The 55200-nt window shown below is 39.9% G+C and carries 64 protein-coding genes and 1 other annotated feature; of the genes, 4 read left to right on the top strand and 60 right to left on the bottom strand.

Annotation, left to right across the window (positions count from 1 at the left end; genetic code table 11):
• Window positions 1–222: 222 nt before the first annotated feature.
• Window positions 223–867, top strand: a complete 645-nt coding sequence (locus tag ACQKN3_RS18105; RefSeq protein ID WP_427713769.1) for a hypothetical protein — start codon at window positions 223–225, stop codon at window positions 865–867.
• A 72-nt stretch (window positions 868–939) separates the two neighbouring features.
• On the opposite strand, the gene ACQKN3_RS18100 is transcribed toward ACQKN3_RS18105, so the two are convergent.
• On the bottom strand, window positions 940–1620 hold the full coding sequence (locus ACQKN3_RS18100; protein WP_251690836.1) for a KinB-signaling pathway activation protein: 681 nt from the start codon (window positions 1618–1620) through the stop codon (window positions 940–942).
• Between the two features lie 148 nt (window positions 1621–1768).
• Between ACQKN3_RS18100 and gerD the strand changes: the two genes are divergently transcribed.
• Window positions 1769–2386 (top strand): spore germination lipoprotein GerD, encoded by a 618-nt coding sequence (gene gerD, locus ACQKN3_RS18095; protein ID WP_339263356.1) that lies wholly within the window; start codon window positions 1769–1771, stop codon window positions 2384–2386.
• 44 nt (window positions 2387–2430) lie between these two features.
• Here the strand turns inward: gerD and ACQKN3_RS18090 are convergent, their stop codons facing one another.
• The 5 genes from ACQKN3_RS18090 to ACQKN3_RS18070 form a co-directional block, all read right to left on the bottom strand.
• The gene (locus ACQKN3_RS18090) at window positions 2431–3486 is read right to left on the bottom strand and encodes a P-loop NTPase (protein WP_251690838.1); all 1056 of its coding nucleotides are present in this window, start codon (window positions 3484–3486) and stop codon (window positions 2431–2433) included.
• Between the two features lie 73 nt (window positions 3487–3559).
• Window positions 3560–4273 (bottom strand): N-acetylmuramoyl-L-alanine amidase, encoded by a 714-nt coding sequence (locus tag ACQKN3_RS18085; RefSeq protein WP_251690839.1) that lies wholly within the window; start codon window positions 4271–4273, stop codon window positions 3560–3562.
• A gap of 58 nt (window positions 4274–4331) precedes the next feature.
• A complete protein-coding gene (locus ACQKN3_RS18080; RefSeq protein WP_427713764.1) occupies window positions 4332–6140 on the bottom strand; it encodes an ABC transporter ATP-binding protein in 1809 nt (602 codons plus the stop codon).
• A complete protein-coding gene (locus ACQKN3_RS18075) occupies window positions 6133–7872 on the bottom strand; it encodes an ABC transporter ATP-binding protein (protein ID WP_427713761.1) in 1740 nt (579 codons plus the stop codon). The genes ACQKN3_RS18080 and ACQKN3_RS18075 overlap by 8 nt, the downstream gene beginning before the upstream one ends.
• 32 nt (window positions 7873–7904) lie before the next feature.
• Window positions 7905–8189, bottom strand: a complete 285-nt coding sequence (locus ACQKN3_RS18070) for a 2-keto-3-deoxygluconate kinase (RefSeq protein ID WP_427713758.1) — start codon at window positions 8187–8189, stop codon at window positions 7905–7907.
• A 166-nt stretch (window positions 8190–8355) separates the two neighbouring features.
• Between ACQKN3_RS18070 and ACQKN3_RS18065 the strand changes: the two genes are divergently transcribed.
• The gene (locus tag ACQKN3_RS18065; RefSeq protein WP_427713756.1) at window positions 8356–9393 is read left to right on the top strand and encodes a C45 family autoproteolytic acyltransferase/hydolase; all 1038 of its coding nucleotides are present in this window, start codon (window positions 8356–8358) and stop codon (window positions 9391–9393) included.
• 70 nt (window positions 9394–9463) lie between these two features.
• On the opposite strand, the gene rpsI is transcribed toward ACQKN3_RS18065, so the two are convergent.
• From rpsI to ACQKN3_RS17865, 40 genes are all read right to left on the bottom strand, one after another.
• Window positions 9464–9856, bottom strand: a complete 393-nt coding sequence (gene rpsI / locus ACQKN3_RS18060) for a 30S ribosomal protein S9 (protein ID WP_251690844.1) — start codon at window positions 9854–9856, stop codon at window positions 9464–9466.
• Window positions 9857–9885: 29 nt separating this feature from the next.
• Window positions 9886–10323, bottom strand: coding sequence for a 50S ribosomal protein L13 (rplM, locus tag ACQKN3_RS18055; RefSeq protein ID WP_251690846.1), 438 nt, complete (start codon window positions 10321–10323; stop codon window positions 9886–9888).
• 233 nt (window positions 10324–10556) lie between these two features.
• Window positions 10557–11303: a tRNA pseudouridine(38-40) synthase TruA gene (gene truA, locus ACQKN3_RS18050; RefSeq protein WP_427713751.1), complete on the bottom strand. Its 747-nt coding sequence runs from the start codon at window positions 11301–11303 to the stop codon at window positions 10557–10559.
• Window positions 11304–11315: 12 nt separating this feature from the next.
• Window positions 11316–12113, bottom strand: coding sequence for an energy-coupling factor transporter transmembrane component T family protein (locus ACQKN3_RS18045; RefSeq protein ID WP_251690850.1), 798 nt, complete (start codon window positions 12111–12113; stop codon window positions 11316–11318).
• Entirely contained in the window at window positions 12110–12982 is an 873-nt protein-coding gene (locus ACQKN3_RS18040) for an energy-coupling factor ABC transporter ATP-binding protein (protein ID WP_427713748.1), read from the bottom strand. Before ACQKN3_RS18040 ends, ACQKN3_RS18045 begins: the two co-directional genes overlap by 4 nt.
• A complete protein-coding gene (locus tag ACQKN3_RS18035) occupies window positions 12958–13803 on the bottom strand; it encodes an energy-coupling factor ABC transporter ATP-binding protein (protein ID WP_427713745.1) in 846 nt (281 codons plus the stop codon). The genes ACQKN3_RS18040 and ACQKN3_RS18035 overlap by 25 nt, the downstream gene beginning before the upstream one ends.
• Window positions 13804–14244: 441 nt before the next feature.
• Complete coding sequence (rplQ, locus tag ACQKN3_RS18030; RefSeq protein WP_108714263.1) at window positions 14245–14622, bottom strand: 50S ribosomal protein L17; 378 nt, start codon at window positions 14620–14622, stop codon at window positions 14245–14247.
• Between the two features lie 56 nt (window positions 14623–14678).
• A complete protein-coding gene (locus ACQKN3_RS18025; protein WP_008406717.1) occupies window positions 14679–15623 on the bottom strand; it encodes a DNA-directed RNA polymerase subunit alpha in 945 nt (314 codons plus the stop codon).
• Between the two features lie 145 nt (window positions 15624–15768).
• The gene (rpsK, locus tag ACQKN3_RS18020; protein WP_008406718.1) at window positions 15769–16158 is read right to left on the bottom strand and encodes a 30S ribosomal protein S11; all 390 of its coding nucleotides are present in this window, start codon (window positions 16156–16158) and stop codon (window positions 15769–15771) included.
• Window positions 16159–16184: 26 nt separating this feature from the next.
• Window positions 16185–16550, bottom strand: a complete 366-nt coding sequence (rpsM, locus tag ACQKN3_RS18015; RefSeq protein WP_008406720.1) for a 30S ribosomal protein S13 — start codon at window positions 16548–16550, stop codon at window positions 16185–16187.
• Between the two features lie 24 nt (window positions 16551–16574).
• Complete coding sequence (gene rpmJ / locus ACQKN3_RS18010; protein ID WP_000868344.1) at window positions 16575–16688, bottom strand: 50S ribosomal protein L36; 114 nt, start codon at window positions 16686–16688, stop codon at window positions 16575–16577.
• Between the two features lie 37 nt (window positions 16689–16725).
• Window positions 16726–16944 (bottom strand): translation initiation factor IF-1, encoded by a 219-nt coding sequence (gene infA, locus ACQKN3_RS18005; RefSeq protein WP_008406932.1) that lies wholly within the window; start codon window positions 16942–16944, stop codon window positions 16726–16728.
• 413 nt (window positions 16945–17357) lie between these two features.
• Window positions 17358–18011, bottom strand: a complete 654-nt coding sequence (locus ACQKN3_RS18000; RefSeq protein ID WP_251690856.1) for an adenylate kinase — start codon at window positions 18009–18011, stop codon at window positions 17358–17360.
• Window positions 18012–18073: 62 nt separating this feature from the next.
• Window positions 18074–19369: a preprotein translocase subunit SecY gene (secY, locus tag ACQKN3_RS17995; RefSeq protein ID WP_251690858.1), complete on the bottom strand. Its 1296-nt coding sequence runs from the start codon at window positions 19367–19369 to the stop codon at window positions 18074–18076.
• Window positions 19369–19809, bottom strand: coding sequence for a 50S ribosomal protein L15 (rplO, locus tag ACQKN3_RS17990; protein ID WP_008406935.1), 441 nt, complete (start codon window positions 19807–19809; stop codon window positions 19369–19371). Before rplO ends, secY begins: the two co-directional genes overlap by 1 nt.
• Before the next feature lie 33 nt (window positions 19810–19842).
• Entirely contained in the window at window positions 19843–20022 is a 180-nt protein-coding gene (rpmD, locus tag ACQKN3_RS17985) for a 50S ribosomal protein L30 (protein ID WP_008406936.1), read from the bottom strand.
• A gap of 14 nt (window positions 20023–20036) precedes the next feature.
• Window positions 20037–20537 (bottom strand): 30S ribosomal protein S5, encoded by a 501-nt coding sequence (rpsE, locus tag ACQKN3_RS17980; RefSeq protein WP_251690860.1) that lies wholly within the window; start codon window positions 20535–20537, stop codon window positions 20037–20039.
• A 21-nt stretch (window positions 20538–20558) separates the two neighbouring features.
• Complete coding sequence (rplR, locus tag ACQKN3_RS17975; protein WP_008406944.1) at window positions 20559–20918, bottom strand: 50S ribosomal protein L18; 360 nt, start codon at window positions 20916–20918, stop codon at window positions 20559–20561.
• Window positions 20919–20960: 42 nt separating this feature from the next.
• The gene (gene rplF / locus ACQKN3_RS17970) at window positions 20961–21500 is read right to left on the bottom strand and encodes a 50S ribosomal protein L6 (protein ID WP_251690862.1); all 540 of its coding nucleotides are present in this window, start codon (window positions 21498–21500) and stop codon (window positions 20961–20963) included.
• Window positions 21501–21531: 31 nt separating this feature from the next.
• A complete protein-coding gene (gene rpsH, locus ACQKN3_RS17965) occupies window positions 21532–21930 on the bottom strand; it encodes a 30S ribosomal protein S8 (RefSeq protein WP_008406947.1) in 399 nt (132 codons plus the stop codon).
• A gap of 30 nt (window positions 21931–21960) precedes the next feature.
• Window positions 21961–22146, bottom strand: a complete 186-nt coding sequence (rpsN, locus tag ACQKN3_RS17960; protein ID WP_008406949.1) for a 30S ribosomal protein S14 — start codon at window positions 22144–22146, stop codon at window positions 21961–21963.
• 21 nt (window positions 22147–22167) lie between these two features.
• Window positions 22168–22707 (bottom strand): 50S ribosomal protein L5, encoded by a 540-nt coding sequence (gene rplE / locus ACQKN3_RS17955; protein ID WP_079523482.1) that lies wholly within the window; start codon window positions 22705–22707, stop codon window positions 22168–22170.
• Window positions 22708–22735: 28 nt separating this feature from the next.
• Window positions 22736–23044: a 50S ribosomal protein L24 gene (rplX, locus tag ACQKN3_RS17950; RefSeq protein WP_191701161.1), complete on the bottom strand. Its 309-nt coding sequence runs from the start codon at window positions 23042–23044 to the stop codon at window positions 22736–22738.
• A 37-nt stretch (window positions 23045–23081) separates the two neighbouring features.
• Window positions 23082–23450, bottom strand: a complete 369-nt coding sequence (gene rplN, locus ACQKN3_RS17945) for a 50S ribosomal protein L14 (RefSeq protein ID WP_008406955.1) — start codon at window positions 23448–23450, stop codon at window positions 23082–23084.
• A 46-nt stretch (window positions 23451–23496) separates the two neighbouring features.
• Window positions 23497–23760 carry a 30S ribosomal protein S17 gene (rpsQ, locus tag ACQKN3_RS17940; protein ID WP_008406957.1) on the bottom strand — a complete coding sequence of 88 codons (264 nt, stop codon included), beginning with the start codon at window positions 23758–23760 and terminating at the stop codon, window positions 23497–23499.
• Window positions 23761–23778: 18 nt separating this feature from the next.
• Window positions 23779–23979: a 50S ribosomal protein L29 gene (rpmC, locus tag ACQKN3_RS17935; RefSeq protein WP_008406958.1), complete on the bottom strand. Its 201-nt coding sequence runs from the start codon at window positions 23977–23979 to the stop codon at window positions 23779–23781.
• On the bottom strand, window positions 23969–24403 hold the full coding sequence (gene rplP / locus ACQKN3_RS17930) for a 50S ribosomal protein L16 (RefSeq protein ID WP_008406960.1): 435 nt from the start codon (window positions 24401–24403) through the stop codon (window positions 23969–23971). The genes rpmC and rplP overlap by 11 nt, the downstream gene beginning before the upstream one ends.
• 1 nt (window position 24404) lies before the next feature.
• Window positions 24405–25061 (bottom strand): 30S ribosomal protein S3, encoded by a 657-nt coding sequence (rpsC, locus tag ACQKN3_RS17925; RefSeq protein ID WP_251690863.1) that lies wholly within the window; start codon window positions 25059–25061, stop codon window positions 24405–24407.
• A 3-nt stretch (window positions 25062–25064) separates the two neighbouring features.
• Window positions 25065–25409 (bottom strand): 50S ribosomal protein L22, encoded by a 345-nt coding sequence (gene rplV, locus ACQKN3_RS17920; protein WP_008406963.1) that lies wholly within the window; start codon window positions 25407–25409, stop codon window positions 25065–25067.
• A gap of 22 nt (window positions 25410–25431) precedes the next feature.
• Window positions 25432–25710 (bottom strand): 30S ribosomal protein S19, encoded by a 279-nt coding sequence (gene rpsS / locus ACQKN3_RS17915; RefSeq protein ID WP_004233637.1) that lies wholly within the window; start codon window positions 25708–25710, stop codon window positions 25432–25434.
• Between the two features lie 60 nt (window positions 25711–25770).
• Complete coding sequence (rplB, locus tag ACQKN3_RS17910; protein WP_251690865.1) at window positions 25771–26601, bottom strand: 50S ribosomal protein L2; 831 nt, start codon at window positions 26599–26601, stop codon at window positions 25771–25773.
• Between the two features lie 43 nt (window positions 26602–26644).
• On the bottom strand, window positions 26645–26929 hold the full coding sequence (rplW, locus tag ACQKN3_RS17905; RefSeq protein WP_008406966.1) for a 50S ribosomal protein L23: 285 nt from the start codon (window positions 26927–26929) through the stop codon (window positions 26645–26647).
• Window positions 26929–27552: a 50S ribosomal protein L4 gene (gene rplD / locus ACQKN3_RS17900; RefSeq protein WP_251690867.1), complete on the bottom strand. Its 624-nt coding sequence runs from the start codon at window positions 27550–27552 to the stop codon at window positions 26929–26931. Before rplD ends, rplW begins: the two co-directional genes overlap by 1 nt.
• Before the next feature lie 27 nt (window positions 27553–27579).
• Entirely contained in the window at window positions 27580–28209 is a 630-nt protein-coding gene (rplC, locus tag ACQKN3_RS17895; protein WP_251690869.1) for a 50S ribosomal protein L3, read from the bottom strand.
• Between the two features lie 51 nt (window positions 28210–28260).
• A complete protein-coding gene (rpsJ, locus tag ACQKN3_RS17890; protein ID WP_008406970.1) occupies window positions 28261–28569 on the bottom strand; it encodes a 30S ribosomal protein S10 in 309 nt (102 codons plus the stop codon).
• Between the two features lie 361 nt (window positions 28570–28930).
• Window positions 28931–30250 carry a Na+/H+ antiporter family protein gene (locus ACQKN3_RS17885; RefSeq protein WP_427713725.1) on the bottom strand — a complete coding sequence of 440 codons (1320 nt, stop codon included), beginning with the start codon at window positions 30248–30250 and terminating at the stop codon, window positions 28931–28933.
• 125 nt (window positions 30251–30375) lie between these two features.
• Entirely contained in the window at window positions 30376–32361 is a 1986-nt protein-coding gene (locus tag ACQKN3_RS17880) for an FtsX-like permease family protein (protein ID WP_427713723.1), read from the bottom strand.
• A complete protein-coding gene (locus tag ACQKN3_RS17875; RefSeq protein WP_251690875.1) occupies window positions 32351–33112 on the bottom strand; it encodes an ABC transporter ATP-binding protein in 762 nt (253 codons plus the stop codon). The genes ACQKN3_RS17880 and ACQKN3_RS17875 overlap by 11 nt, the downstream gene beginning before the upstream one ends.
• A 97-nt stretch (window positions 33113–33209) precedes the next feature.
• Window positions 33210–34184 (bottom strand): sensor histidine kinase, encoded by a 975-nt coding sequence (locus ACQKN3_RS17870; protein ID WP_427713721.1) that lies wholly within the window; start codon window positions 34182–34184, stop codon window positions 33210–33212.
• The gene (locus tag ACQKN3_RS17865) at window positions 34181–34861 is read right to left on the bottom strand and encodes a response regulator (RefSeq protein ID WP_427713718.1); all 681 of its coding nucleotides are present in this window, start codon (window positions 34859–34861) and stop codon (window positions 34181–34183) included. The genes ACQKN3_RS17870 and ACQKN3_RS17865 overlap by 4 nt, the downstream gene beginning before the upstream one ends.
• Before the next feature lie 119 nt (window positions 34862–34980).
• Here ACQKN3_RS17865 and ACQKN3_RS17860 point away from each other — a divergent pair, with 119 nt between their 5' ends.
• Complete coding sequence (locus ACQKN3_RS17860) at window positions 34981–35868, top strand: LysR family transcriptional regulator (RefSeq protein ID WP_427713716.1); 888 nt, start codon at window positions 34981–34983, stop codon at window positions 35866–35868.
• A gap of 41 nt (window positions 35869–35909) precedes the next feature.
• Here ACQKN3_RS17860 and ACQKN3_RS17855 read toward each other — a convergent pair whose 3' ends face one another.
• From ACQKN3_RS17855 to rplK, 14 genes are all read right to left on the bottom strand, one after another.
• The gene (locus tag ACQKN3_RS17855) at window positions 35910–36548 is read right to left on the bottom strand and encodes a methyl-accepting chemotaxis protein (protein ID WP_427713780.1); all 639 of its coding nucleotides are present in this window, start codon (window positions 36546–36548) and stop codon (window positions 35910–35912) included.
• A gap of 332 nt (window positions 36549–36880) precedes the next feature.
• Entirely contained in the window at window positions 36881–39058 is a 2178-nt protein-coding gene (locus tag ACQKN3_RS17850; RefSeq protein WP_427713714.1) for a malate synthase G, read from the bottom strand.
• A gap of 203 nt (window positions 39059–39261) precedes the next feature.
• The gene (gene tuf, locus ACQKN3_RS17845; protein WP_079523494.1) at window positions 39262–40449 is read right to left on the bottom strand and encodes an elongation factor Tu; all 1188 of its coding nucleotides are present in this window, start codon (window positions 40447–40449) and stop codon (window positions 39262–39264) included.
• Between the two features lie 140 nt (window positions 40450–40589).
• Window positions 40590–42668, bottom strand: a complete 2079-nt coding sequence (gene fusA / locus ACQKN3_RS17840) for an elongation factor G (protein WP_427713711.1) — start codon at window positions 42666–42668, stop codon at window positions 40590–40592.
• 81 nt (window positions 42669–42749) lie between these two features.
• Window positions 42750–43220, bottom strand: a complete 471-nt coding sequence (gene rpsG / locus ACQKN3_RS17835) for a 30S ribosomal protein S7 (RefSeq protein ID WP_008406982.1) — start codon at window positions 43218–43220, stop codon at window positions 42750–42752.
• A 41-nt stretch (window positions 43221–43261) separates the two neighbouring features.
• Complete coding sequence (gene rpsL, locus ACQKN3_RS17830) at window positions 43262–43681, bottom strand: 30S ribosomal protein S12 (RefSeq protein ID WP_008406983.1); 420 nt, start codon at window positions 43679–43681, stop codon at window positions 43262–43264.
• A gap of 100 nt (window positions 43682–43781) precedes the next feature.
• Complete coding sequence (locus tag ACQKN3_RS17825; protein WP_008406985.1) at window positions 43782–44033, bottom strand: ribosomal L7Ae/L30e/S12e/Gadd45 family protein; 252 nt, start codon at window positions 44031–44033, stop codon at window positions 43782–43784.
• 180 nt (window positions 44034–44213) lie between these two features.
• A complete protein-coding gene (gene rpoC, locus ACQKN3_RS17820) occupies window positions 44214–47894 on the bottom strand; it encodes a DNA-directed RNA polymerase subunit beta' (RefSeq protein WP_427713706.1) in 3681 nt (1226 codons plus the stop codon).
• A gap of 147 nt (window positions 47895–48041) precedes the next feature.
• Entirely contained in the window at window positions 48042–51596 is a 3555-nt protein-coding gene (gene rpoB, locus ACQKN3_RS17815) for a DNA-directed RNA polymerase subunit beta (RefSeq protein WP_251690886.1), read from the bottom strand.
• A gap of 243 nt (window positions 51597–51839) precedes the next feature.
• On the bottom strand, window positions 51840–52442 hold the full coding sequence (locus ACQKN3_RS17810) for a class I SAM-dependent methyltransferase (protein WP_251690888.1): 603 nt from the start codon (window positions 52440–52442) through the stop codon (window positions 51840–51842).
• 193 nt (window positions 52443–52635) lie between these two features.
• On the bottom strand, window positions 52636–52998 hold the full coding sequence (gene rplL / locus ACQKN3_RS17805) for a 50S ribosomal protein L7/L12 (RefSeq protein WP_079523499.1): 363 nt from the start codon (window positions 52996–52998) through the stop codon (window positions 52636–52638).
• 72 nt (window positions 52999–53070) lie between these two features.
• Complete coding sequence (gene rplJ, locus ACQKN3_RS17800) at window positions 53071–53571, bottom strand: 50S ribosomal protein L10 (protein WP_008406995.1); 501 nt, start codon at window positions 53569–53571, stop codon at window positions 53071–53073.
• 32 nt (window positions 53572–53603) lie between these two features.
• Window positions 53604–53750, bottom strand: a sequence feature (ribosomal protein L10 leader region).
• 73 nt (window positions 53751–53823) lie between these two features.
• Complete coding sequence (gene rplA, locus ACQKN3_RS17795; RefSeq protein WP_251690890.1) at window positions 53824–54522, bottom strand: 50S ribosomal protein L1; 699 nt, start codon at window positions 54520–54522, stop codon at window positions 53824–53826.
• Window positions 54523–54654: 132 nt separating this feature from the next.
• Window positions 54655–55080 (bottom strand): 50S ribosomal protein L11, encoded by a 426-nt coding sequence (gene rplK / locus ACQKN3_RS17790; RefSeq protein WP_008406998.1) that lies wholly within the window; start codon window positions 55078–55080, stop codon window positions 54655–54657.
• Window positions 55081–55200: the final 120 nt, after the last annotated feature.

Raw genomic sequence — 55200 nt, 5'->3', positions numbered from 1 at the left:
GATCCAACTTCGTTAGAAGTTGAAATCTATTGTTTGCTTCATTTAAGAAGCTTGTTTCATTAACGTTGCTTGTTCAGTTTTCAAGGTTCATTGTGTTTCGTTTGTCGCTTCATCTCTTGGCGACCTACTTATAGTATCACCCCCTTGTTATATCCGTCAACACTTTTTCATAAGTTTTTTATATAATCTTGTTTAAAACTAATTGAAAGTGGGTAGTAAAGCATGTACAAAACGTTGGTATCACTGGTTTTATGCTTATTTTTAGTTTTTATTTATTTTGATGATAAAAATAGTATTTCCCCTGTATTTCAATTAACAGAAGCCCCTGCAGTCATCACAAAAGGTCAGTTTGGGCAAAGTTTAATCATTGAGTTAAGTTATTCCCATAAAGGTTTTGAGGACTGGGTTAAAAATCTCCGTGAACCATATCCGCTAATCTTGGCTGATAGTGACTGGTTGTTACGAAGTCCCGAATTGGTAAAGATGCTGAGGGAAAAAAATATTCGTGTCGGATTGCTTGGTTCTAATAGTGATCAATACGAAGATAAGAATCTATTAAAAAAAGAAATTGCAATCTATGAAAAAACGTTTTACAAAAAACCACTTTGGTTTGCGACCGCCGATTATAAAGTCGATACTTCCATGCAAACTGCTTTGCATGAGCTGGGAATCAACATCGTTGCTCCGACTTATACGTTTCCTATAGAAGAAAGCAAAATTCCTGAAGGTTCATTTGTAAGTATTCCTCTCCATCGAGACAAGGAAGTTTCTTTTGAAGATATTAATAAATTTATAAAAGCGCATAATTTCCTATCTATTGAACAAAATATATTTGGCTATGAAATTTCTACAAAGCGTTATCCTTAAGTTTGAAGAATCTACTATATAACTAAAAAAAGGGCTGACACGAAATTTTTCATTTCTGTGATCGCCCTTTTTTTATGCTTTTACAGTTTTAGTTGTTTCTTTTCGCGCTTTGCGACGCTCTTCCAATCGTTTTCGATCTTCTTCTGATTGTGCATTGTATTTTGGCAGCATTAAAATTTGGTACGCATTAACGGCTACTAATGGGAATAATAATAGTGCGACATATACATCAATATTATCTTGTCTTCCCATTAAAGCAATGATCCATTCCAATGATGTAATAACAATCATGAAAAACAATGTTGAGATCAACACATGCGGTTTTTGCGTCATTTTAATTTTTTTAATTGCTGTCCATATAGCCGTACCGACTAATACTGCGAGCAAGAAGCCATAAAAAACCCAATCTCCAGCCGCATTTGCTCCTGGTGCAAAACGGAAAACAATAATATCCACTAACACGATAATTATTAATAAGATTTGAATCCAATTCCAAAGTGTTAACGTTCTAAATATATTGACCCCGACTTGATGTAATGTTAAATAAGCGAAAAAGCCTGCTTGTGCCATTACACTCATCGTCATCCCTAATACGATATTCCAAACTAATGCAGCAAGAAATTCTGAGATTTCCCCATTCGCTAAGTATGGCTGGTAAAAGTCCCAACGAATAATTAACGAGGCAACTGCATTAACTAAACCACCGATTACTAATGCCCAAAAAGCAAACTTCACCCAGTTTCGTATCGTCACGAACAAATTCCCCCATTTTTTAATATATCTTGTATATTTTATCAATTTGATTTGAAAAAAGCGACCTCTCTTAAAAGATGTTACATATAATCAGTAAAATTGTGAACAATAAGCGAAAGCGCATAAATGAAGAAAGGACGTGAGAAAAGTGAAACGTTTAATCATATTAGCCTTTTCCCTCATTCTCCTTGCCGGTTGTAATGATGCCAAATCGACGACATTATCTTATGATGAAGTAAAGAAAATTATGGTCGATGCCATTCAGACAGAGGATGGGAAAAAAGCAATTCGCCAAATGTTTGAAGATAAGAATTTTCGGGAGTTGCTTATTTTAAATACCGAAGAAGTTAAAAAAGCGACTGAAGAGACAATGTTATCAAAAGATGCAATGGATTTTTGGATTAAAACATTCGAAGACCCGAAATTTAAAGAAACATTCGCAAAAAGTATGCAGGATCAGCAGGAAGATTTAATGAAAAACCTACTGAATGACGCGAGTTACCAAGAATCTCTTACGTCTTTCTTCGGTCAGCCGGATATGCAAAAGCAGCTTGAAAGCATTATGAAAGGTGCTGTTATGCGAAAAGAGCTGGAGAAAATCGTAATGGAAACAATCGAAAATCCGCTTATGCAGACAAAATGGCAGGAGCTCATTAAGAAAAGCGGTGAAGCTTCATCCGAGAAGGGTTCTGGTTCGGGGTCTGAATCCGGATCTGGCTCAGGGAAGGATAGCGGCGGCGGTAAAGACAGCGGTGGAGGCTCATAAAAAAACAACCAGTCGTCTCATTGGGACAACTGGTTGTTTTTTTGTTATTTATTTAATTCTGAAATAATTTCTTCAGCAATTTGTAAATAGATTTTACCTGTTGGATGCGATTCTGCATATACAGAAGGTGCGAAGTCTTCCTCTGTCCAATCTGGTTGTCCTAACGGAATTTGACCAAGTAATTTTGTGCGCAGTTCATCAGCCAGCTTCGGACCGCCGCCTTGACCAAATACAAATTCTTTTTCGCCTGATTTGCTTTCATACCAAGCCATATTCTCAATAACACCAAGGATCTCATGATTTGTTTGTAATGCCATCGCACCTGCACGGGCTGCTACGAAAGCGGCTGTCGGGTGAGGTGTTGTCACAACAATCTCTTTTGAAGACGGCAGCATTTGGTGAATATCAAGAGCTACGTCTCCTGTTCCTGGTGGTAAATCTAATAGTAAATAGTCTAAATCGCCCCAATCTACATCGCGGAAGAACTGGTCCAATACTTTCCCAAGCATCGGTCCGCGCCATACGATTGGTGCATTGTTTTCAACGAAGAATCCCATAGAGATAACTTTTACACCAAGACGCTCCACCGGATAAATACGGTCATCCTTTACGACCGGCATTTCTGTTACACCCATCATGTCCGGTACAGAGAAACCATAAATATCAGCATCGATTAAACCTACTTTTTTGCCTAGGCGTGCTAGTGCAACTGCCATATTTACAGATACCGTCGATTTCCCTACTCCGCCTTTACCTGATGCAATTGAAATAAATTGTACGCTTGATAAAGGTGATAAAATATCTTGTGCTTCTGCTTCGGTCGCTTGTCCACGGAATGATTGCAGTACTTCTGCCGGTAGCTCTTCAAAACGAATCCCAACGGAAGCCGCGCCATTTTCTTTTAACACTTCAACAATTTTCATTTGAAGTGTCATTTGTTCAGGCGTATTAGTTTTTGCAATTGCAATACGAACACTAACATGCGCTTTTTCTGCTTTAATCGAAACGTTTGTTACACCTTTTGTTTCTGCTAGTGATTTATGTAAAAACGGATCTTGTAGTTCTCCTAATAGTTCTCGGACTTGTTCCTCATTTAACATATCAAACACTCCCCTGAATGAAATTACATTTGTTAGTATATCATAATCGATTCGTATTGTTATTACATGTTGCCTACTCGTATTTTACATGAATATAATTTTCAATTCCGCGTGCAATCGCAAATGCCATTTTTTCCTGATAGCTGTCATTTGCCAGTAAATCACGCTCTTCCTCATTACTTAAAAATCCTGTCTCTACTAATACAGCCGGTTTTTCAATTTTCTTTAATAAATAAACATTTTTAATTGCCAGAGCTTCGCGTTCCGTATTTTCCATCGTCTCTCGAATTGATTGCTGAACAGCCTGTGCGAGTGCCTGGCTTTTCTCGTGTCCAGTGTGATGGTAAAACACTTGCGCGCCTCTCCACTTGCTATTTGGGATTGCATTTGCATGAATCGTAATGAATAGATCCGGTTCCTGTGATTCTACTAACGTTTCACGTAAAAAAATGTCCTGTTTTTTACGCTCACGAAGTGTAGGAAATGTCTCACTTGGTGCATGTTCACTTAATACATCCCCATCTGTTGAACGTGTTAATACTACTTCTGCCCCTAAACGTGTCAATTGACGAGCTACTTTTTTTGTAATTGCCAGTGTCACATCTTTTTCGATTACCTCTCCATTTGAAGCACCACCATCAACTCCTCCATGACCAGCATCTAATACAATCTTTACCCCACCTAATGGCTCGGGTAAAAAAAATCGCCGGTCGGATGCGTTCGTTTCATATACAACGACAAGCATCGAACAAAAAATTACGAATATGAGTGCAAGCCAACGTTTCAAAAAAAACACCGTCCTTTTTGCCTACTATACGCAAAAGGACGGTGGAATATTCACCTCATCATTGAGACAAAAGCTGACGTTGTAATGTTGCATAAAAACCTTGTTTATTCATTAAAGAATGATGATTTCCTTGTTCTAAAATCCGGCCATCTTTAATGACAAGAATCTGGTCTGCATTTTCAATCGTTTTAAGACGGTGTGCAATGACAAAACTCGTACGCCCTTCCATCAAGTTGTTCAAGCCTTTTTGAATATGCACTTCTGTCATCGTATCAACACTTGAAGTTGCTTCATCCAAAATTAAGATGTCGGGATCTTCTAGAATGGCACGGGCAATCGCTATAAGCTGACGCTGCCCCTGACTTAAATTTAAGCCCCCGCTTGTCAGCACAGTATCGTACTGTTCAGGCAAATACTTTATAAAATTATGTGCATATGCAATTTTTGCCGCTTGTTCAACTTCATCATCCGTTGCATGGAGCTTACCGAAACGAATATTCTCACGTACTGTTCCTGAAAACAAGTACGTATCCTGCAGTACGACTCCGACATGATCCCGAACATTCGTCATCTTGTAATGTTCAATTGGTTCGCCGTCCAATAAAATCCGGCCGCCTGTCGCATCATAAAATCGGGTTAATAGCTGAATGATTGTCGTCTTCCCTGAACCAGTCGGACCAACAATGGCAATTGTCTCTCCCGTTTTTGCTTCAAAATCAATTCCGTGTAATACAGTCTTGCCCGTTTTATAAGCAAACTGAACGTTTTCGAACTTTACATCACCACTATACTGTTCTTTCTCTTTTGCATTTTCAATATCCGCTACTTCTTTTGCTTCATCCAGCACTTCAAAAACACGTTCGGAACCCGCAATAGCCGATTGGAACGTATTGAGCAAGTTCGATAGCTGATTGATCGGTCGGAAAAACTGACGGGTATACGTAACAAATGATGCGATTACACCGATTGTAAGTCCGCTTGTTATAGCCATGATTGCACCAACACCTATTACAAGACTTAAACCTAAGTTGTTCATAAAGTTATTGATTGGACCCATGAAACCAGAAATAATATCGGCTCGCATTGCTGAACCGCGCAATCGCTCATTGGCTTCTTTAAACTCCGCGAGCGTTGTATTTTCCTGACCGAAAAGTGTGATAATATCCGCGTTCGAAATGGTTTCTTCAATATAACCATTCAAATTACCCAAATCCCGTTGACGCGCCTTATAGTTTACGCTGCTTCGCTTAATAATCTGCTTTGTCGCATATACGATGAGCGGGATAATGATGAGCGTTACTAGCGCTAATCGCCAATCTAAATAAAAGAGTGCAAAGGCCGTTCCGATTATCGTTAAAAAACTTGAAACAATTTGTATAACACTTTGTGACAATGCCGCATTTAAATTTTCGATATCATTTGTCATCCGGCTCATTAAATCGCCTTGCTGCTTTTTATCGTAAAAGGCGAGCGGCAATGACTGATACTGCTCAAACAGCTGTTGTCGCAACCGGCGAATTGTCTTCTGTGAAACACGTATCATGACAAAGGTTTGAAGCCAAGTGAGTACAGACGACGCGATATAGACACCGGCTAAAATAAGTGCCATCCGAATCGCCCCTGGAACATCAAGCTTCACAATATAATCATCGATTATTTTCCCGATTAAAAATGGGCCGACTAAGCTTAACAATGTACTAATAATAACGAAAATAACAACACTAATCAGTTCTACCTTTTGCACGCGTAAATAGCTCCAAATACGAAGCAATGTTTCTTTTTGATTTTTTGGCTTCACAACCGGACCTGTAAAGCGCCCCCCTGGATGCCTCATTGGTACAGGCGGTTCCCCTTGTTGTTTATTCACTTAAGGTCACCCCTTTTTCTGCCTGTGTTTTTGCCATTTCTTGATACAATATACTTTCCTGCAATAGTTGCTCATGTGTTCCTTGTGCAGCAATTTTCCCGTCGTCCATTACAAGTATTTGATTGGCATGACGAATGGAAGAGATTTTGGACGAAACAATTACTTTTGTGGCATCACTGAACTGTTCTTCAATCGCACGTTGAATTGTTTTTTCAGAAATACTGTCAACCGCACTTGTCACATCATCTAAAATTAAAATACTCGGTTTCCGGATAAAGGATCTCGCCATTGCCAAACGCTGCTTTTGCCCACCGGACAAGTTTGTCGCCCCTTGTGTGAGCAAATGTTCTGTCCCTGCATCCAGTTTGTCGATAAATTCCTTCGCGTTTGCTGATTGCAATGCCTGTAAAATTTCCTCTGACGTTGCATCGGATTTTCCGTAGCGTAAGTTGTCGGCAATCGTTTTCGAAAACAATGTCGCTTTTTGTGGCGCAAAACCGATCGACTGGCGTAAATGTTCCAATGAATAGTTCTCGATCGGTAACCCGTCAATTTTTACGACACCACTGTCAGGATCAAACAGGCGGGGAATCATTTTAACTAATGTCGATTTCCCGCTACCTGTCATTCCGATAATGCCGACCGTTTCTCCCGCATTCGCGTGGAAGCTAATGTTTTTCAATACAGATTCTGTTTCTTTTAAATAGGAGAAGTTTACATTTTCGAAACTAATACTTCCCTGAATTTCTTTCGTCTCTGGTTCAGATGGACTTGTTAAGTCTGTTTTCTCTTCCAGCACTTCTACGATTCGCCCCGCGCTTGGTATCGCACGTGCCAGCTGTACAAGTACCATTGAAGAACTCATCAGCCCTTGCATGACCATCATTAAATAGTTGATAAAGGCAAGAATAACCCCCACTTGTAAGGTATTGTTATCTACTTTGATCGCACCCATCCAAAGTGCTGCTACAATACCTAAATTCACGACAAACATCGTAAGCGGCCCAAGTACGCCTATAATTTGATCGGCTGCCATACTGCGCTTCATCAGCTGTGTGTTCACTCCGGTAAACTGCTCAATTTGATGATTTTTCCGGTTGTAAGCCTTAATGACCCGAATACCTGCCAAGTTTTCCTGGACTTTCGTATTTACAACATCGACAACCTTTTGCACTTTATGAAAAAGCTTGCCGGATAGTGCTGTAAAATAGTACATGCAAAATGCCAAAATCGGCACAACGACCAACAAAATCGGAAATAACTCGCGCGCTGTAATAAAGACAATGACAATGGCCCCGATAAACATCATTGGTCCACGGACAAATATTTTTAATAACATCGTTAGTGCACGCTGAAGCATTTCCATATCACTTGTTAAATTCGTAACAAGCTTTCCGAGCGTAAATTTATCTTTACTGCTATTTGAAAAATACGTAATCGTTTCATATAAATCATGACGTAGATCGGTTGAAAAGTTAACGGCCGTCCGTGATGCATAAATCGAACACCCTATCCCGCCAATTAAGCCGATTACGGATGTCGCTATCATTAGCCCAAACATTTTCACAATATATGACGTATCATTTTGAGCAATCCCCTCATCGATAATATGCTGTAATATTGTAGGTTGCAGTAAATCCATGCTTACCTCAATAACCATCATTACGGGAGCGATGATCGCAAATAGTATATATGGCTTAATATATTTTGAGAGTTTCCATACTGCCTGCATTAAACAAGTTCACTTCCTTATATTGTGAAAAATTATTCCTCTTCTGTTGCCTGTGTTTCTTCCAATAATTCATTCAACTGAAACAAGCCTACAAAATCATTCATAATTGCTTCGGTCGCTTTCAGTTCTCCAGCAATTACAGGATGAATCGATTGCAACTCAGCAGACTCCAGCTGTTGTTTCAATGTTGAACGTTTCGTTTCGAGTTGACGGTAAAACTCCAGCGCACGCCCGCGCCTGAAAGTTTGGGCACCCTTTGAACGGCGATTACCATGCTCTCCTTCTCCTCGAGGTCTCCCTCTACCTTCTGATCTCACATTTTTCACCCACCCTTTTTGAATACTATTGTATACTAATGTATACAAAAATACTACTGTGGACAAAGTATTTAGGAGAAGTACTTTTCTCAAACCCTTTTATTTTGTTTGTCCATTAAATATCGTTACTATGAAAAAAAGCAGTTTTATTAAAGGGGTACATAAAATGAAAAATGTGACGAGCGATATTATACAATTTAGAGGATCGCATTATGAGTTTGGTATATATCAGGGAGAGCTTTTAAAGAATTCTCCTCTGCTTTCTAATAGAGAAGAACTTTATAAAAAATTGGATCATAGATTTTCTATAGATAAATCATATGTTAAACAACTTTTAGCACGTTTCGGTCCAGGAATTGAAGAGGAAATTGAAGGCCTCGCTTATACACTTGGTTATAAGGAAGAGCAGGCTTTACTTCATTATGGTGGATATTATGCCGCACACAAAAAAAGCGGATGTTCTATTACGACAAGTCCTTCTTATATGATCCGCAACTATGACAATGACCCCGAAAGCTATGATGGACGTTTTGTGTTATATGAACCAACTGACGGTGGCTACGCGACACTCGGACCTTCCATGCAAATTACAGGGCGCATGGATGGTATGAATGAAAAAGGACTCGTTGTTGGTTATAACTTTGTAAATACGAAAAACAGTGCGGATGGCTTTGTATGCAATATGATCGGGCGTCTTTTACTGGAGCGTTGCGCAACTGTTGAAGAGGGAATTTCATTACTAAAAAATATTCCCCATAAGCATTCATTTAATTATGTATTACTGGATGCGGAGCAAACGATGGTGGCAGTAGAAGCATCTCCACGCAATGTAGCCGTACGGGACGCAACTGCCTGCACGAATCACTTTAAAGTCCTGACAGACGAAAATCGGTATCGAACGGAGGATTCCTTAACGCGTGAACACATTATTTCGAATGCCCAGGCAAATCCGCTTACTTTTGAAAGTGCGTTTAAATTAATGAATGGTATCGAAAATGGTGTCTTTGCGACAAAATACGGAGCATGGGATGGTACACTTCATACGGTTGGCTATGTACCAGCTGAAGGTAAATGTATTTTTGCTTTAGGTGGGGATGCGTTGCCTGTAGTGTTTGATTTTAAAGCGTGGCTAAGTGGAACTCACCTGCCTCTCTCAAAAATTAAAGGCAAACTTCATGCAACAAACGGCTTTGCAAATGAATAATGAAAAAACCCTTTCTCGGAAAAATTCCAAGAAAGGGTTTTGTAATTTCGCAAAATAGTAATCGTAAAGATTAACGTTTTGAGAACTGAGGTGCACGACGAGCGCCGCGTAGACCTGGTTTTTTACGCTCTTTCATACGTGAATCACGAGTTAATAGACCCGCTGATTTTAAAGCTGGGCGGAAGTCTGGATCAACTTGTAATAATGCACGTGCGATACCGTGACGGATTGCTCCAGCTTGACCTGTGAATCCACCACCGTTTACGTTAACGTGAACGTCATATGAACCTTTAGTTTCTGTAGCTACTAATGGTTGGTTGATAATTAAGTGTAAAGTTTCGTATGGTAGGTAATCTGAAACATCACGGTTGTTGATTACTACTTTACCTTCGCCTGGTACTAAACGTACGCGAGCAGTTGAGCTTTTACGGCGACCTGTGCCGATGTATTGTACTTGTGCCAAAGTTATTTCCTCCTATTATAGTTTATTGATTAACCACGTAACTCGTAAGCTTCTGGTTTTTGTGCAGCATGTGGGTGTTCAGAACCAGTGTAAACGTTCAATTTAGAGAACATTTGACGACCTAAAGAGTTCTTTGGAAGCATACCTTTAATTGCTAACTCAAGCATTTGAGTTGGGTATTTTTCCTTCATTTCACCAGCTGTACGTTGTTTTAAACCACCAGAGAATTGAGTGTGACGGTAGTAAATTTTCTTTTGTAATTTGTTACCTGTTAACTCAATTTTATCAGCGTTGATGATGATCACATGATCTCCTGTATCAACGTTTGGTGTGAAAGTTGGTTTATGTTTACCGCGTAAGATAGAAGCTACTTCAGAAGCTAAACGACCTAACGTTTGGCCTTCTGCGTCAACTACTAACCATTTACGTTCTACTTCTTGACCTTTAGCCATGAAAGTTGTGCGCATGTTTGTATCCTCCTAATCGATATGAATTACCGTTATTTTTCATTATATACACTTTATAAGTTTCGGGGCTTATTATTGTGGTGGTAATGAAAATACCATACATCATCATATACTGGATCGCGTTTAAAGTCAAGATATTTAATTGAACACCAGGAGAGGTTGTTAACCCTTTTCACAAGCCTATTTCTCTAGGATTTTGAAGTGAAAAGCGAAACTTTCCCAAAAAAATTTTATTAATCTTGATAAAAAACTTGTTCTAAATATAGACCATGTGCTGGTGCTGTTTTACCTGCTTGTGCACGGTCCATCGAAGCAATCGTTTTTTCCAGTGATGATGCTCCTCTTCGACCGATGCCTACTTCCCACAATGTTCCTGCAATGATCCGTACCATATTATATAAAAAGCCGTTGCCGCTGATAGTCATATGCAATTCTTCCCCCTGCCAGGAAAGCTCCAGTGCTTCAACCGTACGCACTTTATCTACAACACTCGTATTTGCCGCGCAAAAGCAGCTGAAGTCATGTGTCCCGACAATTGCTTGTGCTGCTTCACGCATTGCCTCTACATTCGGCTTCACTCCACCTGTCTCGACTGTATAATGCCTTCTAAACGGGCTTTGAACAGCGCTGCAATCCCAAATATACCGATAACGCTTGCCTGATACATCATAGCGGGCATGAAAGTCTTCCCTTACTTGCTCCATATGAAGTACACGAATATCACGCGGCAATTGGACATTTAATGCTTTTTGAAATTTTTCAGGTGGGATTGCAAGACCGGTATCAAAATGTATAACCTGTCCAGTTGCATGAACCCGCGCATCTGTACGGCCGCTTGCTGTAATTTTAACGTGTGTCCCTTTATGCATTGTTGTTAATACTTTTTCGATTTCAAGCTGTACTGTACGCTCACCCGGCTGTACTTGATAGCCGGCAAAACCAGTACCGTCATAGCTAATCGTTGCTTTTAATCTCACCATATCTTTACTCCTCTAACTGCGCAGCATCCATAACAGGAAGCCCAATAATACAAGTACGACCAAAATAGCCGTATCTCTTCCCATCCATTTTAACTGACGGTATTTCGTGCGTCCTTCACCCCCGCGGTAGCCTCGCACTTCCATCGCAGTAGCCAAATCTTCCGCACGTTTAAATGCACTGACAAAGAGCGGTACTAACAATGGTACGACCGCCTTTAGACGATCTTTTATTGGTCCTGCACTTAAATCCGAACCACGGGCCATCTGCGCTTTCATAATCTTATCCGTCTCATCCATTAATGTTGGAATGAAACGTAAAGAAATCGACATCATTAATGCAAGCTCATGAACAGGCAGCTTTAACTTTTTAAACGGATTGAGTAGTACTTCCAGACCGTCCGTAATTGATATAGGGGAAGTAGTTAACGTTAAGATCGATGTCATAAATACAAGCATTAAAAAGCGCATTGATATGAACATCCCTTGTCGTAAACCTTCTTCGTATATTTTCATAAAGCCAAGATCAACTAATACAGGTCCTTCCCTCGTCATAAACAAATGCAAAATCAAAGTGAAAAGCATTAAAAATATGACGGGTTTTAAACCGTTGATCAAGAAATAAAGGCGGATTCTCGATAGTAAAATAACGAGTAATGTAAACGCCAAAAGCAGCGCATAGGTCACTACATTATTGGCAAAAAAGACAACGATAATAAATGCAAAAACAAAAAGCAGCTTTGAACGCGGATCAAGCTTATGCACAAATGAATTACCTGGTATATAGCGCCCAAAAATCATTTTTTCCATCATTGCTGTTCACGCCCCTTTGGAATTGCCTGTCCAATTTCTACGGCAAGCTCTTCTTCAGTTAAGCATACTTTCGCTAACGGTTTCCCCATCATCTTCTCGATCTGATGCTGAAAGCGAACAATACGTGGCGGCTCCAGACGGAATTGGGCAAGCATTTGTTGATCGCTGAAAATAGTACGCGGATCTCCAGTTAACACACAGCGTCCCTCATGCATAATAGCAACCGCATCTGCATAGCGTGCTGCATCTTCCATACTATGTGTAACAAGGATCGTAGTTAAACCGCGCTCTTTATGTAGCTTATAAAATAAGTCCATAATTTCCTTTTGGCCACGTGGATCAAGACCCGCTGTTGGCTCATCTAAAACGATCACTTCAGGATCCATTGCCAATACCCCAGCAATGGCAACACGGCGCATTTGACCACCAGATAGGTCAAATGGGGACTTGTCCAATATTCCTTCCGGCAACCCTACTAATGGGATTAGCTCACGCGCCCGTTTTTCCGCTTCTTCTTCAGACACCCCAAAATTCATCGGACCAAACATAATATCCTTTAATACGGTCTCCTCAAAAAGCTGGTGCTCAGGAAACTGAAATACGATGCCTACCTTTTGACGTACTGCTTTTAAGTCCTTTGCCTTTTTTCCGGCTTCAATCATTCGGTCTCCGATTTTTACGGTGCCGCTCGAAGGTTTTAATAAACCGTTGAAGTGAAGGAGGATTGTGGATTTTCCTGAACCGGTATGTCCGATAATCGCCTGAAAAGTTCCACTTTTAATTGTTAAGTCAACCTCATGTAAAGCTTGTTTTTCAAATGGAGTGCCTTTTGCATAGGCATAGCTTACTTGTTGAAGTTGGATGTCCATAAGTCATTCACCAGCTCTTCTTCTGTCATATGTTGTCCTACAAGATGTACACCTTGTGCTTGCAGCAGCTTCGTCATTTTCATCGCAAATGGCATATCCAAACCAAACTGTACGAGATCATCACCCAATGCAAAGATCTCTTCAGGCGTTCCTTCTGCGTATTTTTTACCGGTATTCATAAAAATAATACGGTCTGCCAGTAAAGCTTCTTCAAGGTCATGTGTTATCGCCAGTACTGTAAGACCAATTTCTTTACGTAGTGCTTCCACGATTGTTAACACTTCTTCACGGCCTTGAGGATCCAGCATAGATGTTGCTTCATCCAATATTAATATTTGCGGATGCATTGCCAATGCCCCAGCAATAGCAACACGCTGTTTCTGTCCGCCTGATAAATGATGAGGCTCATGGTTGATAAAGTCTTCCATCTTCACTTGTCTGAGTGCATTATGGACACGTTTAACCATCTTTTCATGCGGCACACCATTGTTTTCAAGCGAGAAGGCAACATCATCCTGCACAGTAGCCCCTACAAACTGATTATCAGGATTTTGAAAGACAATACCTATCTGCGAACGAATATCCCATATATTCTCTTCAGTGAGGATCTCACGTTTAATACGGACTTCCCCTTGCTGTGGCATTAGTAATCCACTCATCAATTTAGCCATTGTCGATTTTCCGGAGCCGTTATGACCGACAATCGTAATCCATTCTCCTTTATTAATGACAAAGGAAACATCCTCTACCGCATTGCGTGTTTGAGGCTCTTCCGGTGTATAGGAGTAGGTTACTTGATTAAATGATAAAATTTCACTCATACGCAGCTAATCTCCCCTCTGCTTCGCTATAGTATGGCATATTATTAGTTAACTTAAATTTCCCAGGAAATGATACCTATATAAAAATAAAGCACGTTTTCAAACAAGTTTTGCGCGAACGGCTACCTATTTAAACGTACTTTATGTTTGCATATGTATAGGGAATTTAGGGGCTCAACCCTTAATTCCATAAATAAAAAAGCGCGCACCTCATTCAGAGAAATGCGCTTGTCGTTACATTTACAAAATTTACGGGTGCTCAAGCCCGAAAATTCGTTGAATGAGGTGCGGAGAGCTAAACGAGACGCCAGTATTTACTACCCCGCTCATCATAACGCTCAGCTTAATTATGTCGTATAAATCAATTTGTTTATATAAAAAAGGGGTGCGGGTTCAACCGGTGAACCGGACACCCCTTTTCCACCTGTATGTTATTAAGAATTAAACTAATTCGATAATTACTACTGGTGCGCCGTCTCCACGACGAGGACCTACTTTAAGAATACGAGTGTAACCACCTTGACGCTCCGCATAACGAGGTGCGATATCGTCAAATAATTTTTGAAGTGCGAAAACAGTTTTTTCTTCTTCGCCTTCTCCAACTGTTACTAGCTCACGACGGATGAATGCTGCTGCCTGACGACGAGCGTGTAAATCTCCGCGTTTACCTAAAGTAATCATTTTCTCAACAGCTTTACGAGTTTCTTTAGCGCGCGCTTCAGTAGTTTCGATGCGCTCGTTGATGATTAAATCAGTAGCTAAGTCGCGTAATAATGCTTTACGTTGAGAACTTGTACGACCAAGTTTTCTGTAACCCATGGACGTTTCCCTCCTTTTAAATATATCTGATCTAGCTAAATTTTATAATTTTTCGCTTAGTCTTCTTTACGTAATCCTAAACCAAGCTCTTCTAACTTATGCTTAACTTCTTCAAGAGACTTACGACCAAGATTACGTACTTTCATCATATCGTCTTCTGACTTGTTAGCTAATTCTAATACCGTATTGATACCAGCACGCTTCAAGCAGTTGTAAGAACGAACAGAAAGATCAAGTTCTTCGATAGTCATCTCTAATACTTTTTCTTTTTGGTCTTCTTCTTTTTCGACCATGATTTCAGCAGTTTGTGCCTCGTTCGTCATGCCAACGAAGATATTTAAGTGTTCAGTTAAAATTTTCGCTCCAAGTGAAATCGCCTCTTTAGGACCGATGCTTCCATCTGTCCATACATCAAGTGATAACTTGTCGTAGTCAGAGTTTTGTCCAACACGAGTGTTCTCTACTTGGAAGTTGACGCGTGAAACTGGAGTGTAAATAGAGTCGATCGGGATCACGCCGATAGGAAGATCCTCACGTTTGTTTTGATCAGCAGGAGTATAACCACGGCCACGTTGTGCGTACATACGCATACGTAAATGACCGTTCTTAGCGATTGTTGCGATATATAGATCTGGGTTTAAAATTTCTACATCACTGTCATGTGTAATGTCAGCTGCAGTAACCGTTCCGTCACCTTTTACATCAATCTCAATAACTTTTTCTTCGTCAGAGTAGATTTTTAAAGCCAGCTTTTTCACGTTTAAGATAATCGAAGCGACATCTTCTACAACGCCTTCTACAGTTGAGAATTCGTGTAATACGCCGTCAATTTGAATTGACGTAACAGCAGCTCCAGGTAATGAAGACAGAAGGATACGACGTAGAGAATTCCCCAAAGTATTACCATAACCGCGTTCAAGCGGTTCTACAACAAACTTGCCGTATTTGGCATCTTCGCTAATCTCCACTGTTTCAATCTTTGGTTTTTCAATTTCGATCATTCCAATTTACCCTCCTTCAAAACATCTAATGTATAGGTTCTTATCATCATAGTTGTTAATCTGAGTTAGACTATAAAATGCACAAGACTTTTGTACAAAGTAACATGATGTACGTAGAAGTAATTATACTTCTAAGCTGCACCCATTACACACGACGACGTTTTGGCGGACGGCAACCGTTATGAGGAACTGGAGTAACGTCTTTAATAGCAGTTACTTCTAATCCAGCAGCTTGAAGTGCACGTACTGCAGCTTCACGACCTGAACCAGGACCTTTAACTGTTACTTCAATGTTTTTTAAACCATGTTCCATTGAAGTTTTTGCAGCTGTTTCAGCAGCCATTTGAGCTGCGAATGGAGTTGATTTACGTGAACCACGGAAACCTAAAGCACCAGCTGAAGACCAAGATAATGCGTTACCTTGCATATCAGTGATCGTTACGATTGTATTGTTGAATGTAGAACGGATGTGAGCAACACCAGATTCGATGTTCTTTTTCACACGACGTTTACGAGTTTGTTGTTTACGAGCCATGTTAAGAAGGAACCTCCTTTACTTAATTATTTTTTCTTGTTCGCTACAGTCTTACGTGGACCTTTACGCGTACGCGCATTGTTTTTCGTATTTTGACCACGAACAGGTAAACCACGACGGTGACGGATACCACGGTTTGAAGCAATTTCCATTAAACGTTTGATGTTTAAAGAAACTTCACGACGTAAGTCACCTTCAGTTTTGTATGAATCTAATTGTTCACGAATTTGGTTTAATTGATCTTCTGTTAAGTCTTTAACGCGAGTATTTTCGTCAATACCTGCACCTGCTAATACTTTTTGAGAAGTAGTTTTACCAATACCGTAAATGTATGTTAATGAAATTACAACGCGTTTGTCGCGAGGAATATCAACACCAGCAATACGTGCCATTCGTTAGTGCACCTCCTTGATTAATTATCCTTGTTTTTGTTTGTGTTTAGGATTTTCACAGATTACCATTACTTTACCGCGTCGGCGAATTACTTTACATTTTTCGCAGATCGGTTTCACAGATGGTCTCACTTTCATCTAACCTAACCTCCTTAATAGTCCGGAGTGCAAAAGATTATTTAAAACGGTATGTGATACGACCGCGAGTTAAATCATAAGGGGATAACTCAATAGTAACCTTATCTCCAGGTAGGATACGGATAAAGTGCATACGGATCTTTCCAGATACGTGTGCAAGCACAGTGTGCCCATTTTCTAATTCTACCTTAAACATCGCGTTTGGCAAAGTCTCAAGAACTGTCCCTTCGACTTCAATTACATCGTCTTTCGCCATCTTCTCGACTCCCTTCTATATGCTTATATCAAAAAACTCATGCGAGCTCTTGCAACTGTTTCTCCTAATTAAGAAGCAACTCGTTTCAACATATGGTTTGGATTGCATGAGAGATGTAGAATAAGACGCTCGTCTGGTTTCGCTTCACACAATCCATGGAAACAGTATCCTATAAGGAACCGCATCCTTATGTTAACACGATAGCCGGAATGTCTTGATGAGAGATTCATACCCGTTACACAGATGCTTCCACGAAACCCATTATACGTTACAAAGATGTCATCACACTAATTTAGTGCTCAACCTTTATAGTATATACCGGGCACAATATGCTTTTGCAACTCTCAAAAAATTATGTTTCGTTGTTGCCTCCGCATGACTACCGCGGAAGCTGTCTAGCGCCCGGACGGATATCAGCTGCGGCTGCCCTGCAATAGAGCATCAAGATCAGCAAATACTTTTGAAATTTCTTGCTGTCCATTAATATTTGTAAGTACTCCCTTTGCTTTATAAAAATCAAGTAAAGGTTGCGCTTGGTTCATATTTACTTCCAGACGGTTTGTAACAGTTTCAGGATTATCATCTGCACGCGTGTATAACTCGCCGCCATCTTTATCACAAATGCCATCCACTTTTGGTGGGTTGAACACTAAATGATATGATGTACCACAAGTCTTACAAATACGACGACCACTTAAACGTGCGATTAATTCTTCTTTTTCAACTTGAACATTAATTGTATGCTCAACTGGGCGCCCTAATTCTTCAAGGATGCTATCTAAAGCTTCAGCTTGAGGAACTGTACGCGGGAATCCATCTAATAAGAAACCTTTTTCGCAGTCTGGTTGTGAAAGACGTTCACGAACAATACCAATCGTTACTTCATCAGGTACCAATGCACCTTGATCCATAAATGATTTGGCCTGTAAACCTAATTCTGTACCTTCTTTAATAGCGGCACGGAACATATCGCCTGTAGAAATATGAGGGATTGCGTACTTCTCAACAATTTTGTCAGCCTGAGTACCTTTACCGGCACCTGGAAGACCCATTAAAACGATATTCATACGTAATACTCCCCTTTATAGCATAAGCCGGTAAGGAAACGAGAATGTTTCCTAAACCTGCATTATTTCATAAAGCCTTTATAATGACGCTTCACTAATTGAGACTCTAACTGTTTCATCGTTTCAAGTGCAACACCGACTACGATAATCATACTTGTTCCCCCGATTTGAGCCGAAGCTGGCAGGTTCATAAAGTTAATGAATAAAATCGGCATTACTGAAATAGCAACTAAGAATAAAGCACCAACTAATGTCAAACGATAAAGAACTTTTGTTAAGTAAGCTTGAGTGTCATTACCTGGGCGGATACCCGGGATATAAGCACCTTGCTTTTTCAAGTTGTCTGCCACATTTTCCGGATTCACCTGAATGAATGCATAGAAATATGTGAAGGCGATAATTAAAGCAACATAGATTAACATACCAACAGGTTTAGTATAGTCAAACGTGTTCGTAATAAACGCTGTTACATTATTATCTCCAAAGAATGTTGCTAAAGTTTGAGGTGTAACAATAAACGCTACCGCAAAGATTACCGGAATAACCCCTGCAGCATTTACTTTTAACGGTAAATGCGTTTGCTGTGCACCAACTTTAGGTGAATTCCCAGCAACTCGTTTTGCATATTGGATTGGAATTTTACGCAACGCTTGTTGAATATAAATAACTCCAACGACAACAGCAAGCAGCACTAGAACTAATAGAACTAAAATGGCAATATTGATAAACAATTGATCGCCGGCTCCATCAATTTGTTGTGCATAGATTTGGTTTACTGCGTTAGGAATCGCAGCTACGATACCAGCAAAGATAATGATAGAAATACCGTTACCAACACCATATGCAGTAATTTGTTCAGATAACCACAATAGGAATGCAGTACCTGCAGTTAATACGATTGAAATCGTTAAGTACGATTGAATACTAGTATCCGTAATCAATGATCCGCCATAAAATTGGTTAAACCCAAAGCTCATTGCGAAAGATTGAATGAATGCTAATACAATCGTAAAGTAACGAGTGAATTGAGCCAACTTGCGTCGACCTACATCACCTTGTTTCGCCCATTCTGCAAACTTAGGAACAACATCCATTTGAAGTAACTGGACAATAATTGAGGCTGTGATGTACGGCATAATCCCCATCGCAAAGATCGAGAAGTTTGCCAATGCACCACCGCCAAACGTATTAAGGAAACCTACTAAGCTGAACTCATCAGTTGCCTTTAATACATCTGCGTTAACATTTGGTACCGGGATGAATGTCCCGAGACGAAAAATGATTAACATTAAAAGTGTGAAGATGATTTTATTTCGTATATCTCGAACGCGCATAAAGTTAGAGATTGTCTGAAACATTAGATCACCTCAGTTGTTCCGCCAGCGTTCTCAATTGCTTCTTTTGCAGAAGCTGAGAATTTGTGAGCCTTAACATTAAGCTTAACGCTTAACGTTCCATGACCTAGAATTTTGATTCCAGCTTTTTCGTTGCTCACGATACCAGTTTCTAATAATAATGCAGGTGTTACTTCTGCACCATCTTCAAAACGGTTTAACGCGTCAAGGTTAACGATAGCGTATTCTTTACGGTTAATGTTCGTAAAGCCACGTTTAGGTAAACGACGGAAAAGTGGGTTTTGACCCCCCTCAAATCCTGGGCGAACGCCGCCGCCAGAACGAGCGTTTTGACCTTTATGACCTTTACCAGAAGTTTTACCGTTACCAGAACCGATACCACGACCAACGCGGTTACGTACTTTACGTGAACCTTCTGCTGGTTTTAACTCATGAAGTTTCATTTGGGTGGCACCTCCTTGTTCGTATAATTGAAATTAAATTTCTTTAACAGTAACTAAGTGAGCTACTTTTGTAATCATCCCGCGGATTGCAGCGTTATCAGCTTGTTCCACAGTTTGGTTTAATTTACGTAATCCTAAAGCCTCAACAACTTTACGTTGGTTTGGTTTAGTACCGATGACAGATTTATTAAGGGTAATTTGTAATTTAGCCATTATAATTCCCCCCCTTATCCTAATAACTCTTCCACTGATTTACCGCGTAGTTTTGCAACTTCTTCTGCGCGTTTTAATTCAGTTAAACCTGCTACAGTTGCACGCACCATGTTGATTGGTGTGTTTGAACCAAGAGATTTTGAAAGAATATCAGTAATACCAGCTAATTCCAGTACGGCACGTACCGGACCACCAGCGATAACTCCTGTACCAGGAGCTGCAGGTTTGATTAAGATTGAACCTGCACCGAAGCGACCTTGCACTAAGTGTGGAGTAGTTCCACCCACGCGTGGTACTTCGATTAAGTTTTTCTTCGCGTCTTCAACAGCCTTACGGATTGCATCTGGAACCTCTTGGGCTTTACCAGTACCAAATCCTACATGACCATTTTTATCTCCTACTACTACTAGAGCAGAGAAGCGGAAGCGACGACCACCTTTAACAACTTTAGCAACACGGTTAATTGTAACTACGCGTTCTTCAAGTTCTAATTTGTTTGCGTCAATGCGACTCATGAAGTATGTCCCTCCTTCTTATTAAAATTCTAAGCCGTTTTCACGTGCAGCTTCTGCTAAAGCTTTTACACGTCCGTGATATAAGTAACCGCTACGGTCAAATACTACTGTAGTAATATTTTTTTCAGCAGCGCGTTTAGCGATTGTTTCACCGATTTTAGCAGCAGCTTCTACGTTTGCGCCCATACCTTCGAAAGCTTTTTCTTGAGTATTAGCAGAAACTAAAGTTACGCCAGCTACGTCATCGATTAGTTGTGCATAAATGTTCTTGTTAGAACGGAATACGTTTAAACGTGGACGTTGTGCAGTACCCGAAATTTTAGAACGAACACGCCCATGACGTTTTTTACGAACTTGATTTTTATCTTGTTTCGTAATCACAGTGGTCACTCCTTTCAAAATTTAATGCGGTTTTATGCCGCATTATTTACCTGTTTTACCTTCTTTACGGCGAACGAATTCACCTTCGTAACGGATCCCTTTACCTTTGTATGGCTCTGGTGGACGTACGTCACGGATGTTAGATGCTAATGCACCAACACGCTCTTTAGAAATACCTTTAACGATGATCTTCGTGTTCGAAGGAACTTCGACCTCTAATCCTTGCTCAGGTGTAAACTCAACTGGGTGAGAGTAACCAACGTTTAGTACAAGCTTAGTACCTTGTAACTGTGCACGGTAACCTACACCGACAAGTTCTAGAGTACGAGTGAAGCCTTCAGAAACACCTGTTACCATGTTAGCTAGTAACGCACGAGTTGTACCGTGGTTTGTACGGTGTTCTTTAGAATCAGAAGGACGAACAACTGAAAGTGTGTTGCCTTCTTGCTCGATTTTCATATCTTGGTTGAATTGACGAGTTAATTCGCCTTTAGGACCTTTAACAGTAACAACGTTGTCAGCAGCGACTTCGATTGTTACGTTAGCAGGTACCTCGATAACTTTTTTACCTACGCGAGACATTTATATTGCACCTCCGTTCTTTTCTTACTAATTACCAAATGTATGCTAAGATCTCTCCGCCAACTTGTTTAGCGCGAGCTTCTTTGTCAGTTAATAAACCGTTTGAAGTAGATACTAAAGCGATACCAAGACCGTTTAATACTTTAGGTACTTCGTTTGTTTTAGCATATACACGTAAACCTGGTTTAGAAATACGTTTTAGACCAGTGATAACACGCTCGTTCTCTTTACCGTATTTTAAGAAAATACGGATGATACCTTGCTTGTTGTCTTCTACATATTCTACATCACGTACGAAACCTTCACGCTTTAAAATTTCAGCGATCTCTTTCTTTACGTTAGAAGCAGGAACTTCTAACTTCTCGTGACGAACCATGTTCGCATTACGAATGCGTGTAAGCATATCTGCAATCGGATCAGTCATTGTCATGAAAATTTACCTCCTTCCCAAATTAGGGGATTACCAGCTGGCTTTTTTAACGCCAGGAATTTGTCCCTTATATGCAAGTTCACGGAAACAAATACGGCAAAGTTTAAATTTGCGGTATACAGAGTGTGGACGGCCACAGCGTTCACAACGTGTATATTCTTGAACTTTAAATTTTTGCGTGCGTTGTTGTTTAACGATCATTGATTTTTTTGCCACGTCTTCGCCCTCCTTATTTTATTACTTTTGGAACGGCATACCGAACTGTGTTAATAACTCGCGAGCTTCTTCGTCAGAATTCGCAGTAGTTACGATCACGATGTCCATACCGCGTACTTTTGAAACTTTATCGTAATCGATTTCTGGGAAAATTAATTGTTCTTTAACACCTAATGTATAGTTACCGCGACCGTCGAATGCTTTTTTAGAAACACCACGGAAGTCACGTACACGTGGAAGTGCGATAGAGATTAATTTATCCAGGAATTCATACATACGCTCACCGCGTAGTGTAACTTTAGCACCGATCGCTTGACCTTCACGTAAACGGAAACCTGCGATAGATTTTTTCGCTTTAGTTACTACTGGTTTTTGACCAGTAATTGTTGTTAATTCTTCAACAGCTACATCAAGAGCTTTTGAGTTTTGAACAGCGTCACCAACACCCATGTTGATTACGATTTTCTCCACTTTTGGAACTTGCATTACTGATTTATATTCGAACTTGCTCATAAGAGCAGGTGAAACTTCGTTTAAATACTTTTCTTTTAGGCGGCTCATGTGTGTACCTCCCTTCTCAATTTACTTATTAGTCGATTACTACACCTGATTTTTTTGCAACACGAACTTTTTTGCCATCTTTGATCTCAATACCTACACGAGTCGGCTCGCCAGATTTAGGATCGATTAGCATTACGTTCGAAACGTGGATTGCAGCTTCTTGAGATACAATTCCACCTTGTGGGTTAAGTTGGTTAGGTTTAACGTGTTTCTTAACGATGTTTACACCTTCAACAAGAACACGGTCTTGTTTAGGGAAAGCAGCTAAGATTACGCCTTCTTTACCTTTGTCTTTACCAGTAATTACCTTTACTTTATCGCCCTTTTTAACATGCATTATGTGTCGCACCTCCTTGATTGGTACTGTCATGAAATTAAAGAACTTCTGGAGCTAGAGAAACGATTTTCATGAAGTTGCCATCACGTAATTCACGTGCAACTGGTCCGAAAATACGAGTTCCGCGTGGTGATTTATCATCTTTGATAATTACGCAAGCATTCTCATCAAACTTAATGTAAGTACCGTCTTTACGACGAGCACCTGATTTTGTGCGAACGATAACAGCCTTAACAACGTCACCTTTCTTGACAACGCCACCTGGTGTTGCTTTCTTAACTGTACAAACAACGATATCACCGATGTTTGCAGTTTTACGTCCAGAACCACCAAGTACTTTAATCGTTAAAACTTCACGTGCACCTGAGTTGTCAGCAACTTTCATACGACTTTCTTGTTGAATCACTTAGGTTACCTCCCTTCGGAAATATATTTTATTCCGAAATGTGTTATTAAATAATAACCGCTTTTTCTACAACTTCAACTAAACGGAAGCGTTTAGTAGCTGATAGCGGGCGAGTTTCCATGATACGTACGATATCACCGATATTCGCAGTGTTTAGCTCATCATGAGCTTTAAACTTTTTCGAGTATTTTACACGCTTGCCATAAAGCTTGTGCTTTTTATGAGTTTCAACTAAAACAGAAATTGTTTTATCCATTTTGTCAGAAACAACACGGCCCGTGTAAACTTTGCGTTGGTTACGCTCAGTCATACTTAAAACCCTCCTTTATCAGTTATTTGCACTGATTTCTCTTTCACGAATCACAGTTTTCATACGTGCGATCGCTTTGCGAACTTCACGGATGCGAGCTGTGTTTTCTAATTGACCAGTCGCCAATTGGAAGCGAAGGTTGAAAAGCTCTTCTTTCAGTGATTTCACTTTTAATTCGATTTCATTAGTGGCAAGGTCACGGATTTCATTAGCTTTCATTAGATTCACCACCAGTTTCTTGACGTTTTACAATCTTACATTTAACAGGAAGTTTGTGTGATGCTAAACGAAGTGCTTCACGTGCTACCTCTTCAGATACACCAGCAATTTCGAACATTACTTTTCCTGGTTTTACTACTGCTACCCAACCTTCAGGAGAACCTTTACCAGAACCCATTCGGACTTCTAGAGGCTTTTTCGTGTAAGGTTTATGTGGGAAGATTTTGATCCAAACTTTACCGCCACGTTTCATGTAACGAGTCATTGCGATACGAGCAGATTCGATTTGACGGTTTGTAATCCAAGATGCTGTTGTAGCTTGTAAGCCAAACTCACCGAAAGATACTTCTTTACCGCCTTTCGCTTCTCCACGCATGTTACCACGGTGTTCACGACGATATTTTACGCGTTTAGGTAATAACATTTTATTTGCCTCCTTCCACAGAGTTCTTTTTAGTAGGAAGGACTTCACCACGGTAGATCCAAACTTTAACGCCTAGTTTACCGTAAGTAGTATCAGCTTCAGCATGTGCATAATCAATGTCAGCACGTAATGTATGAAGCGGAACAGTTCCTTCGCTATAGTGTTCAGCACGCGCGATATCAGCGCCACCTAAACGACCAGATACTTGTGTTTTAATACCTTTTGCACCAGCGCGCATTGTGCGTTGGATTGATTGTTTTTGAGCACGACGGAATGATACGCGGTTCTCAAGTTGACGAGCGATGTTTTCAGCTACTAATTTAGCGTCAAGATCTGCACGTTTGATTTCAATAATGTTGATATGCACACGTTTACCAGTTAATTCAGTTAAGTGTTTACGTAAGTTTTCTACTTCCGTACCACCTTTACCGATAACCATACCTGGTTTCGCAGTGTGAATAGTGATGTTTACGCGATTTGCAGCGCGTTCGATTTCTACTTTAGATACAGATGCATCTTTAAGTTTAGTTTCGATATATTTACGTACTTTGATGTCTTCGTGTAATAAGTTAGCGTAGTCTTTCTCAGCGAACCACTTTGACTCCCAGTCACGAATAATACCAACACGTAGTCCTATTGGATGTACTTTTTGACCCACGGATTAAACCTCCTTCTTCTCAGATACCACGATTGTAATGTGGCTAGTACGTTTGTTGATTGCCGACGCACGACCTTGTGCACGTGGACGGAAACGTTTTAATGTTGGACCTTCATCAACAAAGATTTCAGATACAACTAAGTTATTAACATCTAACTCATAGTTATGTTCAGCGTTAGCAACTGCAGATTTTAATACTTTCTCAACGACTGGAGACGCCGCTTTTGGAGTATGACGTAAAATTGCAACTGCTTCACCAATTTGCTTGCCTCGGATTAAGTCTACTACTAGACGTACTTTACGAGGAGCGATACGAACTGTACGAGCGATAGCTTTAGCTTGTGTCATTAGGATTTACCTCCTCTCAAAATTAGCGTCTTGTTTTCTTGTCATCTGCACCGTGACCTTTATAAGTACGAGTTGGTGCGAACTCACCAAGTTTATGACCTACCATATCTTCAGTTACGTATACAGGAACGTGTTTACGTCCATCATATACAGCGATTGTTAAACCGATGAAGTTAGGGAAGATAGTAGAACGGCGAGACCAAGTTTTAATAACCTGTTTTTTCTCAGAAGCCTCTTGTGCTTCCACCTTTTTCATTAGGTGGTCATCAACAAAAGGTCCTTTCTTTAAGCTGCGACCCATTTAGGAACCTCCCTCCGTGATACGACCACGGCTCTCGAACTGAACCGTAGTTTTACCACATTATTTTTTACGTCCACGAATAATAAATTTAGATGATTTATTTTTCTTGTTACGAGTTTTGTAACCAAGAGTTGGTTTACCCCATGGTGTCATTGGAGATTTACGTCCAATTGGAGAACGTCCTTCACCACCACCGTGTGGGTGATCGTTAGGGTTCATTACAGAACCACGTACAGTTGGGCGTTTACCTAACCAGCGAGAACGACCTGCTTTACCGATGTTGATAAGTTCATGTTCTTGGTTACCAACTTGACCGATTGTTGCACGGCAAGTAGCAAGAATTAAACGAACTTCACCAGATTGTAAACGAACGATTACATACTTACCTTCACGGCCTAATACTTGCGCAGAAGTACCAGCTGAACGTACTAATTGTCCACCTTTACCAGGTTTCATTTCGATGTTATGGATTGTTGTACCCATTGGAATGTTTGCTAATGGTAATGCGTTACCTACTTTGATATCCGCTTCTGGACCTGAATAAATAGTTTGACCTACTTCAAGACCTTTCGCAGCTAAGATGTAACGTTTTTCACCGTCAGCATAGTTAATTAAAGCGATGTTCGCAGAACGGTTTGGATCGTATTCGATCGTAGCAACTCGTCCTGGAATGCCGTCTTTAAGACGTTTAAAATCGATAACACGGTATTGTTTCTTGTGACCGCCACCGTGATGACGAACAGTAATTTTACCCTGGTTGTTACGACCAGCTTTGCGTTTAATTGGTAATAATAAAGATTTTTCTGGTTTATTAGTTGTAATTTCCGCAAAGTCAGATGACGTCATATTACGACGACCATTTGTGGTTGGCTTATACTTTTTAATCGCCATTTGTTTTCCCTCCTTCTTTAAGGTTACTTATATAAATTTGAAATTAGATTTCGAATAACTCGATTTCTTTTGAATCAGCAGTTAGTTTAACAATCGCTTTACGACGTTTGTTAGTGTAGCCGCCAAATTTACCAACGCGTTTGAACTTACCTTTGTAGTTCATTACGTTTACTTTCTCAACTTTAACACCGAAGATTTCTTCAACAGCGTCTTTAACTTGAGTTTTGTTAGCGCGAGTGTCTACTTCGAAAGTATACTTTTTCTCTGCCATAATTTCTGAAGAACGCTCAGTAATGACCGGACGTTTTAAGATATCACGTGCTTCCATTATCCAAGCACCTCCTCAACTTTTTTTACAGCATCTTGAGTGAATACAACTTTATCGTGACCTAATAGGTCTAATACGTTGATTCCTTCAGCTGTTAACACTGTAACACCAGGGATGTTACGAGCAGATAAAATAGCGTTTTCGTTAACTTCAGCAGTTACGAATAATGCTTTTTTGCTGATTTCTAAAGCAGCTAATACTGATTTGAAATCTTTTGTTTTTGGTGCATCAAATGATAATGCATCAAGTACTACTAAGTTTTGCTCTAATACTTTTGTAGATAAAGCAGACTTAATCGCTAAGCGACGAACTTTCTTAGGTAGTTTGTAAGCGTAGCTACGTGGAGTAGGACCGAATACAACACCACCACCACGCCATTGTGGAGAGCGGATCGAACCTTGACGAGCACGACCAGTTCCTTTTTGACGCCATGGTTTACGACCACCACCAGCAACTGCAGAACGGTTTTTAACTTTGTGATTACCTTGACGTAAAGAAGCACGTTGTGCAACTACAGCGTCGAATAATACAGCTTCGTTTGGCTCGATTCCGAAAATCGCATCGTTTAATTCGATTTCACCAACTGAAGCACCTGTTTGACTAAGTACTGAAACCTTTGTCATTCCTGTTTCCTCCTTTCTTTAAGAGAATTATTTTGATTTAATAGCAGTTTTAACTGTTACTAATGCTTTTTTAGAACCAGGAACATTACCTTTAACAAGTAGTAAGTTGCGCTCTACATCAACCTTAACGATTTCAAGGTTTTGAATAGTAACAACTGTGCCACCCATTTGACCAGGTAATTTCTTTTGCTTGAATACGCGGTTCGGGGCAACTGGACCCATTGAACCAGGACGACGGTGGTAACGAGAACCGTGAGACATAGGGCCGCGAGATTGACCATGACGTTTAATAACACCTTGGAAACCTTTACCTTTTGTTACACCTGTTACATCGATTACATCGCCTTCAGCGAAAATTTCAACCTTGACTTCTTGACCAACTTCGTAAGTCGCAGCTTCTAAGTTGCGGAACTCACGGATGAAGCGCTTAGGAGCAGTATTTGCTTTTGCTACGTGACCTTGTGCAGGTTTGTTAGAAAGCTTAACGCGCTTGTCTTCAAAACCTAATTGGATCGCTTCGTAGCCATCAGTTTCAACAGATTTCTTTTGTAAAACTACGTTTGGAGTAGCTTCGATTACTGTTACTGGGATAAGATCTCCGTTTTCAGCGAAAACTTGAGTCATACCAATTTTTCTACCTAAGATTCCTTTAGTCATTTGTCACACCTCCTGTAAATTTTAGAAAAAGTTTTATATTTGTTTTTACCATTAAAGTTTGATTTCGATATCAACGCCAGATGGTAAATCAAGCTTCATTAACGCATCAACAGTTTGTGGTGTCGGGTTAACGATGTCGATAAGACGTTTATGTGTGCGCATTTCAAATTGCTCACGAGAATCTTTGTACTTATGAACCGCACGTAAGATCGTGTATACAGATCTTTCAGTTGGTAGTGGGATCGGACCCGATACTCCAGCACCTGAACGTTTCGCAGTTTCAACGATTTTCTCAGCAGATTGATCAAGGATACGGTGATCATATGCTTTTAAACGAATACGAATTTTTTGTTTTGCCATTACTTTCCCTCCTTCTCGCCTATTTTCTAGACATTCTCCACGAAAATTTCTCCTACACACCGCCATGGCAAAGCGGCCGGGTGTGTCGGCAACCTCTCGCTTCATCGCAGTCAAAGACCAACATTCAACATTATATACAATAAAAAAGAAGTTCGCAAGTCTTTTAGCAAAATTCTTTTCATAATGTTTTATTCTTTATAAATAGGTTCGCTCTTTTTGAGCCGTTTTCTAGTATATAAGTTTCTGACGTTGAAAGCAACTGAAAAGGGAGTAATATGTTTTAAATATATTATTCTGAAAACTAACGGTTCAGAAAATGAAAAAATCGTCGCTTTCTATTTGCTGAAAGCGACGACTATTACTATAGGAAGAAAACGACTGCGATCCAGCCGAAAATAACTTGCGGAATATTATAGAAGATAAACGTCGGTACACATGTGTCCCAAATATGGTTGTGCTGTCCATCGACATTTAGCCCCGCTGTCGGACCTAGAGTAGAATCGGATGCCGGAGAGCCAGCATCACCGAGTACACCCGCTGTTCCAATTAAACAGATGATCGCTAATTCACTTAGTCCCAGTTCAATTGCGATTGGAACAAAGATTGCAGCAATGATTGGAATCGTTGCAAATGAAGAACCAATTCCCATTGTGACAATTAAACCGACAATTAACATAACTAAAACGGCTATGCTTACATTCCCGTTAAAAATGTCCATTGCACCTGATACTAGTGTTTCAACATCGCCTGTAGCATTTATAACAGCTGAAAACCCGTTCGCTGAAATCATAACAAACCCGACAAACGCCATCATACGCATTCCATCCGATAGAACTTCATCTGCTTCTTTTACTTTTAGTGCACCTGTAATATATAAAATGATAATACCGGCAATCGACCCGACAATCATTGAATCCGTCATTACTTGTACTACTATAGAAATGATTAATGCTACTGCAGCAAAAATTATGTGTAATGTATTTACTTCTTTATTTAAATTATCCGATGTTTCCAGTTCGATATTTTCATACTGTCTTGGTTTACGGTAAGTAACAAAGGCTCCTGCAAGCCCCACAACCATCCCTAACGCTACAATAGCCATTGCCTTAGGAACATCGCTCAAAGCAACGTCAAGCCCTGCTATGGCCATTTGATCGACAATAATACCCTGATAGATTAAACCGAACCCTGCAGGTATGAACATATAAGGCATAACTAAACCGAATGTTAAAATACATGCGATTAAACGGCGGTCGATTTGCAGCATGTTCATAATTTTGATCATTGGCGGTACGATTAAAGGAATAAATGCGATATGCACCGGTATCAAGTTTTGCGACATGATTGCCATTGCCAGCAATACTAAGAAGATTAATGCTTTGGCAGCACCTTTCTTTTGAGTGTCACCTTCACGCTGTACAATTTTTAAAATTGCTTTTACTAATATTTCAGGGATACCAGTACGAGATATTGCAAGTGCAAATCCACCTAGCAATGCATAGCTTAGCGCAATGGTTGCACCCCCGCCAAGACCGTCTACAAAGGCCTTAATCGTCTCTGTTATATCTAATCCGCCGGCAAGGCCGCCAATAATTGCCCCAATAGTCAGGGATAAAACGACATTTATACGCAGTAGGCTTAAAATAAGCATGACCCCTACCGCTATTAAAACAGCATTCATGTTGTACACTTCACTTTCGTCTGCTAAATTACTAATGTGTTAAAGTTACAAGAAAATTGAATGTGAGTCAACGGATATAGATAAAATAAAACCGTCAAATAAGAGAAAATTGACGGTTTGAAGTATTATAAAGCCTGTTTTATTATTTTTCTGTAATAATTGATTGTTAATGCGGCAAATATGATATACATGACGATATATAATGCCATTGTGACAAGTAGAGGCGTTGTCAATTCTGTACCGAATAAAAACCATCCGGATTTCACTGCAAAGTAGCTGTGCAATAGTCCGATTAGTAACGGTACACCAAAGTTAAATAACTGTTTCATCATTATACCGCGCGTTAATTCCTCTTGTGTAAAACCGATTTTCCGAAGAATCTTGTAAGATTCCATCTCTTCATCCGCTTCAGACATTTGCTTAAAGTATAAAATGCTGCCCGTTGCCAGTAAAAATGCTAAACCTAGAAACGCCGTAGTAAATATTGTTGTCCCGTAAAGGTTTAAATTGTATTCAACAGTTGATCGTTGAGAACTCAGTTTATTGACTCCTCGGTTTGCTTCACCATCTTCATACAGTATATTGGCACCTGTTTGTTTATATAGTTTTTCTACAATTTGATATGTTTCATCATCAGCATCAATTAAGTTAATTGATGTTTGCTCTTTTGTTGTATAACCAATTGCATGTTCTTTATTTAGTTGCTGCAACTGTTCAAAAACCGTATCTTCAACGATAACAACAAAACCACCTGCCGTAATACGCCATGCTGCAACCGATGTATCATTTACTTCCTTAACTTTTAAAGGAAATCGGTGTTCTTGATGCAAAAATGTTAAATCCAAAGGTGCTTCAAGCGGCATTATCTTTGCCTGAAAGCCGTTGTACCCTGCAATAATTGCTTCGCCCTCTGAAAGCTTTACATCTGAGTCAAGCTGTTGGTAGTCCGAAAGCGGAATCATTAATACATCCGCTAATGTATTACCTTGAAGCATATCTATTATTTCACCAGAAAAGAAGTCTGTCATATCAAACTGTGCGCTTGTTAGTCTAAATGTCTTTTCCTCAAATGCTAATTCATTCTCCTCTAGCGCATCAATGAATGCCTCTTCACGTCCATCTACTATTATATAATCTGCTGGAATTGAGTTTTCCGCCGTACTATTTGCCGAATAATAGCTAATGTAGGAAAGGGTGGTAATTGCAAGAGACACTGCTGTAATCACAGTAATGAGTGTAAGAGATTTAGCATTGCCTTTCATCCGGTGCATAATCGGTGTCAGCGCCAGAACATCGGTCAGATTCAAATGCCCTTTCTTTCTTATACGAAACAGATTTAATATGAATGCAACCGAATAGCGGAATACAAAGTAAGTCCCGCCGATTGTCGTAGCTAAAATAATAATCATACTTAAAAATAAGTTCGTTGTTTGCCCTGAAAATAATACCGTACTTTTATAGTAGCCATAAATAATCAAAGCCAACCCAATCGCACCCATCACCATCGGGAATACACTAAAGCGTTTTACACGCTCGTCCGCCTGTTTGGATGCATTAAATAACGAAAGCAATGTTGTTCTGTATACCATAAATGCCATTTGCACTAAAATGATTACTAACAGAATACCAAATACAATTAGCGTATTCACAACTGCAACTTTACTAATACTCAACGTTACAACCGCATCAAATTTTAATAGCTTCAGTAAAATCATCGCAAATAGACGTGAGCTTAAAAAGCCTAATAAAATTCCGGCGCTTACCGCACCAGCAAACAATAGGATGTTTTCAAAGGCGATTAGGCGTGTCACAAGCCCTTTTGTCATGCCGACCAATTGATACAACCCAATTTCCTTGCTGCGGCGCTTAATAAATAAGTGATTGGCATACAGTACGAAGAACAGTACGATAAAATACAGCATATACGAAGCCGCTTCAAATCCTGAAGCGGCTGTTCCGCTCGCTTTTGTCGCTTCAATAACCGACTCATTATACTGCAGTGTTACAAACGAGAAAAACAGCGTCACACTGAAAATGAGTGCGAAAAAGTATAAATAATAGTGACGCATATTTTTTATCATGCTTTTAATAACGAGCTGTCTAAGCTTCACTCTGCTCACCGCCTAAAACACTTTGCGTATTCAAAATTTGCTGGAAAAACTCATTGCGCGATTTATCGCCCTTATACAGTTCCGTATAAATTTGGCCGTCTTTTAAGAACAGTACACGCGAACAGAAACTTGCGGCAATGGCATCATGTGTAACCATCATAATCGTTGCGTTTTTTGCTTGATTAATTTTTGCTAAATTATCGAGCAGTGCAGTTGCGGCTTTTGAATCAAGTGCACCTGTTGGCTCATCTGCAAATACAAGTGATGGATTTGTTACTAGGGCTCGAGCTGCAGATGTACGCTGCTTCTGACCACCGGATATTTCATTCGGGTATTTTGTTAAAATATCTGCAATCCCTAAAATCGATACAAGCTCCTTTAAACGTTGCTCCGCTGCTGCTTTTGGAATGGAACTAAGCGATAACGGCAACAGAATATTTTCCTTTACCGTCAACGTATCCAGTAAATTATAGTCCTGGAAGATGAAGCCGAGCTCATCACGTCTAAACTTCGCTAATGTACGCTCCTTCATCCCTTGAAGCTTTTGCCCATTAATTTCGACAAATCCGTCTGTCACTTGGTCTATGGAGCACAGTACATTTAATAATGTTGTTTTTCCCGAACCAGAAGCGCCCATAATACCGATAAATTCGCCTTTTTCTACTTCCAAATCTATGCCCTTTAATACTTCCTGTGCAAGCGAGCGCTTACCATATGTTTTTCGAACTTTACGTGCGATTAAAATGCTCATTGTTTCCCATCCTTTCTTGTTAACTTTATTCTACATGTTCCGTTAATGGGAATCGTTTGATTTACATGACAAAAACGCGTGGTAAGTGACAAGTTCGTCACATTCCAAGCGTTTTTTGATATTCATTCATTTTAGGGAAAGTAATTTTTACAGAAGTACCTACCCCTTCTATTGATTCGATTGCCAGAAGAATATGCAGTGATTGTGCCGCCTGTTTAGCAAGATACAGCCCCATCCCTGTTGCAGCACTCGTTTCACGACCAATTGTTCCCGTGTAGGATTTGCGGAATACACGCGGCAAATCTTCACGCTTTATACCGATTCCGTCATCTTGAATGATGAGAACTGCCTGCTCATTAACCATATGAGCGGATATTCTGATTTCCCCCCCGACATCACTATACTTTACCGCATTCGATAAAATTTGCCGTACGATAAAACCTAGCCACTTTGCGTCTGATTGTACAGTAAGATCATCCACTTCCAGATCAATGGCGATTTGCTTTTCAAAACACCAGCTGCGCAATGCTTTAATTTCTTGGATAAGTACGTCCTTCACCTTTACTTTTTCTATTCGGTTATCTAGCTCGATTGTCATAAGACGTGTTGCATGAAGCTGCTGGTCTAATAATAAATAAAGGCGCAGCCATTCATTTTCAATGCGTTCCTTTACTTCGCTTTTCTCTACTTTTTCCATCAACAGCTGCATTGCCGTTAATGGGGATTTCATTTCATGTACCCATGCTAAAAGTTCATCCTGCCGTTCTAGTACGATCTGCTTCTGTTCCTGTACTTTTCCATTCATATCAGCCAGCTGCTCTTTATAATCTTCATGGATAACATCATAGTAAGTTCCATTAAAAAACTTCGCATACCGCTTCATCAATTTCCTGTCTTTCATATAGCGTAAGCTGAAATAACTGGCTACGAGCGTAAACCAAATGATGTTTAAATAGAGTAGTGAAACATCGTGGAAGCCTTTATCTAGAAATAGTATTAAATTCAATAGCAGCTGAAGAATGATGACAAATAGCATCATAGAAATATATTGTCTTATAAACAAGCGGATCATGCATCCACCGCCAAATAGCCAAGGCCTTTTTTCGTCATAATCACATTGATTAGCCCAATATCCTCTAACCGTTGGCGTAAGCGGTTTACATTGACCGTTAATGTATTGTCATTTACGAAGCGTTCATCATCCCATAATTTACGCATTAGTTCATCACGGGAAACGATTTGCCCTTTTGCCTTGACCAGCACCTTTAAAATAAACAGCTCATTTTTTGTTAACTCTACCTGTTTATCTTTATAATGAACAATTGCGCGGTCATAATGAATTTCAGCTCCATTCCATTTTTCAATATCACTTTGCTGTGCTTCCTGATAATTATATGCACGACGAAGCAATGCTTGTACTTTTGCGACTAATACTTCTGTATGGAAAGGTTTTTGCACAAAGTCATCTGCTCCCATTTGCATCGCCATGATCATGTCCATCGGGTGATCGCGTGAAGAAAGAAATAAAATAGGGACATTCGATACCGCCCTTATTTCACGACACCAATGGAAGCCGTCAAATGCAGGCAACTGAATATCAATAATAACAAGCTGAGGCTCTTCTTCTTTAAATGTCACCATTATGTGTTGAAAGTCTTTCGGCCCAATTACTTGAATATTCCATTGTGCTAATCGTTCACCTATGAGTTCAAATATGGAGACATCATCCTCTATTAATAATACCTTCAATGAACACCACTCCTTCTATATACTTCCATTATACAAAAAACTAACAGTCCAACCCTTACAAACTTTGCTATAATCAATTCAATTACTGGAATTATAGGTGAAGAGGTGGGGAAAGAAAAATGGATCTACGCCAAATCGAATATTTTGTTGAAGTAGCCAAGCATTTAAGTTTTACAAAGGCAGCAGCAACATTACATGTGTCACAGCCATCTATTAGTAAAGCAATCCAAAACTTTGAGTCAGAGCTAGGTGTACCGCTGTTTTACCGTTCATCCAAACAGCTTGAGCTGACGGATGCCGGTCAGGCCGTTCTTGTGAATTCAATGCAAGTACTTGAATCATTTCAAAATCTGCGTTCGGAATTAACAGATTTGATGGAACTAAAGAAAGGACAAATCCGTATCGGCATTCCACCGATCGTTGGGGCCGAGTTTTTTTCAAAATTGATTAGCTATTATAAAGAGCTTAATCCATATATCGAAATTTTATTAACGGAAGTCGGAACGAAGCGCATACGCCAGGAAATTGAAGCTGGTGAACTGGATGTCGGATTAGTATGCAGTGTAACTTCCTCGAACGAATCTTTGGAAACAATACGTTTTTTAAAAGACCCTTTAATGTTAATCGTCCATGAAAGTCATCCTTTAGCTGCAAAAGAAACGATACAGCTAAGTGAACTAGCGAATGAGACTTTTATTATTTACCGGAAAGATTTTATTTTGTATGACCGTATTATCGAGGAGTGCTCCAAACAAGGTTTCTTCCCTACAATTGCCTGTGAAACGACTCAGAAAGATCTATTTATCGAAATGGTTCAGGCAAAATTGGGGATTGCGCTGCTTCCGAAAAAACTTGCCGAAAAAATTCCGTACAATTCGATTAAATGCATCCCTTTTCAGGAAGAATCAATTTATCTTGAACTGGGGGTTACGTGGAAGAAAAATAAATACTTGCCTTTTGCTGTACGGGAATTTATTAAACTTGCCCGGGAATTTGTTGCCCAATAAAAAAGTTGCCTAGAAAGTTTCAGTACCTCTAGGCAACCATTTTATAATTTATTGGCATATTCATTTAACTGCGAAGACATCATTTGAATTTCCTTCACAAAATCGGAAACTTGTTGAATAGACTCGCTCTGTAATGTTCCGATAGTGGAAATTTGAGCAATAGACTTCGTAATTTTTTGTGTAGCCGCATTAATTTGGTTCATCGTTTCTCTAATTTTTTGTGTTGATTCAATTGTTTCCTTCGAAAATTTGCGGATTTCCGTCGCTACGACTTCAAAGCCTCTCCCTTTTTCACCTGCTCGGGCAGCTTCGATCGCTGCATTTAATCCAAGCAAATTCGTTTGGTCCGCCATACGTTTCAATAATGATAAAATGTCGGAAGTCTGTTGAACATTCCTTTCAGCCTGCTTTGATTGTTGCAGTAGCTCGTTTGCCGCCTCCCTCAAGCTTGTAGAACCATCCGCAATACTGCCAATCTGTTCGTTCGCATGTGTTAAAGAACCTGTTATTGCTTGGGAAATTTCTATTAATTCCGAATGCTTTCTTACTTGGACAGCAATTCCTCCAATTGTTTTACCTGTTTTATCGTATAATGGCGTTGCAGTCCCGATAAATTCAAAACCATAATAATCGGCTGGTACAACTGCTTCTAAACGACGGCTTTTCTTTAATGCAATCATTAACGGCTCTTCAGAATGTAATTTTTGGCCTATTCGGATCTTCAAGTCTAAGTCTTTAGCCGGGAAATAGGCTACAAACTTTTCGATATCACATAACCCAATCGATACGTCTGTTGGAATAGCATCTTTCACGATCGGTATCAATGAAATAAGCGCATCTAATGATTCAATTTTATTTAGCATGTTTAACTCTCTTCTTTCCTATTACTAAAATTACTATATTGTTACTATTATACCATTTTTTCTGTAAATCGAGCGAATTTCCGTCAACTTTTAATGCTTAAACAAAAAAGACTACTATTTCAGAAGAAATAGTAGTCACTTAGAAAATCTTATGCGTTTACTTTTTGTTTGGCTTTAGCTTCAATACGCTTTTTGTGTAAAATTGGCTCTGTGTAGCCATTTGGCTGATCATAACCTTTAAATATCAATTCGCTTGCCGCTTGGAAAGCTACGGATTCCCCGTAGTTTGCTGACATTGGCAAGTATTCCGGATCATCGGCATTTTGCTCGTCTACAACTTTTGCCATACGGTTCAACGATTCCTCTACTTGTTCTTTCGTACAAATACCGTGATGCAGCCAGTTCGCTACATGCTGACTTGAAATACGCAACGTTGCGCGGTCTTCCATTAAGCCGATATCATTAATATCCGGCACTTTCGAACAGCCCACACCATGTTCCACCCAGCGAACAACATAGCCTAGAATTCCTTGTACATTATTATCAAGCTCGTGTTGAATTTCTTCCGGTGACCAGTCTGTATTTGCAGCAACAGGAATTTCCAAAATCGCATCCTGTAAATCTTCCGATGTCACAATACCTTTTTGAACATCTTTAACATTTACTTCATGGTAGTGAGTGGCATGTAAAGTGGCTGCTGTCGGCGATGGTACCCAGGCAGTATTCGCTCCTGCTTTCGGGTGGTTGATTTTTTGTTCAATCATATCCGCCATTAAGTCCGGCATTGCCCACATACCTTTACCAATTTGTGCACGGCCTTGTAAGCCCGCATTTAAACCAACAACGACATTGGATTTTTCATAAGAAGTTAACCATGTTGATGTTTTCATTTCGCCTTTGCGAATCATTGGACCTGCTTCCATCGATGTATGGATTTCATCACCTGTACGATCCAAGAATCCAGTATTAATAAATACGATACGGTTTTTCACTTCACGAATACATGCTTTTAAGTTAAGTGATGTACGACGCTCTTCATCCATGACACCGATCTTTAACGTGAAACGTTCCAACCCAATTAAATCTTCTACACGCTCAAATAGCTTATTTGCAAACGCTACTTCTTTTGAGCCGTGCATTTTCGGTTTTACAATATAAATAGAACCTTTTTGTGAGTTTTTATACTGGCCATTACCGATTACTTCATGCTTCGCTATTAAGCTCGTTATGACACCATCGATTATTCCTTCAGGCACTTCACTACCATCTTTATCTAAAATAGCCGGATTTGTCATTAAGTGACCTACATTGCGGATAAACATTAACGAGCGTCCGTTTAATGTTACCTCATCACCATTGACTCCCGTATATACACGGTCAGGATTTAGTGTACGTGTTACCGTTTTTGAGCCTTTTTCAAAGGTTGCCGTCAAGTCGCCTTTCATTAGCCCTAACCAGTTCGAATATACTTCAACTTTATCTTCTGCATCTACTGCTGCTACCGAGTCCTCGCAGTCCATAATTGTTGTAATTGCGGACTCTAAATAAATATCTTTTACACCAGCTGCATCGTCTTTACCGATTGGATGATTGCGGTCGATTTGAATTTCAATGTGTAAATCATTATTTTTAAGTAAAATTGCAGTCGGCTGTTCTGCTGTTCCTTTATAGCCCACTAACTTTTCAGGTTCCGTCAATGTCGCTGTTTCACCATTTGCAAGTGTCACTACTAATTGGCTTTCTGCAATTTTATAAGTTGTCGCTTCTTTATGTGAGGCTGATGTTAAAGGAGCTGCTTGATCTAAAAATAGTTTCGCATAATCGATTACTTTGTTACCACGGATCGGATTATAACCCTTACCTGCTTCAGCACCATCTTCATCACTGATGGCATCTGTACCATAAAGTGCATCATAGAAACTTCCCCAACGTGCATTGGCAGCATTAATCGCATAACGTGCATTGCTTACAGGTACAACTAATTGCGGACCTGCCTGATATGCAATTTCTGCATCCACATTTTCAGTTTCCACTTGAAAATCTTCTACTTTTGGTTCTACATAACCGATTTCTTCTAAAAATGCTTTATAGTCAGCAAATTGGAAATTCCCCTTATTACCTTTATGCCATTCATTAATATGAGCCTGCAGTGTATCCCGATGAGCAAGTAATGCCTTATTTTCAGGTGCCAGCTCATGAACTAGCTGATCAAAGCCGTTCCAAAATGCCGTTTGCTCTACTCCGCTATTTGGCAATACTTGTTCATTAATAAACTGAAATAATACTTCCGCTACTTGTAAGTTCCCCACTTGCACATAATTTGTCACTATTAAATCCCCCTTTTAAATGAACATTTCTAATAATTAATTAGAATCCCCTGTTCTTACATTTCATTATACAAGAGGCATGATATATAAATGAAATACATATATTGAATAAACATTATGCTTTTACGCTATAAAGGGTACAAAAAAAACACCTTGCAAGCGTCCCTGCAAGGTGTTTTTAGAAAATTAGCGATTAGCTAAAATTATTTTTGGATAGATGCTACTACGCCAGCGCCTACAGTACGGCCACCCTCACGGATAGAGAATTTAGTACCTTCTTCTAAAGCGATTGGAGCGATTAATTCAACAGTCATTTCGATGTTGTCGCCAGGCATAACCATTTCTACGCCTTCTGGTAACATGCAGATACCAGTTACGTCAGTTGTACGGAAGTAGAACTGAGGACGGTAGTTAGAGAAGAATGGAGTATGACGTCCACCCTCTTCTTTTGATAATACATAAACTTCAGCTTTGAAGTTAGTGTGTGGAGTGATTGAACCTGGTTTAGCTAATACTTGACCACGTTGGATATCTTCACGAGCAATACCACGTAATAAAGCACCGATGTTGTCACCAGCTTCAGCGTAATCTAATAATTTACGGAACATTTCTACACCAGTTACAGTTGTAGTTTTAGCTTCTTCTTCGATACCGATAACTTCTACAACGTCACCAACTTTAACTTGACCACGTTCAACACGGCCAGTTGCTACTGTACCACGACCAGTGATAGAGAATACGTCCTCTACTGGCATCATGAATGGTTTGTCAGTTTGACGTTCTGGAGTTGGGATGTAAGAATCTACAGCGTCCATTAATTCAACGATTTTTTCTTCCCATTCTGCTTCGCCTTCTAAAGCTTTTAATGCAGAACCTTTGATTACTGGAACATCGTCGCCTGGGAAGTCATATTCAGATAGTAAGTCACGGATTTCCATTTCTACTAACTCTAATAATTCTTCGTCGTCAACCATATCACATTTGTTCATGAATACTACTAAGTAAGGAACACCTACTTGTTTAGAAAGTAAGATGTGCTCACGAGTTTGTGGCATTGGGCCGTCAGCAGCAGATACTACTAAGATACCGCCGTCCATTTGTGCAGCACCAGTGATCATGTTTTTAACATAGTCAGCGTGACCTGGGCAGTCAACGTGTGCATAGTGACGAGTTGCAGTTTCATACTCTACGTGAGAAGTATTGATTGTGATACCGCGCTCTTTTTCTTCTGGAGCGTTGTCGATGTCAGCGTAAGATTTAGCTGCACCACCCATTTTTTTAGAAAGAACTGTTGCGATAGCAGCAGTTAAAGTTGTTTTACCATGGTCAACGTGTCCGATTGTACCAACGTTAGCATGCGTTTTTGAACGGTCAAATTTTTCTTTAGCCATTAGAAAATGCCTCCTCAGAGATAGGTTTTATTTTTTTTAAAATTATTTATTCTAAGATGCCGACTATAAACGGGCCCCATCTATAGTCAGTCAATCATAGCTTACAAATTATTTATACTTGATGCAAGGTGAAATTTCAATTATTCACCTTTATTTTTTTTGATGATATCTTCTGCAATTGATTTTGGTACTTCTTCATAGTGATCGAACGTCATTGAGAATACACCGCGACCTTGAGTTGCAGAACGTAAAGTTGTAGCATATCCGAACATTTCAGATAGTGGAACCATAGCACGTACTACTTGAGAGTTACCACGAGCTTCCATACCCTCTACGCGACCGCGACGAGCAGTAATGTTACCCATAATATCACCAAGGTACTCTTCTGGAATTACAACTTCTACTTTCATCATTGGCTCTAAGATAACTGGGTTACATTTTTTAGCTGCTTCTTTTAAAGCCATAGATGCAGCGATTTTGAACGCCATTTCACTTGAGTCAACGTCATGGTAAGAACCGAATACTAATTTCGCTTTAATGTCGATTAGTGGGTAACCAGCAACAACACCGCGGTCAAGAGAGTCACGTAGACCCGCTTCTACTGCAGGGATGTATTCACGAGGTACAACACCACCAACGATAGCGTTTTCGAATTCGAAACCTTTACCCTCTTCGTTTGGAGAGAACTCGATCGTTACGTCACCGTATTGACCGCGACCACCAGATTGACGAGAGAATTTACCTTGAACTTTAGCTTCGCTACGGAATGTTTCACGGTAAGATACCATTGGAGCACCCACGTTAGCTTCAACTTTAAATTCACGCTTCATACGGTCAACTAAGATATCAAGGTGAAGTTCACCCATACCAGAGATGATTGTTTGACCTGTTTCAGTGTCAGTATGTGCACGGAATGTTGGATCTTCTTCTTGTAGTTTTTGTAAAGCTTGACCCATTTTATCTTGGTCAGCTTTAGATTTTGGTTCTACAGAAAGAGAGATTACTGGCTCTGGGAAGTCCATTGACTCTAAGATAACAAGGTTTTTCTCGTCACATAGAGTATCACCTGTTGTAGTATCTTTAAGACCTACAGCAGCAGCGATGTCACCAGAGTATACTTTTGCGATCTCTTCACGAGAGTTAGCGTGCATTTGCAGGATACGTCCTACACGCTCACGTTTACCTTTAGAAGAGTTTTGTACGTAAGAACCTGCTTCTAATGTACCTGAGTACACACGGAAGAATGTTAACTTACCTACGAATGGGTCTGTCATTACTTTGAATGCAAGAGCTGAGAACGGCTCATCATCAGAAGAATGGCGGATGATTTCTTCTTCACCATCAACGTCAGTACCTTTAATAGCTTCTACGTCAGTTGGAGCTGGTAAGTAATCAACAGCAGCATCTAACATTTTACGAACACCTTTGTGTTTGAATGCTGTACCACAAAGTACTGGGTAGAATTCTACCGCGATAGTAGCTTTACGGATTGCTGCTTTTAATTCTTCTTTAGTAATTTCTTCGCCTTCTAAGTATTTCTCCATAAGTTCTTCATCAACACTTGCAACAGCGTCGATTAGTTTCTCACGGTACTCTTCAGCTTGATCCATGAATTCTGCAGGGATTTCTCCTACAGTTACGTCTGTACCTTCATCGTTGCCGTAGAAAGTAGCGTTCATTTCGATTAAATCGATAATTCCGCGGAACTGGTCTTCAGCACCGATTGGTAATTGCACTGGGTGAGCATTAGCTTGTAAACGCTCATGTAATGTACCTACAGAATATAGGAAGTCAGCTCCCATTTTATCCATCTTGTTGATGAATACGATACGAGGAACTCCGTATGTTGTAGCTTGACGCCATACTGTTTCAGTTTGAGGCTCAACACCAGATTGAGCATCTAATACTGTTACAGCACCATCAAGTACGCGTAAAGAACGTTCAACTTCAACAGTGAAGTCTACGTGTCCTGGAGTATCGATGATGTTAATACGGTGACCATTCCATTGAGCTGTTGTTGCAGCAGAAGTGATTGTGATACCACGCTCTTGTTCTTGCTCCATCCAGTCCATTTGAGAACCGCCATCATGTGTTTCACCGATTTTGTGAATCTTACCAGTGTAATAAAGGATACGCTCAGTAGTTGTTGTTTTACCAGCATCAATGTGAGCCATGATCCCAATATTACGTGTATTCTCTAGAGAGAATTCGCGTTTCATAGGAAATTTCTCCTTCCATATTGGGTTAACTGTATAGATGGTAAAAATCTTAGCCCCAGCAATGCTAGAGCAAAGATCAAATTACCAACGGTAGTGAGCGAATGCTTTGTTCGCTTCTGCCATTTTGTGCATATCTTCACGTTTCTTAACTGAAGCACCTGTGTTGTTAGATGCATCTAAGATTTCGTTAGCTAAGCGCTCTTCCATCGTTTTTTCTCCACGAAGACGAGCGTAGTTTACTAAATAACGTAAACCTAAAGTTGTACGACGTTCTGGACGAACTTCTACAGGTACTTGGTAGTTAGAACCACCAACACGACGAGCACGTACTTCTAGTACAGGCATTACGTTGTTTAAAGCAGCTTCAAATACTTCTAAAGCATTTTGACCCGAACGCTCTTGAACTAATTCAAAAGCTCCGTATAAAATCTTTTGAGAAGTACCTCTTTTACCATCAATCATCATTTTGTTGATTAAACGAGTTACTAGTTTTGAATTATAAAGTGGATCTGGTAACACGTCACGTTTGGAAACAGGACCTTTACGAGGCATGTGTTTTCCTCCTTTCAAATCGTTGTATATTTAAACTTAAATTATTTTTTTTCTTTAGGGCGTTTAGTACCGTATTTAGAACGAGATTGTAAACGACCGTTAACACCAGCTGTATCAAGTGCACCACGAACGATGTGGTAACGTACTCCAGCTAAGTCTTTTACGCGTCCGCCACGGATAAGAACTACACTGTGTTCTTGTAAGTTGTGACCTTCACCTGGGATATACGCAGTAACCTCAAGTTGGTTAGTTAAGCGTACACGAGCATATTTACGTAAAGCCGAGTTCGGTTTACGTGGTGTCATTGTACCTACACGAGTACAAACTCCGCGTTTTTGAGGAGACTTAACGTCAGTTAAAGATTTTTTAAATGAGTTATATCCTTTGTTTAACGCTGGAGATTTTGATTTCGTGCTTTTAGATTGACGAGGCTTACGTACTAATTGGTTAATTGTAGGCATCGATTTGTCCTCCCTTCATTTTTTCCTTGTTTCAATACCACACATCCAGGTGGTTCATTTTTTGGGTAAAAACAAAGTCTTTGTGTACTTTACACAAAAACTACATCGCAGTAATCGCAACAACTGCAGCTCCAACATGAATGCCGCAAGCTTTACCAAGTTCTTTCTTTGAATCGACGTAATTGACTGGTACACCGATTTCTTTCGCGAGAAGAATGGCCGGATCGGTTACCCATTTGTCTGCATCGATTGCGACAAAAAGAGCTGTTACTTGTCCAGCATACATTGCTTTCACTGCTTGCTTTATACCTATGATTGTTTTACTGGCCTGTTTTACTTGATCGTAAGACACTTTCATATCCTCCTAAGTACAGACAGTTAACTATCAACCTTCAATATATTATCATTCCAAACTTACACTGTCAACAGATTTCTTATGAAAGTATGTTGGTTAATATTTTATCCAAGGAAATTTCCAAGAAAATCTCCCGGCAGAGAATGGTCTCTGTCGGGATTTCTTCATTATATACTGCTATTCAGCTGTAATTACTTCTGCTGATTCTTCTTGCTCCATACGGATTTGACGGTAACGTTGCATACCTGTACCAGCCGGAACTAGTTTACCGATAATTACGTTTTCCTTCAGACCTAGAAGCTCATCACGTTTACCTTTAATTGCAGCATCCGTTAACACACGTGTTGTTTCCTGGAATGATGCAGCTGATAAGAATGATTCTGTTTCAAGAGAAGCTTTTGTAATACCTAAGATGACAGGACGGCAAGTTGCTGGAGTTTTTCCGCTAAGTACGGCTTCAGCATTTGCCTCAGAGAATTGGTGGATATCAAGAAGTGACCCTGGTAATAGCTCTGTGTCACCTGCTTCAATCACGCGCACTTTACGAAGCATTTGGCGAACCATTACTTCGATGTGTTTGTCTCCGATTTCTACCCCTTGCATACGGTATACTTTCTGAACTTCTTTTAATAAATATTCTTGAACTGTCGATACATCTTTAACTTTTAATAATTGCTTCGGATCGATAGAACCTTCAGACAATGTTTGACCCGCTACAATTGTGTCGCCTTCTGCTACTTTTAGACGTGCATTGTAAGGTGCTTGGTATTTACGTGTCTCCACATCACCTTGGATCGTTACTTCTTTAAGACCTTCTCGAATTTCTTCGATTTCGATTACTGTACCAGTAATTTCAGAAATGACTGCTTGACCTTTAGGGTTACGCGCCTCGAAAATTTCCTGGATACGTGGAAGACCTTGTGTAATATCGTTACCGGCTACCCCACCTGTATGGAATGTACGCATCGTTAACTGTGTACCTGGCTCACCGATAGATTGTGCAGCAATAATACCAACTGCTTCACCAACTTCTACCTCTTCACCAGTAGCTAAGTTCATACCGTAACATTTTTTACATACGCCGTGTTTTGTATTACATGTAAATGCAGAACGGATTGTAATTTCTTCGATATTTGCATCTTCGATAACGCGAGCAATATCCTGTGTAATTAAACCATCACGCTCTACGATAACCGCTCCTGTTTCTGGATGGCGAACTGTTTTCTTCACGTAACGACCAACAATACGTTCGTCTAACGCTTCGATCAATTCGTTTCCTTCCATTAATGAACCGATTAATAAACCGCGGTCAGTACCACAATCGTCTTCACGAACGATAACATCTTGTGCTACGTCTACTAAACGACGAGTTAAGTAACCTGAATCGGCAGTTTTTAGTGCTGTATCGGCAAGACCTTTACGCGCACCATGTGTAGAGATGAAGTACTCTAATACTGTTAAACCTTCACGGAATGAAGACTTGATTGGTAATTCGATAATACGACCAGCCGGGTTGGCCATCAGACCACGCATACCAGCTAACTGTGTAAAGTTCGATGCGTTACCACGGGCACCAGAGTCAGACATCATGAAGATCGGGTTAGTTTTTTGTAAAGATTTCATCAGCTTGCCTTGAATTTCATCTTTGGCAGCTGTCCATACGTTAATAACTCGGTTATAACGCTCTTCCTCAGTAATTAAACCGCGGCGGAACTGGATCATTACTTTATCTACTTTGCTTTGGGCTTCATCTAAGATTACACCTTTATCCGGTAATACGACGATGTCAGATACACCTACTGTAATACCAGCACGAGTAGAATATTTGAAACCTAAGTTTTTCATGCGGTCAAGCATCTTAGAAGTTTCTGTAATGTGGAACTCTTTGAATACTTCAGCAATAACATTTCCTAAGAATTTTTTACGGAAAGGATCTACAACAGGCATATTTGTGAAGTGCTTCGCTAAAATAGCGCGGCGTTGTGCTTCAACTTTTTCTGATTCAGATAAATCAGCATAGCCTTCTGTTGCTTCGATTTCTTTCAGTAACTCTTCGTCAATTGTTAAGTTCACGAAGTATTTTTCAGGTGTTTTTTGCTCTAAGTTGACTGAAGTAGGCTCATTAATATAAGGGAATGAGCGTGGTAAAATTTCATTGAAGATTACTTTACCTACAGTCGATAACAAGAACATTTTATTTTGTTCTTCTGTAAATGTCGGGTTATTTAATGAGCTTGCTTTAATCGCAATACGAGAGTGTAAATGTACATGACCGTTTTGGTAGGCGATTAACACTTCGTTTGAATCATTAAATATTGCTCCTTCACCACGAGCACCTTCACGCTCAAGTGTTAAGTAATAGTTACCTAATACCATATCTTGAGATGGAGTTACTACCGGTTTCCCGTCTTTCGGGTTAAGGATGTTTTGTGCTGCTAACATAAGTAAGCGAGCTTCTGCTTGTGCTTCAGCTGATAATGGAACGTGAACCGCCATTTGGTCACCATCGAAGTCAGCGTTATAAGCTGTACATACTAATGGGTGAAGACGAATTGCACGGCCTTCTACTAGTGTAGGCTCGAATGCTTGGATACCAAGTCGGTGTAATGTCGGTGCACGGTTAAGTAATACCGGATGCTCACGAATTACATCTTCTAATACATCCCAAACTTCGTTGTGTAAACGCTCAATTTTACGTTTTGCACTCTTAATGTTATGAGCAAGGCCACGTTCTACTAATTCTTTCATTACGAAAGGTTTGAATAGTTCGATTGCCATTTCTTTTGGAAGACCACATTGGTACATTTTTAAGTTAGGACCTACTACGATAACCGAACGACCAGAATAGTCTACACGTTTACCAAGTAAGTTTTGACGGAAACGACCTTGTTTCCCTTTCAGCATGTGTGAAAGTGATTTTAAAGGACGGTTACCAGGACCTGTTACAGGACGACCACGACGACCATTATCGATTAATGCGTCAACCGCTTCTTGTAACATACGTTTTTCGTTTTGTACGATAATGCTTGGTGCACCAAGGTCAAGTAAACGTTTTAAACGGTTGTTACGGTTAATAACACGACGGTAAAGGTCATTTAAGTCAGATGTAGCAAAACGTCCACCATCTAATTGCACCATCGGGCGAAGCTCTGGTGGAATTACCGGTAGTACATCTAAAATCATCCACTCTGGTTTGTTGCCTGAGTTACGGAATGATTCCACTACTTCTAAACGTTTAATCGCACGTGTACGGCGTTGGCCTTGTGCAGATTTCAACTCTTCTTTTAAAACTTGTGTTTCATCTTCTAAGTCAATTTTCTCTAAAAGACGTTTAATCGCTTCAGCACCCATTGCTGCTTCGAATTCGTTACCATACTTTTCACGGTATGCACGGTATTCTTTTTCAGAAAGTAAGTCTTTATAGCCTAAAGACGTTTGACCTGGTTCGACTACTACATATGAAGCAAAGTAAATTACTTCTTCCAATGCACGTGGAGACATATCTAAAATAAGACCCATACGGCTTGGAATACCTTTGAAGTACCAAATATGTGATACAGGTGCTGCTAGTTCGATATGTCCTTGACGTTCACGGCGAACTTTCGAACGCGTTACTTCTACGCCACAACGGTCACAAACGACACCTTTATAACGTACACGTTTATATTTACCACAGTGACATTCCCAGTCTTTTGTTGGTCCAAAGATACGTTCACAGAATAAACCATCTTTTTCTGGTTTTAATGTACGGTAGTTAATTGTTTCTGGTTTTTTTACTTCTCCGTATGACCAAGAACGGATCTTGTCAGGTGAAGCTAAACCAATTTTCATATATTCAAATTCATTAACATCGATCAAGGAGCCTACCTCCCTTTAGTTATAAGTCGTAAATGACTTTTAATGTAGCTCTACACTTACAAAATTTCATATTAGGCTATAATGAAACTTGTATCTAAAATATAAGAAAAATCGGGCAGGGCATATACCTGCCCGATTCAATTGAAGTTATTCAAATGATTCTACTGGGTCTTCTTCTTTATCATTAGATCGTTCGACAGGTGCAGCTACTTCATCTTCATCGTCAAGGTCGCGTAATTCCACTTCCTCGTCGTTGATTGTAAGCATCTTCACATCCATACCTAATGATTGAAGTTCTTTAATTAATACTTTAAATGATTCTGGAACACCTGGTTCTGGAACACTTTCACCTTTTACGATTGCTTCGTATGTTTTCACACGACCTACAACGTCATCCGATTTTACAGTTAAAATCTCTTGTAACGTGTAAGCAGCACCGTATGCTTCAAGTGCCCAAACCTCCATCTCACCGAAGCGCTGACCACCGAATTGTGCTTTACCACCAAGCGGCTGTTGCGTTACTAATGAGTAAGGTCCAGTTGAACGTGCATGAAGTTTATCGTCAACCATGTGCGCTAGTTTGATCATGTACATGATACCAACAGAAACGCGGCTATCGAATGGCTCACCTGAACGTCCATCATAAAGAATTGTTTTACCGTCACGGTTCATACCAGCTTCTTCCATCGTTTCCCAAACATCGGCTTCGTTGGCACCATCGAATACTGGTGACGCCATATGAATGCCTAAGTAACGAGAAGCCATACCTAAGTGTAGCTCAAGCACTTGTCCGATGTTCATACGAGAAGGTACCCCTAGTGGGTTAAGCATGATATCTACTGGTGTTCCGTCCGGCATGAACGGCATATCCTCTTCCGGTAAGATACGTGAAATTACACCTTTGTTACCGTGACGTCCGGCCATTTTGTCACCAACGCGGATTTTACGTTTTTGAACAATATAAGCACGAACTAATTGGTTTACACCTGGTGGTAATTCATCGCCGTCTTCACGGTTGAATACTTTAACATCTAAAATGATACCGCCAGCTCCGTGTGGTACACGTAGAGAAGTATCACGTACTTCACGCGCTTTTTCACCGAAGATAGCATGTAATAAACGCTCTTCCGCAGTTAACTCTGTAACTCCTTTAGGCGTAACTTTACCTACTAGAATGTCACCATCGCGAACTTCTGCACCGATACGGATAATTCCGCGGTCGTCCAAGTTACGAAGTGCATCTTCACCCACGTTTGGAATATCACGTGTGATCTCTTCAGGTCCAAGCTTAGTATCACGAGACTCTGATTCATATTCTTCAATATGAACAGAAGTATATACATCGTCTTTAACAAGGCGTTCGCTCATAATTACAGCATCCTCGTAGTTGAAACCGTCCCATGTCATGAACGCAACAAGTACGTTTTGACCAAGTGCTAATTCGCCTTTTTCCATAGATGGACCATCAGCTAAAATATCACGAGGTTTTACACGGTCGCCAACTTTTACGATTGGACGTTGGTTATAAGAAGTACCTTGGTTAGAACGAATGAATTTTTGTAATTTATACTTTGTTAAATCGCCTTTTACTTCTTTACCATCTACTACTTCAATACGACGTACGTGAATTGAACGTGCTTCTACATGTTCAACAATACCATCGAATTTCGCTACTACAGCAGCACCAGAATCACGTGCATCTACGTGCTCCATACCCGTACCAACGAATGGTGCGTTTGGATATAGTAATGGAACAGCTTGACGTTGCATGTTCGCTCCCATTAACGCACGGTTTGAGTCGTCGTTTTCTAAGAACGGAATACACGCTGTCGCAGCAGATACTACTTGTTTAGGAGATACATCCATGTAGTCGATGCGGTCTTTAGAGAATACAGTGTTGTCACCACGGAAACGTCCAACAACTTCTTCATTCGCAAAAGTACCATCTTCATTTAAGATTGAGTTCGCTTGTGCAACTACATAGTTATCCTCTTCGTCAGCAGTTAAGTAATGGATCTCACTCGTTACAGCACCTGTTTCTGGATCGACACGGCGGTAAGGAGTTTCGATGAAGCCAAACTTGTTAACTTTTGCGAATGATGATAACGAGTTGATAAGACCGATGTTTGGTCCCTCAGGAGTCTCGATTGGACACATACGACCATAGTGAGAGTAGTGAACGTCACGTACTTCCATACCAGCACGCTCACGTGTTAAACCACCAGGCCCTAATGCAGATAGACGACGCTTATGCGTTAACTCTGCTAACGGGTTTGTTTGGTCCATGAATTGAGACAATTGAGAGCTACCGAAGAACTCTTTAATTGAAGCGATAACAGGACGGATATTGATTAATTGCTGTGGTACGATTGCAGCTGTGTCGTTAATTGACATACGCTCACGTACTACACGCTCCATACGAGATAAACCGATACGGAATTGGTTTTGTAGTAATTCACCAACAGAACGTAAACGACGGTTACCTAAATGGTCAATATCATCTGTGTTACCAACGTCATATAATAAGTTAAAGAAGTATGATACAGAAGCCAATACGTCGGCTGGAGTAATATTTTTCACTTCTTCATCTACATAGGCGTTTGAAATAACATTGATTTCTTTTTGTGCTTCATCATTTGGTGCAAAGATTTTAACCGACTGAATTGTAATATCATCTTCCAATACACCACCAACTTGGTTTAATGTACGGAATCCAACACCACTTTCTAAATAAGGAATTAACTTATCCAAATTACGGCGGTCTAATAATGTACCTGCTTCTACGATAATTTCTCCTGTGTCAGGATCCACTAACGTTTCTGCAATCGTTTGGTTGAATAAACGATTTTTGATGTGAAGCTTTTTGTTCATTTTGTAACGACCAACATTCGCTAAATCATAGCGTTTTGCGTCAAAGAAGCGAGAATATAATAAGTTCTTCGCAGATTCAACTGTTGGTGGTTCACCTGGACGTAAACGTTCATAGATTTCAAGAAGGGCCTTTTCAGTACCTTCCGTATTATCTTTTTCTAACGTATTACGTAAATATTCATTGTCGCCAATGATATCTAAAATTTCTTGATCCGAGCCAAAACCTAATGCACGTAAAAGTACTGTTACCGGTAATTTACGTGTACGATCGATACGTACATATACAACGTCTTTAGCGTCTGTTTCATATTCAAGCCATGCACCACGGTTAGGAATAACCGTTGCACCAAAGCCTTTTTTACCGTTTTTATCCGTTTTTTCGTGGAAGTACACACTTGGAGAACGAACTAACTGTGAAACGATAACACGCTCAGCACCGTTAATAATAAACGTACCTGTTTCTGTCATTAATGGGAAATCACCCATGAAGACGTCTTGCTCTTTCACTTCGTTTGTTTCTTTGTTGTGCAAACGTACTTTTACACGTAATGGTGCAGCATAAGTAACGTCACGCTCTTTACATTCATCCACATTATACTTAGGATCTCCTAAAGTATAGTCGACGAATTCTAATGAAAGATTACCTGTAAAATCTTCGATTGGAGAAATGTCGTGGAACATCTCGCGCAACCCTTCTTCAAGGAACCACTCATAAGATGCTGTTTGGATTTCGATTAGATTCGGAAGTTCCAGCACCTCACTAATACGCGCAAAGCTTCTACGCTGGCGGTGTTGTCCGTACTGAACTAGTTGACCTGTCAACTCATTCACCCCTCAATAAAGCGATAATAGGTCTTTGCAAAAACATACAAATAGTGTATGATTTCGAAAGACAAAAAGAAAACGAGACTTTTTTTAAACCTCATTTTCGGTTAAACTTAACTTATTCTTAGCAGTATACCCGTAACTTTGAATATTTAATGCAAAAGGGCATACTACCTCAAAATAATAATTTTGCATTTTATTATGTTATCATACTCGATTTGTCAAGTCAATATTGGAAACTAATCTTACTTATTTTTTTGCACGAATAATCCAATATCCTTTTTTCTTCTCAACGACATCTACTTCTGAAAACATTCCTTCTAAATGACTTATAGTTGATGGAGCGCCTTGCTTCTTCTGAATAACAATCCACAGCTCACCATTTTCCACTAACAATTCATATGCACCGTCATAAAACTTGAAGATTGTTTCTTTACCGGCACGAATTGGAGGGTTGGTTAATACAGCAGCTACTTTCGTTCCAGGTTCTACAGCGGCTAATCCATCGCTTTCAAAAATACGTACATTTTGAACCCCGTTAAGCTGGGCATTTTTTTGAGACAAACTAACTGCTCGTGAATTAATATCCATCATGTAAACTTCACGGTCAGGGTTGTTTTTTGCAATCGATAATCCGATCGGTCCATAGCCACAACCTACATCAAGCAAAACACCATCAATTTTAGGCATTTCAAACACATCGATTAGTACACGGGAACCAAAATCTACTTCGCTTTTACTGAATACACCCGTATCCGTTTCAAACGTAAATGTATTGCCTAATAAAGTGAATTTCCATTGGCGTGGTTTACTCTCAGTTTGAGGCTTATTTGAATAATAATGTTCAGACATGCAACACGCCTCCTTAGAAAAAATACATTTTGCGGTAATTTGTGCAAAATGATGTCTTTTCATGTGGATTACTATAAAAAATTAATATTTTCATATCCACAAAAGTTAAATAAAGAAAAGCCCGCCGCAAAATTGTGACGAGCTTTCCTTATTAAACTAAGCTCAGAGCCTAGTAATTAAAGTTAAAATGAAATTATTTAACTTCTACTGAAGCGCCAACTTCTTCAAGTTTAGCTTTGATAGCTTCAGCTTCATCTTTAGAAACGCCTTCTTTAAGAGCTTTAGGAGCGTTATCTACAACTTCTTTAGCTTCTTTTAAGCCTAAACCAGTGATTTCACGAACCACTTTGATTACTTTGATTTTTTCTCCACCAGCAGAAGCTAATACTACGTCAAACTCAGTTTTTTCTTCAGCAGCGCCTGCAGCACCACCAGCAACTACTGCTACTGGAGCAGCAGCTGTTACACCGAATTCTTCTTCGATTGCTTTTACTAAATCGTTTAATTCTAGAACTGTCATAGCTTTGATAGCTTCTAAGATTTGCTCATTGTTCATTTTAATTTCCTCCTATGGAATGTTTATTAGTTTTAGGCAGTTTGCCTGATTTTTGAAGTTATGCGGCTACTATTAAGCGCCTTGCTCTTCTTTTTGTTCTGCAACAGCTTTTGTTGCAAGTGCGAAGTTGCGCACTGGAGCTTGAAGTACAGATAAAAGCATTGATAATAGACCTTCGCGAGATGGAAGTTCTGCAAGAGCTTTAACGTCTTCAACTGATGCCACAGTACCTTCGATGATACCAGCTTTAATTTCTAACGCTTCGTTTTTCTTAGCGAACTCGTTAATAATTTTAGCAGGAGCTACTACGTCCTCGTTAGAGAATGCGATAGCGTTAGGACCAGTTAAGAATTCATTGATTCCTTCTAAACCAGCAGCTTCAGCAGCACGGCGAGTTAAAGTGTTTTTGTAAACTTTGAACTCAACACCTGCTTCACGTAATTGCTTACGTAATTCAGTAACTTGCGCTACAGTTAAACCACGGTAGTCTACAACTACTATAGAACCAGCAGCAGAGAATTTATCAGCGATTTCTTGAACTTGAACTTTTTTAGTTTCGATTGCTTTGCTCATGATGACACCTCCTATTAGAATGAGTCATTTATACCGACAAAGAAAAGCCTCTATATCAATAATAGACATAGAGGCTGAAAGTACATCATCTTAAAAAGAATCCGAACTCCTATGTCCTCGGTAGGATCATTAAGTGCATATGGCACCCCTACTGTCTACGGTACAAATGGATGATTCACAACAGCATTCATCTTACCAAGTAAGAAGCGCGTTGTCAACAAATTTTATTTTACGGCTTTTAAAAACCGGAAATTATTTAACTGTTACGTTAGCAGCGTCAACTTTTACAGCAGGACCCATTGTAGTTGTAAGGTTTACAGACTTCATGAAAGTACCTTTTGAGGCAGCTGGCTTAGCTTTTTGAATTACTTCAAATACAGCTAAGAAGTTTTCTACTAATTTTTCTGTTTCGAAAGAAACTTTACCGATTGGCGCGTGGATGATACCAGCTTTTTCAGCACGGTATTCTACTTTACCAGCTTTAATTTCTTCGATTGCTTTTGTTACGTCAAATGTAACTGTACCTGTTTTAGGGTTTGGCATTAAACCTTTAGGACCTAATACACGACCTAATTTACCAACTTCACCCATCATGTCAGGAGTTGCAACGATTACATCGAAATCAAACCAACCTTGTTGGATTTTTTGGATGTATTCTGCATCGCCTACATAGTCAGCGCCAGCAGCTTCTGCTTCTTTAAGTTTATCGCCTTTAGCGAAAACTAATACGCGTTGAGTTTTACCAGTACCGTGTGGTAATACTACCGCACCACGGATTTGTTGGTCGTTTTTACGAGTATCGATACCTAATTTGAATGCTACTTCTACAGTTGCATCAAAGTTTACAGTGCTTGTTTTTTGCGCTAACGCTACTGCTTCTTCAACAGAGTATAAAGTTGCGCGGTCGATTAATTTAGCTGCTTCTTGCAGTTTTTTACCTTTTTTAGCCATTATAATTTCCTCCTTGATTGTGGTTGTAACGGATTTGACCTCCCACGAATAAAGGTTGCGCACTCATCAAACAAGTATCCGAGTGCAGCAACCTTCCAAAAACAAAAACATCATCAAGTGTTGAAGATGGGATTAGTCTTCGATCGTAATACCCATGCTTCGCGCAGTACCTTCAACCATTAACATAGCAGCTTCAACTGAAGCAGCGTTAAGGTCTGGCATTTTTTGTTCAGCGATTTCGCGAACTTTATCACGTTTAACCGTTGCAACTTTTTTACGATTTGGTTCACCAGATCCAGATTGGATACCAGCAGCTACTTTAAGTAATACTGCAGCTGGCGGAGTTTTCGTAATAAAAGTGAATGAACGGTCTTCAAATACTGAAATTTCAACTGGAATGATAAGACCAGCTTGATCAGCAGTACGAGCGTTAAATTCTTTACAGAATCCCATAATGTTTACACCTGCTTGACCTAATGCAGGACCAACCGGTGGCGCTGGGTTTGCTTTACCAGCAGGGATTTGAAGTTTTACAACTTTAATAACTTTTTTAGCCACGAGACACACCTCCTTAAGTCCGTGATGTGGTAACTGGGTTGCCCCTCCCACTCAAATATCTGTTCGTCAGCTAACTTGCCGATAACATTAAAACTAATTATAATCACACGCCCAAAACTT

It is taken from the genome of Solibacillus sp. NPDC093137, assembly GCF_050280445.1.
Taxonomy (GTDB): domain Bacteria; phylum Bacillota; class Bacilli; order Bacillales_A; family Planococcaceae; genus Solibacillus; species Solibacillus isronensis_B.
Note: the sequence above shows the minus strand (reverse complement) of the source record. Positions and strands in the feature narration are given on the sequence as shown.

Excerpts from the sequence above, each read along its gene's own strand:
- rplM (WP_251690846.1), bottom strand. The coding sequence starts at position 10,323 with ATGCGCACAACTTTCATGGCTAAAGGTCAAGAAGTAGAACGTAAATGG.
- rpmC (WP_008406958.1), bottom strand. The coding sequence starts at position 23,979 with ATGAAAGCTAATGAAATCCGTGACCTTGCCACTAATGAAATCGAATTA.
- rpsL (WP_008406983.1), bottom strand. The coding sequence starts at position 43,681 with ATGCCTACAATTAACCAATTAGTACGTAAGCCTCGTCAATCTAAAAGC.
- rplJ (WP_008406995.1), bottom strand. The coding sequence starts at position 53,571 with ATGAGCAAAGCAATCGAAACTAAAAAAGTTCAAGTTCAAGAAATCGCT.
- rpmJ (WP_000868344.1), bottom strand. The coding sequence starts at position 16,688 with ATGAAAGTGAGACCATCTGTGAAACCGATCTGCGAAAAATGTAAAGTA.
- truA (WP_427713751.1), bottom strand. The coding sequence starts at position 11,303 with ATGGTGAGATTAAAAGCAACGATTAGCTATGACGGTACTGGTTTTGCC.
- rpsS (WP_004233637.1), bottom strand. The coding sequence starts at position 25,710 with ATGGGTCGCAGCTTAAAGAAAGGACCTTTTGTTGATGACCACCTAATG.
- rplF (WP_251690862.1), bottom strand. The coding sequence starts at position 21,500 with ATGTCTCGCGTAGGTAAAAAAGTTATCGAGGTACCTGCTAACGTAACA.
- ACQKN3_RS18090 (WP_251690838.1), bottom strand. The coding sequence starts at position 3,486 with ATGTTAAATGAGGAACAAGTCCGAGAACTATTAGGAGAACTACAAGAT.
- rplB (WP_251690865.1), bottom strand. The coding sequence starts at position 26,601 with ATGGCGATTAAAAAGTATAAGCCAACCACAAATGGTCGTCGTAATATG.
- rpsE (WP_251690860.1), bottom strand. The coding sequence starts at position 20,537 with ATGAGTCGCATTGACGCAAACAAATTAGAACTTGAAGAACGCGTAGTT.
- rpsJ (WP_008406970.1), bottom strand. The coding sequence starts at position 28,569 with ATGGCAAAACAAAAAATTCGTATTCGTTTAAAAGCATATGATCACCGT.
- ACQKN3_RS18025 (WP_008406717.1), bottom strand. The coding sequence starts at position 15,623 with ATGATCGAAATTGAAAAACCAAAGATTGAAACAGTGGAGATTAGCGAA.
- rplQ (WP_108714263.1), bottom strand. The coding sequence starts at position 14,622 with ATGGGTTACAGAAAACTTGGTCGTACAAGTTCTCAACGTAAAGCATTA.
- rplX (WP_191701161.1), bottom strand. The coding sequence starts at position 23,044 with ATGCATGTTAAAAAGGGCGATAAAGTAAAGGTAATTACTGGTAAAGAC.
- rplP (WP_008406960.1), bottom strand. The coding sequence starts at position 24,403 with ATGTTATTACCTAAACGCGTAAAATATCGTCGTGAACACCGTGGTAAC.
- rplA (WP_251690890.1), bottom strand. The coding sequence starts at position 54,522 with ATGGCTAAAAAAGGTAAAAAACTGCAAGAAGCAGCTAAATTAATCGAC.
- rplD (WP_251690867.1), bottom strand. The coding sequence starts at position 27,552 with ATGACAAAGGTTTCAGTACTTAGTCAAACAGGTGCTTCAGTTGGTGAA.
- ACQKN3_RS17860 (WP_427713716.1), top strand. The coding sequence starts at position 34,981 with ATGGATCTACGCCAAATCGAATATTTTGTTGAAGTAGCCAAGCATTTA.
- rplW (WP_008406966.1), bottom strand. The coding sequence starts at position 26,929 with ATGGAAGCACGTGATATCTTAAAACGTCCGGTCATTACTGAGCGTTCT.
- ACQKN3_RS17870 (WP_427713721.1), bottom strand. The coding sequence starts at position 34,184 with ATGATCCGCTTGTTTATAAGACAATATATTTCTATGATGCTATTTGTC.
- ACQKN3_RS17875 (WP_251690875.1), bottom strand. The coding sequence starts at position 33,112 with ATGAGCATTTTAATCGCACGTAAAGTTCGAAAAACATATGGTAAGCGC.
- ACQKN3_RS18105 (WP_427713769.1), top strand. The coding sequence starts at position 223 with ATGTACAAAACGTTGGTATCACTGGTTTTATGCTTATTTTTAGTTTTT.
- ACQKN3_RS17855 (WP_427713780.1), bottom strand. The coding sequence starts at position 36,548 with ATGATTGCATTAAAGAAAAGCCGTCGTTTAGAAGCAGTTGTACCAGCC.
- secY (WP_251690858.1), bottom strand. The coding sequence starts at position 19,369 with ATGTTTCAGACAATCTCTAACTTTATGCGCGTTCGAGATATACGAAAT.
- ACQKN3_RS18000 (WP_251690856.1), bottom strand. The coding sequence starts at position 18,011 with ATGAATATCGTTTTAATGGGTCTTCCAGGTGCCGGTAAAGGTACTCAG.
- fusA (WP_427713711.1), bottom strand. The coding sequence starts at position 42,668 with ATGAAACGCGAATTCTCTCTAGAGAATACACGTAATATTGGGATCATG.
- ACQKN3_RS17810 (WP_251690888.1), bottom strand. The coding sequence starts at position 52,442 with ATGTCTGAACATTATTATTCAAATAAGCCTCAAACTGAGAGTAAACCA.
- rpmD (WP_008406936.1), bottom strand. The coding sequence starts at position 20,022 with ATGGCTAAATTACAAATTACCCTTAATAAATCTGTCATCGGTACTAAA.
- ACQKN3_RS18045 (WP_251690850.1), bottom strand. The coding sequence starts at position 12,113 with ATGATGGAAAAAATGATTTTTGGGCGCTATATACCAGGTAATTCATTT.
- tuf (WP_079523494.1), bottom strand. The coding sequence starts at position 40,449 with ATGGCTAAAGAAAAATTTGACCGTTCAAAAACGCATGCTAACGTTGGT.
- ACQKN3_RS18065 (WP_427713756.1), top strand. The coding sequence starts at position 8,356 with ATGAAAAATGTGACGAGCGATATTATACAATTTAGAGGATCGCATTAT.
- rplV (WP_008406963.1), bottom strand. The coding sequence starts at position 25,409 with ATGACACAAGCTAAAGCTATCGCTCGTACAGTTCGTATCGCTCCTCGT.
- rplC (WP_251690869.1), bottom strand. The coding sequence starts at position 28,209 with ATGACTAAAGGAATCTTAGGTAGAAAAATTGGTATGACTCAAGTTTTC.
- rpsG (WP_008406982.1), bottom strand. The coding sequence starts at position 43,220 with ATGCCTCGTAAAGGTCCTGTTTCCAAACGTGACGTGTTACCAGATCCA.
- rplL (WP_079523499.1), bottom strand. The coding sequence starts at position 52,998 with ATGAACAATGAGCAAATCTTAGAAGCTATCAAAGCTATGACAGTTCTA.
- ACQKN3_RS18035 (WP_427713745.1), bottom strand. The coding sequence starts at position 13,803 with ATGAGTGAAATTTTATCATTTAATCAAGTAACCTACTCCTATACACCG.
- rplO (WP_008406935.1), bottom strand. The coding sequence starts at position 19,809 with ATGAAACTTCATGAGTTAAAACCAGCAGAAGGTTCACGTAAAGTACGT.
- rpsK (WP_008406718.1), bottom strand. The coding sequence starts at position 16,158 with ATGGCTCGTAAACAACAAACTCGTAAACGTCGTGTGAAAAAGAACATC.
- rpsM (WP_008406720.1), bottom strand. The coding sequence starts at position 16,550 with ATGGCACGTATTGCTGGTGTTGATATTCCTCGCGACAAACGCGTTGTA.
- rpsH (WP_008406947.1), bottom strand. The coding sequence starts at position 21,930 with ATGACAATGACTGATCCGATTGCAGATATGCTTACACGCATTCGTAAT.
- rpsQ (WP_008406957.1), bottom strand. The coding sequence starts at position 23,760 with ATGACTGAGCGTAACCAACGCAAAGTTTACACGGGCCGTGTTGTTTCT.
- infA (WP_008406932.1), bottom strand. The coding sequence starts at position 16,944 with ATGGCGAAAGACGATGTAATTGAAGTCGAAGGGACAGTTCTTGAGACT.
- ACQKN3_RS17885 (WP_427713725.1), bottom strand. The coding sequence starts at position 30,250 with ATGAATGCTGTTTTAATAGCGGTAGGGGTCATGCTTATTTTAAGCCTA.
- rplE (WP_079523482.1), bottom strand. The coding sequence starts at position 22,707 with ATGAGCCGCCTAAAAGAAAAGTATTTAAACGAAGTTTCACCTGCTCTT.
- ACQKN3_RS18075 (WP_427713761.1), bottom strand. The coding sequence starts at position 7,872 with ATGCAGGCAGTATGGAAACTCTCAAAATATATTAAGCCATATATACTA.
- ACQKN3_RS18040 (WP_427713748.1), bottom strand. The coding sequence starts at position 12,982 with ATGGACATCCAACTTCAACAAGTAAGCTATGCCTATGCAAAAGGCACT.